This is a genomic window from Bradyrhizobium sp. USDA 3311 (assembly GCF_054062495.1).
This window is the reverse complement of record NZ_JBSSFI010000001.1, coordinates 3568709-3623956: the sequence shown is the minus strand read 5'-3', so window position 1 is coordinate 3623956 and position 55248 is coordinate 3568709. Positions and strand designations below refer to the sequence as shown.

The 55248-nt window shown below is 64.9% G+C and carries 60 protein-coding genes and 1 pseudogene (2 of these 61 only partly in view); 9 read left to right on the top strand and 52 right to left on the bottom strand.

The genetic code is table 11. The features are described 5' to 3' along the window. The 6 genes from ACVWW6_RS17225 to ACVWW6_RS17200 all read right to left on the bottom strand — a co-directional run. On the bottom strand, window positions 1–427 hold the 5' portion of the coding sequence (locus ACVWW6_RS17225) for an ABC transporter permease (RefSeq protein WP_028174498.1). It extends 359 nt beyond the left edge of the window; 427 of the gene's 786 nt are visible here — the first part of the coding sequence; it begins with the start codon at window positions 425–427; its stop codon lies off the left edge, out of view. Then, window positions 424–1236 (bottom strand): ABC transporter permease, encoded by an 813-nt coding sequence (locus ACVWW6_RS17220; RefSeq protein ID WP_271551626.1) that lies wholly within the window; start codon window positions 1234–1236, stop codon window positions 424–426. Before ACVWW6_RS17220 ends, ACVWW6_RS17225 begins: the two co-directional genes overlap by 4 nt. 85 nt (window positions 1237–1321) lie before the next feature. Further along, entirely contained in the window at window positions 1322–2371 is a 1050-nt protein-coding gene (locus ACVWW6_RS17215; protein ID WP_456681107.1) for an ABC transporter substrate-binding protein, read from the bottom strand. Between the two features lie 28 nt (window positions 2372–2399). Continuing rightward, window positions 2400–3707 carry an NAD(P)/FAD-dependent oxidoreductase gene (locus tag ACVWW6_RS17210; RefSeq protein ID WP_456681106.1) on the bottom strand — a complete coding sequence of 436 codons (1308 nt, stop codon included), beginning with the start codon at window positions 3705–3707 and terminating at the stop codon, window positions 2400–2402. Between the two features lie 16 nt (window positions 3708–3723). Further along, complete coding sequence (locus ACVWW6_RS17205; protein ID WP_375762412.1) at window positions 3724–4440, bottom strand: HAD family hydrolase; 717 nt, start codon at window positions 4438–4440, stop codon at window positions 3724–3726. Window positions 4441–4475: 35 nt separating this feature from the next. Further along, complete coding sequence (locus tag ACVWW6_RS17200; protein WP_456681105.1) at window positions 4476–5558, bottom strand: ABC transporter ATP-binding protein; 1083 nt, start codon at window positions 5556–5558, stop codon at window positions 4476–4478. A gap of 211 nt (window positions 5559–5769) precedes the next feature. On the opposite strand from ACVWW6_RS17200, the gene ACVWW6_RS17195 reads away from it, so the two are divergent. Then, window positions 5770–6708, top strand: a complete 939-nt coding sequence (locus ACVWW6_RS17195; protein ID WP_110117222.1) for a LysR family transcriptional regulator — start codon at window positions 5770–5772, stop codon at window positions 6706–6708. A gap of 47 nt (window positions 6709–6755) precedes the next feature. On the opposite strand, the gene uxuA is transcribed toward ACVWW6_RS17195, so the two are convergent. From uxuA to ACVWW6_RS17165, 6 genes are all read right to left on the bottom strand, one after another. Next, on the bottom strand, window positions 6756–7946 hold the full coding sequence (uxuA, locus tag ACVWW6_RS17190; RefSeq protein ID WP_456681104.1) for a mannonate dehydratase: 1191 nt from the start codon (window positions 7944–7946) through the stop codon (window positions 6756–6758). Between the two features lie 15 nt (window positions 7947–7961). Continuing rightward, window positions 7962–9011: an L-idonate 5-dehydrogenase gene (locus ACVWW6_RS17185; protein WP_011089570.1), complete on the bottom strand. Its 1050-nt coding sequence runs from the start codon at window positions 9009–9011 to the stop codon at window positions 7962–7964. Beyond that, entirely contained in the window at window positions 9008–10414 is a 1407-nt protein-coding gene (locus ACVWW6_RS17180) for a TRAP transporter large permease (RefSeq protein ID WP_011089571.1), read from the bottom strand. The genes ACVWW6_RS17185 and ACVWW6_RS17180 overlap by 4 nt, the downstream gene beginning before the upstream one ends. A gap of 4 nt (window positions 10415–10418) precedes the next feature. Then, on the bottom strand, window positions 10419–10997 hold the full coding sequence (locus ACVWW6_RS17175) for a TRAP transporter small permease (protein WP_011089572.1): 579 nt from the start codon (window positions 10995–10997) through the stop codon (window positions 10419–10421). A gap of 108 nt (window positions 10998–11105) precedes the next feature. Beyond that, window positions 11106–12065, bottom strand: coding sequence for a sialic acid TRAP transporter substrate-binding protein SiaP (locus ACVWW6_RS17170; protein ID WP_456683163.1), 960 nt, complete (start codon window positions 12063–12065; stop codon window positions 11106–11108). Between the two features lie 87 nt (window positions 12066–12152). Further along, window positions 12153–12974 (bottom strand): FadR/GntR family transcriptional regulator, encoded by an 822-nt coding sequence (locus ACVWW6_RS17165; protein WP_456681103.1) that lies wholly within the window; start codon window positions 12972–12974, stop codon window positions 12153–12155. A 144-nt stretch (window positions 12975–13118) separates the two neighbouring features. Between ACVWW6_RS17165 and ACVWW6_RS17160 the strand changes: the two genes are divergently transcribed. Next, the gene (locus tag ACVWW6_RS17160; RefSeq protein ID WP_456681102.1) at window positions 13119–14603 is read left to right on the top strand and encodes a mannitol dehydrogenase family protein; all 1485 of its coding nucleotides are present in this window, start codon (window positions 13119–13121) and stop codon (window positions 14601–14603) included. A gap of 100 nt (window positions 14604–14703) precedes the next feature. After that, the gene (locus ACVWW6_RS17155) at window positions 14704–15111 is read left to right on the top strand and encodes a nuclear transport factor 2 family protein (protein ID WP_271551461.1); all 408 of its coding nucleotides are present in this window, start codon (window positions 14704–14706) and stop codon (window positions 15109–15111) included. A 67-nt stretch (window positions 15112–15178) separates the two neighbouring features. Here the strand turns inward: ACVWW6_RS17155 and ACVWW6_RS17150 are convergent, their stop codons facing one another. Further along, window positions 15179–15895: an HAD family hydrolase gene (locus ACVWW6_RS17150; protein ID WP_456681101.1), complete on the bottom strand. Its 717-nt coding sequence runs from the start codon at window positions 15893–15895 to the stop codon at window positions 15179–15181. A 155-nt stretch (window positions 15896–16050) separates the two neighbouring features. Here ACVWW6_RS17150 and ACVWW6_RS17145 point away from each other — a divergent pair, with 155 nt between their 5' ends. Together ACVWW6_RS17145 and ACVWW6_RS17140 are read left to right on the top strand one after the other, a co-directional pair. Beyond that, window positions 16051–16902: an NAD-dependent epimerase/dehydratase family protein gene (locus ACVWW6_RS17145; RefSeq protein WP_456681100.1), complete on the top strand. Its 852-nt coding sequence runs from the start codon at window positions 16051–16053 to the stop codon at window positions 16900–16902. 117 nt (window positions 16903–17019) lie between these two features. Next, window positions 17020–18288 carry a serine hydrolase domain-containing protein gene (locus ACVWW6_RS17140; RefSeq protein WP_456681099.1) on the top strand — a complete coding sequence of 423 codons (1269 nt, stop codon included), beginning with the start codon at window positions 17020–17022 and terminating at the stop codon, window positions 18286–18288. Between the two features lie 109 nt (window positions 18289–18397). Here ACVWW6_RS17140 and ACVWW6_RS17135 read toward each other — a convergent pair whose 3' ends face one another. Then, the gene (locus ACVWW6_RS17135; RefSeq protein WP_060908742.1) at window positions 18398–19285 is read right to left on the bottom strand and encodes a dienelactone hydrolase family protein; all 888 of its coding nucleotides are present in this window, start codon (window positions 19283–19285) and stop codon (window positions 18398–18400) included. A 665-nt stretch (window positions 19286–19950) separates the two neighbouring features. On the opposite strand from ACVWW6_RS17135, the gene ACVWW6_RS17130 reads away from it, so the two are divergent. After that, window positions 19951–20529: a MarR family winged helix-turn-helix transcriptional regulator gene (locus ACVWW6_RS17130; protein ID WP_011089582.1), complete on the top strand. Its 579-nt coding sequence runs from the start codon at window positions 19951–19953 to the stop codon at window positions 20527–20529. A gap of 13 nt (window positions 20530–20542) precedes the next feature. Here ACVWW6_RS17130 and ACVWW6_RS17125 read toward each other — a convergent pair whose 3' ends face one another. Continuing rightward, complete coding sequence (locus ACVWW6_RS17125; protein WP_011089583.1) at window positions 20543–21493, bottom strand: hypothetical protein; 951 nt, start codon at window positions 21491–21493, stop codon at window positions 20543–20545. Between the two features lie 822 nt (window positions 21494–22315). On the opposite strand from ACVWW6_RS17125, the gene ACVWW6_RS17120 reads away from it, so the two are divergent. Continuing rightward, complete coding sequence (locus tag ACVWW6_RS17120) at window positions 22316–23086, top strand: response regulator transcription factor (RefSeq protein ID WP_028175236.1); 771 nt, start codon at window positions 22316–22318, stop codon at window positions 23084–23086. A gap of 214 nt (window positions 23087–23300) precedes the next feature. On the opposite strand, the gene ACVWW6_RS17115 is transcribed toward ACVWW6_RS17120, so the two are convergent. The 37 genes and pseudogenes from ACVWW6_RS17115 to motA all read right to left on the bottom strand — a co-directional run bounded on the left by ACVWW6_RS17115 (window position 23301) and on the right by motA (window position 54060). Next, window positions 23301–23759: a hypothetical protein gene (locus ACVWW6_RS17115; protein ID WP_011089586.1), complete on the bottom strand. Its 459-nt coding sequence runs from the start codon at window positions 23757–23759 to the stop codon at window positions 23301–23303. Further along, the gene (locus ACVWW6_RS17110) at window positions 23756–24268 is read right to left on the bottom strand and encodes a hypothetical protein (RefSeq protein ID WP_011089587.1); all 513 of its coding nucleotides are present in this window, start codon (window positions 24266–24268) and stop codon (window positions 23756–23758) included. The genes ACVWW6_RS17115 and ACVWW6_RS17110 overlap by 4 nt, the downstream gene beginning before the upstream one ends. A 43-nt stretch (window positions 24269–24311) precedes the next feature. Continuing rightward, on the bottom strand, window positions 24312–24791 hold the full coding sequence (locus ACVWW6_RS17105) for a rod-binding protein (protein WP_028175235.1): 480 nt from the start codon (window positions 24789–24791) through the stop codon (window positions 24312–24314). Then, on the bottom strand, window positions 24788–25207 hold the full coding sequence (locus ACVWW6_RS17100) for a hypothetical protein (protein WP_028175234.1): 420 nt from the start codon (window positions 25205–25207) through the stop codon (window positions 24788–24790). Before ACVWW6_RS17100 ends, ACVWW6_RS17105 begins: the two co-directional genes overlap by 4 nt. Window positions 25208–25212: 5 nt before the next feature. Next, a complete protein-coding gene (gene fliR / locus ACVWW6_RS17095) occupies window positions 25213–25965 on the bottom strand; it encodes a flagellar biosynthesis protein FliR (protein ID WP_011089589.1) in 753 nt (250 codons plus the stop codon). After that, window positions 25962–28043 (bottom strand): flagellar biosynthesis protein FlhA, encoded by a 2082-nt coding sequence (gene flhA / locus ACVWW6_RS17090; RefSeq protein ID WP_456681098.1) that lies wholly within the window; start codon window positions 28041–28043, stop codon window positions 25962–25964. The genes fliR and flhA overlap by 4 nt, the downstream gene beginning before the upstream one ends. 78 nt (window positions 28044–28121) lie before the next feature. After that, entirely contained in the window at window positions 28122–28388 is a 267-nt protein-coding gene (gene fliQ, locus ACVWW6_RS17085; protein ID WP_008130649.1) for a flagellar biosynthesis protein FliQ, read from the bottom strand. After that, window positions 28385–28807 carry a flagellar hook assembly protein FlgD gene (gene flgD, locus ACVWW6_RS17080; protein WP_011089591.1) on the bottom strand — a complete coding sequence of 141 codons (423 nt, stop codon included), beginning with the start codon at window positions 28805–28807 and terminating at the stop codon, window positions 28385–28387. The genes fliQ and flgD overlap by 4 nt, the downstream gene beginning before the upstream one ends. A 15-nt stretch (window positions 28808–28822) precedes the next feature. Beyond that, window positions 28823–29233 (bottom strand): flagellar biosynthesis repressor FlbT, encoded by a 411-nt coding sequence (gene flbT, locus ACVWW6_RS17075; protein ID WP_011089592.1) that lies wholly within the window; start codon window positions 29231–29233, stop codon window positions 28823–28825. After that, complete coding sequence (gene flaF / locus ACVWW6_RS17070) at window positions 29233–29577, bottom strand: flagellar biosynthesis regulator FlaF (RefSeq protein WP_028175231.1); 345 nt, start codon at window positions 29575–29577, stop codon at window positions 29233–29235. The genes flbT and flaF overlap by 1 nt, the downstream gene beginning before the upstream one ends. A 66-nt stretch (window positions 29578–29643) precedes the next feature. Then, a pseudogene (locus tag ACVWW6_RS17065) lies at window positions 29644–30691 on the bottom strand (flagellar hook-associated family protein). Between the two features lie 3 nt (window positions 30692–30694). Next, complete coding sequence (flgK, locus tag ACVWW6_RS17060; RefSeq protein ID WP_456681097.1) at window positions 30695–32170, bottom strand: flagellar hook-associated protein FlgK; 1476 nt, start codon at window positions 32168–32170, stop codon at window positions 30695–30697. Between the two features lie 34 nt (window positions 32171–32204). Continuing rightward, window positions 32205–33437: a flagellar hook protein FlgE gene (locus ACVWW6_RS17055; RefSeq protein ID WP_028175229.1), complete on the bottom strand. Its 1233-nt coding sequence runs from the start codon at window positions 33435–33437 to the stop codon at window positions 32205–32207. A gap of 90 nt (window positions 33438–33527) precedes the next feature. After that, complete coding sequence (locus ACVWW6_RS17050; protein WP_011089597.1) at window positions 33528–34109, bottom strand: lytic transglycosylase domain-containing protein; 582 nt, start codon at window positions 34107–34109, stop codon at window positions 33528–33530. Further along, window positions 34060–35367, bottom strand: a complete 1308-nt coding sequence (gene fliK, locus ACVWW6_RS17045; protein ID WP_456681096.1) for a flagellar hook-length control protein FliK — start codon at window positions 35365–35367, stop codon at window positions 34060–34062. The genes ACVWW6_RS17050 and fliK overlap by 50 nt, the downstream gene beginning before the upstream one ends. Then, window positions 35364–36551 carry a chemotaxis protein gene (locus tag ACVWW6_RS17040; RefSeq protein WP_456681095.1) on the bottom strand — a complete coding sequence of 396 codons (1188 nt, stop codon included), beginning with the start codon at window positions 36549–36551 and terminating at the stop codon, window positions 35364–35366. Before ACVWW6_RS17040 ends, fliK begins: the two co-directional genes overlap by 4 nt. Further along, on the bottom strand, window positions 36548–37873 hold the full coding sequence (locus ACVWW6_RS17035) for a MotB family protein (protein ID WP_456681094.1): 1326 nt from the start codon (window positions 37871–37873) through the stop codon (window positions 36548–36550). The genes ACVWW6_RS17040 and ACVWW6_RS17035 overlap by 4 nt, the downstream gene beginning before the upstream one ends. Window positions 37874–37879: 6 nt before the next feature. Continuing rightward, window positions 37880–38575, bottom strand: coding sequence for a hypothetical protein (locus tag ACVWW6_RS17030; RefSeq protein WP_011089601.1), 696 nt, complete (start codon window positions 38573–38575; stop codon window positions 37880–37882). Beyond that, a complete protein-coding gene (fliF, locus tag ACVWW6_RS17025) occupies window positions 38572–40200 on the bottom strand; it encodes a flagellar basal-body MS-ring/collar protein FliF (RefSeq protein WP_456681093.1) in 1629 nt (542 codons plus the stop codon). Before fliF ends, ACVWW6_RS17030 begins: the two co-directional genes overlap by 4 nt. 305 nt (window positions 40201–40505) lie before the next feature. Then, a complete protein-coding gene (locus tag ACVWW6_RS17020; RefSeq protein ID WP_011089603.1) occupies window positions 40506–41450 on the bottom strand; it encodes a flagellin in 945 nt (314 codons plus the stop codon). A 276-nt stretch (window positions 41451–41726) separates the two neighbouring features. Next, window positions 41727–42668 carry a flagellin N-terminal helical domain-containing protein gene (locus ACVWW6_RS17015; RefSeq protein ID WP_011089604.1) on the bottom strand — a complete coding sequence of 314 codons (942 nt, stop codon included), beginning with the start codon at window positions 42666–42668 and terminating at the stop codon, window positions 41727–41729. 265 nt (window positions 42669–42933) lie between these two features. After that, a complete protein-coding gene (gene fliP / locus ACVWW6_RS17010; protein WP_011089605.1) occupies window positions 42934–43674 on the bottom strand; it encodes a flagellar type III secretion system pore protein FliP in 741 nt (246 codons plus the stop codon). Next, window positions 43671–44114, bottom strand: a complete 444-nt coding sequence (locus tag ACVWW6_RS17005) for a flagellar basal body-associated FliL family protein (protein WP_028175224.1) — start codon at window positions 44112–44114, stop codon at window positions 43671–43673. The genes fliP and ACVWW6_RS17005 overlap by 4 nt, the downstream gene beginning before the upstream one ends. 42 nt (window positions 44115–44156) lie before the next feature. Beyond that, entirely contained in the window at window positions 44157–44852 is a 696-nt protein-coding gene (flgH, locus tag ACVWW6_RS17000) for a flagellar basal body L-ring protein FlgH (RefSeq protein ID WP_011089607.1), read from the bottom strand. Continuing rightward, entirely contained in the window at window positions 44853–45620 is a 768-nt protein-coding gene (locus tag ACVWW6_RS16995; protein WP_456681092.1) for a MotE family protein, read from the bottom strand. 67 nt (window positions 45621–45687) lie between these two features. After that, window positions 45688–46818 carry a flagellar basal body P-ring protein FlgI gene (gene flgI / locus ACVWW6_RS16990; protein ID WP_028175222.1) on the bottom strand — a complete coding sequence of 377 codons (1131 nt, stop codon included), beginning with the start codon at window positions 46816–46818 and terminating at the stop codon, window positions 45688–45690. Continuing rightward, a complete protein-coding gene (gene flgA, locus ACVWW6_RS16985; protein WP_161533556.1) occupies window positions 46815–47291 on the bottom strand; it encodes a flagellar basal body P-ring formation chaperone FlgA in 477 nt (158 codons plus the stop codon). The genes flgI and flgA overlap by 4 nt, the downstream gene beginning before the upstream one ends. Before the next feature lie 13 nt (window positions 47292–47304). Continuing rightward, window positions 47305–48093, bottom strand: coding sequence for a flagellar basal-body rod protein FlgG (gene flgG / locus ACVWW6_RS16980; protein ID WP_011089611.1), 789 nt, complete (start codon window positions 48091–48093; stop codon window positions 47305–47307). Between the two features lie 17 nt (window positions 48094–48110). After that, window positions 48111–48440 (bottom strand): flagellar hook-basal body complex protein FliE, encoded by a 330-nt coding sequence (locus tag ACVWW6_RS16975; RefSeq protein WP_011089612.1) that lies wholly within the window; start codon window positions 48438–48440, stop codon window positions 48111–48113. 2 nt (window positions 48441–48442) lie between these two features. Next, the gene (gene flgC / locus ACVWW6_RS16970) at window positions 48443–48859 is read right to left on the bottom strand and encodes a flagellar basal body rod protein FlgC (RefSeq protein ID WP_011089613.1); all 417 of its coding nucleotides are present in this window, start codon (window positions 48857–48859) and stop codon (window positions 48443–48445) included. Between the two features lie 11 nt (window positions 48860–48870). Continuing rightward, complete coding sequence (flgB, locus tag ACVWW6_RS16965; RefSeq protein WP_011089614.1) at window positions 48871–49272, bottom strand: flagellar basal body rod protein FlgB; 402 nt, start codon at window positions 49270–49272, stop codon at window positions 48871–48873. 65 nt (window positions 49273–49337) lie between these two features. Next, entirely contained in the window at window positions 49338–50423 is a 1086-nt protein-coding gene (gene flhB / locus ACVWW6_RS16960) for a flagellar biosynthesis protein FlhB (RefSeq protein ID WP_011089615.1), read from the bottom strand. Window positions 50424–50436: 13 nt separating this feature from the next. Next, window positions 50437–51477 (bottom strand): flagellar motor switch protein FliG, encoded by a 1041-nt coding sequence (locus ACVWW6_RS16955; RefSeq protein WP_011089616.1) that lies wholly within the window; start codon window positions 51475–51477, stop codon window positions 50437–50439. 2 nt (window positions 51478–51479) lie between these two features. Continuing rightward, the gene (gene fliN, locus ACVWW6_RS16950) at window positions 51480–51854 is read right to left on the bottom strand and encodes a flagellar motor switch protein FliN (protein WP_011089617.1); all 375 of its coding nucleotides are present in this window, start codon (window positions 51852–51854) and stop codon (window positions 51480–51482) included. A 76-nt stretch (window positions 51855–51930) separates the two neighbouring features. Continuing rightward, window positions 51931–52245, bottom strand: coding sequence for a hypothetical protein (locus ACVWW6_RS16945; RefSeq protein ID WP_011089618.1), 315 nt, complete (start codon window positions 52243–52245; stop codon window positions 51931–51933). Next, window positions 52226–53167, bottom strand: a complete 942-nt coding sequence (locus ACVWW6_RS16940) for a flagellar motor switch protein FliM (RefSeq protein ID WP_011089619.1) — start codon at window positions 53165–53167, stop codon at window positions 52226–52228. The genes ACVWW6_RS16945 and ACVWW6_RS16940 overlap by 20 nt, the downstream gene beginning before the upstream one ends. After that, window positions 53164–54060 carry a flagellar motor stator protein MotA gene (gene motA, locus ACVWW6_RS16935; RefSeq protein ID WP_028175216.1) on the bottom strand — a complete coding sequence of 299 codons (897 nt, stop codon included), beginning with the start codon at window positions 54058–54060 and terminating at the stop codon, window positions 53164–53166. The genes ACVWW6_RS16940 and motA overlap by 4 nt, the downstream gene beginning before the upstream one ends. Window positions 54061–54202: 142 nt before the next feature. Here motA and ACVWW6_RS16930 point away from each other — a divergent pair, with 142 nt between their 5' ends. After that, a complete protein-coding gene (locus ACVWW6_RS16930) occupies window positions 54203–54991 on the top strand; it encodes a DUF1217 domain-containing protein (protein ID WP_028175215.1) in 789 nt (262 codons plus the stop codon). Window positions 54992–54994: 3 nt separating this feature from the next. Continuing rightward, window positions 54995–55248: the 5' portion of a flagellar basal-body rod protein FlgF gene (gene flgF / locus ACVWW6_RS16925; RefSeq protein WP_011089622.1), read on the top strand. Its footprint extends 475 nt past the window's final position; 254 of the gene's 729 nt are visible here — the first part of the coding sequence; it begins with the start codon at window positions 54995–54997; its stop codon lies off the right edge, out of view.

Genomic DNA, 55248 nt, shown 5'->3' with positions numbered 1-55248 from the left:
GCATCACATTGGCGAGCACGAGGCCCGGCAGGGTCGCGACCAGGCCGACCTTGGCATAGACGAAGAAGATGCCGACCGCGGTGATGATGATCGGCACCACCAGCGGCAGCAGCAGCATCATGTGGATGAGGCGCATAATGCGCAGCTTGGACTGGCTGATGGCGTAGGCGGCGGCAACCCCGAGCGGCGTCGCGATCAGAACGGTCAGCAGCGCGACCGTCAGCGTCACCCGCGTCGCCTGCATCCAGGCCGGGTTTGAAAAATACTGCTGGTACCAGCGCAGCGAGAAGGACGGCGGTGGAAAGGTCAAGAAGCGCGCGCTGGAGAAGGAGATCGGCGCGATGATCAGCACCGGCAGGATCAGATAGACCAGCACCAGCGCGCTGATCACGTAGAGGGCCATCCGTGCGGGGGACAATCGCGTCATTTCTGCCCCAATATGCGATCGAGCGAAATGAAGCGGCTGACGATGAGGAAGATCAGGAGCACGCTGACGAGCAGCACCACCGCGACGGCGCTCGCAGCCCCGAACTGGTTGTAGAGCTCGACATTGCGGCTCACCAGCATCGACACCATCACGGTGCGGCCGCCGCCGAGCAACTCCGGCGTAATGTAGAAGCCGAGGCAGAGCACGAACACCATGGTGCAGCCGGCGAGCACGCCCGGCAGCGACAGCGGCAGGAAGACACGGACGAAAGTGAGCGACGGGCTCGCCCCCAGGCTGGCGCCGGCCTGCATCAGGTCGCCGGGGATCTTCTGCATGGTGGCATAGAGCGGCAGCACCATGAACGGCAGCAGGATGTGCACGGTCGCAACCACCGTGCCGAAGGTGTTGTGGACCAGCGCGAGCGGCTCGGAGATCACATCGAGATAGCGCAGGAACTGGTTGATCACGCCGGTGCGCTGGAGCAGCGCGAGCCACGCATAGGCACGCACCAGCACGCTGGTCCAGAACGGCAGCACGACCAGCGAGAGGATGAGGATGCTCCACCCTTTCGGGACAGAGTTGGCAAGATAGGCCACGGGATAGCCGAGCAGCAGCGCGATTCCCGTGACCGCGAGGCTGATCTCGAAGGTCAGCGCGAAGCTGCGCCAGTAGATGTCTTCGGTGAAGACACGGCGATAGTTCTCCAGCGTGAAGCCGTCATGGTAGACCGACTGCAAGACGAGCCAGCCGACCGGCAGCACGATCAGAGCCAGGATCACCAGCAGCGCCGGCGACACCAATGCCAGCATCAGGCCGTGCTCGCGGCGCCGATGCTTTTGGGAGGGATCTGGCACTGATATCGTCAACGCTGCCTCGCTTCGCCTGGCTCTTCGTCTACTTCTGCATGAACGAGGCCCAGCGCTTCTCCGCCGCCTCGCCGGCCGGCGAGGACCACCAGGCGTAGGACATCAGCGCCTGCTTGGCCGCGTTGGCCGGCTCGCTCGGCAATTGCGCCGCGCGCTCGGGCTTGATCACATTGGTCTCGAACGCCTTGGGATTGCCCGGACCGTAGTCGATATGCAGCGGCAGATTGGCCTGGTGCACGGGATCGACGGCCTCGTTGAGGAATTTCACCGCGGTCTCGAGATTCGGCGCGCCCTTGAGGATGCAGAGCGAGGTGCTCTGAAGGATGCCCTGGTTGTAGGTGAAGGACACCTTGGCGCCCTCCTTGGCCACCGCGCTGACGCGGCCGTTCCAGGCCATCTCCATGTCGACCTCGCCGTCGTTGAGGAGCTGCGCCGACTGCGCGCCTGACGTCCACCACACCGTGATGTGCGGCTTGATCTCCTCCAGCTTCTTGAAGGCGCGATCGACGTCGAGCGGGTAGAGCTTGTCGGGCGCGACACCGTCGGCCATCAGCGCCGCTTCGAGCGTGGCGATCGGATGGTTGCGGAGCGCGCGGCGGCCGGGGAATTTCTTGACGTCCCAGAAATCGACCCAGCTGTTCGGCGCGTCCTTCGGGAAGGTCTTCTGGCTGTAGGCCAGCACGCTGGAATAGAACTCGTAGGACACCGAATAAGGGCTGCGATAGACCTCCGGCATCGCCGCGGCGTTCGGGATCTTCGAGAAGTCGAGCTTCTCGATCAGCCCCTGCTCGCCGCCGCGCAGGCAATAGCCGGTGGGCGTGTCCACGACATCCCAGATCGGCTTGCCGCTGCCGACCTGGGTCTTGATCGCGGGCCAGGCGTCGGGAATGGAATCCTGGTTGATGGTGATGCCGAGCTTCTTGGCGGAGGGATCGAGGATCGCCACCGTCTGCGCCTGCTGATAGGCGCCGCCCTGCGAGACGAAGGTGATCTGCTCGGCCGCGCTTGCCGCCGTGCCGCCAAACGCGATCGCGCCCAACAGGGCGTAGCCCAATGCGGAATTCTGTTTCGTCGTCATCCTCGCCTCCTCCATCGCCAAAGTGATTTCACTGACCGATCGCATCGAGAAACTGGTACCAGCCGGCGACCATGCGCACGGCCGGCTCGCGCAGCGGATAGAATGGAATCGCCTTCATGCGCCGCGCGTCGAGCAGGCCGACATCCGGCGTCTCACCGCGCACGAAGGCGGCGAGATAGCGCCCCATCAGGCTCGACATCGCAACGCCGGCGCCGTTGTAGCCCATCGAGAACAGCGTGCGGTCGTCGAGCCGGCCGATATGCGGCACCGAGTCCAGCGTCATGGCGACGAGGCCCGACCATTTGTAGGCGAGCGGCACCTCAGTGAGATCGGGAAAGATGCCGACCATCGCCTTGCGCAAGGCGTCGAACGCGGTTTCGGAGTCCTGCTTGCCGAAGGCGCCGCGGCCGCCAAAAATGACGCGGTTGTCGACCATGCGGAACCAGCGCATCATGCGCTTGGTCTCGGTGTAGGTGCGCCCCGTCGGCATCAGTTTTCCGGCGAGATTGCGCGGCAGCTTGTCGGTCGCAATGATGGCGCTGCGGAACGGGATCAGCGTGCGCTGCATCTGCGCGGTGGCGCCGGTGAGGTCCGAGTAGCTGTTGGTGGCGATGATGGCCTGCTTCGCCCGCACCGCGCCCTGCGGCGTCTCCGCGACGATGCCGCCCTGCTCTCGCCTCAGCCTGAGCACCGGCGATTCCTGGAAGATCGGGACACCGCGGCGTGCCACGCCGTCGGCGAGACCGCGCAGATAGTTCAGCGGATGAATGCCGCCGGAGCCGGGATTGAGCACGCCGCCGACGAAGATGTCGGAGCCGGTCTCCTCGCGCACGCCGCGCTTGTCGAGGATGCGGACCTCCACATCGCCCATCTCGCGCGTCATCCAGTTGGCTTCGTCGATCGCAGCCCTCAAGGTCGTCTCGTTATGCGCCGCCTTGACCTGGCCGGCGCGCGTCAACGCGGCGCTGCTGATGCCGAACTCGGACACCAGCTCCTCGACGATGTCGGTGGATTCATGCGCGATCTCGTACATGCGCCGCGCCATGGCGCGGCCGTGCACGGCGTCAATCTCGCGAAACGAGAGACGGAACTTTGCGGTGATCACCCCGCCATTGCGCCCGCTCGCGCCCCAGCCGGGGCGGTTAGCCTCGAGCACGATCGGCGACAGGCCGCTCTTGGCGATGTGGTGCGCGGCGGAGAGGCCGGTATAGCCCGCACCGATGATCACCACGTCCGCCTGGCTCTCGCCCGACAGCACCGGAAACGCGCGCGCCGGTTCCGCCGTGGCTTCCCACAGCGAGTTGGCCGATGGCAGCGCGCTCCAGTCCCGTGTCATGCCCGCGCTCACCGATTTAGGCCGCCGGCCCGATCGCCGCGTCGGCAAGTGCCTTCAACGTCGGGAAATGGAAGTCCGGCTTGGTCAGCGTCTCCACCGCCGGCGTGCCGCCGAAGCCCGCGATGCCCTGGCGGCGCTCGATCCAGCACACCTTGTAGCCGAGCTTCCGAGCGATCCCGATGTCGTGGTACTGGCTCTGCGCGACGTGGAGGATGTCGGACTGCTTGTAGCCGAAGGCCGATTGGCGACCCTTGTTGTAGGCGAAGAACTCCGGGTTCGGCTTGGCGACGCCGGTGTCGTCGGCGCAGACGGTGTCGTCGAAGGGATTGCCGAGCGCGTGTGCGTAACAGGACAGCGCGACGCGATCTGCATTGGTCATCGCCACAAGGCGGAATTTCGTGCGCAGGCGCTTCAGGGCCTCGACCGAGTCCGCGAACGGCCCCCAGCGCAGCACCGACAGCTGGAAGACGTCGCAGGACGCATCGTCGGAAGGCAATCCGAGCTCCTTGGCGAGATGGCGATAGACGTGGAACATCGCCTCGCTGGAGCGCTCGTAGTGTTTGTCGCGGCCGCGCTTGTAGGGCTCGAAGATCTGCTCGTCGCTGAGCTCGGCCGGCGACTTGCCCGAGATCTTGCGCACGGCGGAGAGCACGCCGGCCTCGAAATCGATCAAGGTGCCGACGACGTCGAAGGTGAGGACCTTGAAACTGCTGAACGCGGCTTGGAACGACATGTTGGTCTCTTCTCTCGGGTTGGACTAGGCTGGATTCAGTCCCCCACCCTGGGCACGACGATGGTGTCCTCGGGGTGGAGGGTGACGGTGAGGCTGCCGCCGAGCGGCGGGATGCGGCTGTAGGCCTGGTGGTAGCTCGGCTGGCGCAGGCTGAGCGCGACGCCGCCTTCGAGCGCCAGGAAGATGCGCAGGCTCTCGCCCTGGTAGACGATGTCGGTGACGGTGCCGCTGAGCCGGTTGCAGGCGGCATCCTGCGCGCCGTCGTCGATCAGCAGCTTCTCGCTGTGCACGGCCAGCATCAGGGCGTCGCCGTCGGGAATGGCGCGGGCACTGCGCAACAAGGCGCTGCCGAGCGCCACGCTGGAGGCATCGACGCGGCGGACGGGCAACATCGTCGCCTCGCCGATGAAGCTTGCGACGAAGGAATCGGCGGGATGGTCGTGCAGACGTGCCGGCTCGTCGATCTGGATCAGCCGGCCGTCCTTCATCACGGCGACGCGGTCGCTCATGGTCAGCGCCTCGCGCTGGTCATGGGTGACGTAGATGATGGTGGCGCCGATGCGCCGGTGCAGCGCGCGCAGCTCGATCTGCATGGATTCGCGCAGCTGCTTGTCGAGCGCGGATAGCGGCTCGTCCATCAGGATCAGACGCGGCTCGAAGATCATGGCGCGTGCCAGCGCCACGCGCTGGCGCTGGCCGCCGGAGAGCTGCGCGATGCCGCGTTCCTCGTAACCGGCAAGGCCGACCATCGCGAGCGCGGCGCGGACCTTCGCCGGCCAGCTCGCTCTCGGCAGGCGGCGCGCGCGCAAGGGGAAGGCGACGTTCTCGCCGACGCTCATATGCGGGAACAGCGCGTAGTTCTGGAACACGACGCCGATGTCGCGCTTGTGCGGCGGCATGTAAGTGACGTCGCGGCCGCCGAACAGGATGGTGCCGCTGGATGGCAGGATGAAGCCGCCCAGGATGCCGAGCAGCGTGGTCTTGCCGGAACCGGAGGGGCCGAGCAGGGAGACGAACTCACCGGCGCCGACATTGAGGGACACGTCGTCGAGGGCGCGAACCGCGCCATAAGCCTTGCTTGCGGACCTGATCTCGACGCTTTCCGCTCGTTTGTCCAACGATCGACCTCGCCATGTCCCGAGCCGGCGTGCCTCACTGCGCGCCATAAGCCTGCTTTATAGACAGGGATTTGGAGCACTCCCGGTTGCAGCGTGCACTGCAACCAATCCTTTGCTCGAAGCCCCTGTCTTTAGGCTGCCATGCGAATGACACCAGACTTGGCAAAACTCGGCAATTGCCAAATTCTCACCCGGCTCATAACATGACCTTATGCCCGAGCTCCGCCGGATGCTGCCGTCCAGTAACGCCCTGTTCGTCTTCGACGCAGCAGCGCGCAATGGCAGTTTCACCGCGGCGGCCGCCGAATTGAACGTCACGCAGCCCGCGGTGAGCCGGATGCTCGGCCAGTTCGAGCAGCATCTCGGCGTCCGCCTGTTCGACCGCAAGGCCGGCCGCGCGGTGCTCACCGAGGAAGGCGAGTTGCTCTATCGCCGTGTGCTCGAAGGCTTTCGCAGCATCGAGAGCGGACTCGTGGAAATCGAACGGCGGCGCAAGGGCACCGAGACGGTGACGCTGTCGGTCTCCTCCGCCTTCACCACGCATTGGCTGATGCCGCGCATCGACAAGCTGCAGCGGCAGTTTCCTGAGGTCGATTTGCGCTTCCAGCTGATCTCCGGCGCGCTGCGCGGGCCGGTGGAGAATGTCGATCTCGGCATGCGCTTTCGCGACCGCGACGAGCCGTCGTCCGGCGGCACGCTGGTGATGAAGGAAGTGATGCTGCCGATGTGCAGCCCCGGCTATCTCGGCGAGACCGACCCTGCCGAGGGCAACACCATCATCCGCCTCGCCGAGACGCCGGGCGACTGGGCCGCGGATTACGCCTCGCTTCTCACCGGGCGCCGCGGTGCGGCCAAGGCGCTGAGCTTCACCGACTATGCCGTCGTGATGCAGGCTGCCCTGCTCGGCCAAGGCATTGCGCTCGGCTGGCTGACGGTCGCTTCGCACTGGCTCCTGACCGGCGCGCTGGTGCCGGCGTCCGACACGCTCACCACCACGCGCCGCATCTGCGAATTCCTGCCGCCGCGCAACCGGCCGATGCGCCCCATCGCCACCGAGATCCGCGACTGGATCATCGCGCAGATGAAAAGCGAGATCGCCGCGATCGACAAGCTCTATCCGAAACTCGGCGCGATGGCCGCGTGCTATTAGTTGCCCCCTCTCCCCGCAATCGGGGAGAGGCGAAGCGCACCACGCCGTCACCGATGCTCGATCGCCCTGATGGCGCCGCGGAGCTCGGCGAGGCCGCGCAGGCGGCCGATCGCGGTGTAGCCGGGATTGGTGCGCTTGGTGGCGGCGAGATCGTCCAGCATGCGGTGGCCGTGATCGGGGCGGAACACGATTCTCTTGTCGGGCGAACGGCGGGCGTTCTCCTTCAGCAGCGCCTTCAGCACCGCGACCATGTCGACGTCGCCGTCGAGATGATCGGATTCGCAGAACGACAGGCCGTCGGCCTCGCGCTTGGTCGCCCGCAGATGCGCAAACGCAATGCGCGGGCCGAAGCGCTCGGCCATTTCAGGCAGGTTGTTCTCGGGCCGCACGCCGAGCGAGCCCGTGCACAGGCAGATGCCGTTGGCCTTCGACGGCACGGCGTCGAACAGCGCCTGATAGTCGTCGGCCGAGGAGGCAATGCGCGGCAGTCCAAACAGCGGACGCGGCGGATCGTCGGGATGCAGGGTCAGCGAGACGCCGAGCTGTTCCGCAACGGGGGTGACGCGCTCCAAAAACTCGGCGAGATGCTGTCGCAGGATTCTTGGCGTGATATCGCGGTACGTTTCGAGCCGGTCGCGGAATTGCGGGATCGTCATCGGCTCGGTTGTCGAGCCGGGCAGCGCGCTGGCGATGACCATGACGAGATAGTCGATGTCGGCCTGGCTCATCTGGTCGAACAGCGTTTTCGCGCGCGCTTGCTGCTCCGGTGAATACTCCTGCGCGGCGGCCGGACGCTTAAGGATGTGCAGCTCGAACGCGGCAAAGCGATCCTGGTCGAACCGCATGGCACGAGCGCCGTTCGGCAGCTCCCATTCCAGATCGGTACGGCACCAGTCCACCACGGGCATGAAATTGTAGCAGATGATCTTGATGCCGGAAGCGGCCACGGCCTCAAGGCTCGCGATCCACGCCTCAATCGACTTCGTCGCCTTACCGCCGAGCCGCTTGACGTCGTCAGGGATCGGAATCGACTCCACCACCGACCACGTCAGTTGCGAGCGGCCGGGCTGGCCGCGCTCGATGAAGTTCTTGCGCTCCTCGACCGCCTTGCGCGTCCAGGCCTCCCCGATCGGCACCTGATGCAGCGCCGAGACGATATCCGTCGCCCCGGCCTGCCTGACGTCATCGAGCGAGACCGGATCGTCCGGTCCGTACCAGCGCCATCCTTGCAACATCATCGAGATTCTCCCGGATCAGTTCGCAGTCAGCACGACCTTGACGCTCTGCGAGCGGTCGAGCGCCAGCCGCAGCGCATCGGGTGCGGTCGAGAGCGGCCGCTCGGCCGTGACCAGCGACAGCACGTCGACGCTGCCAGCGGAAATCAGTTCCACCGCCGTCATGAACTCGAAGCCGAAGCGGAACGAGCCGCGCAGGTCGATCTCCTTCGCCATCACGGCGTTCGACGGCGTCGGGATCTGGCCACCGGGCAGATTGCCGATCTGCACCACGACGCCGCCACGCCGGACGATGCCGATCGCACTGGCAAGGCCCGCGGCCGTGCCCGAGACTTCGAACGCGACGTCGTAGGGACGTGCAGCGGCCTGCGCCTTCAGGCCCTCTTCCCCACCCGATACGTTCTCGACATGAGAGGCGCCAAGCCGGCTCGCAAAGGCGAGCGGTGCCGGTGCGATGTCGGCCACCGTGATGTCGGCCATGCCGGCACGGTGCGCGGCGAGCATGGTCAGAAGCCCGATCGGACCGGCGCCGAAGATGATGCCGCGCTTGCCCTCGATATTGCCGGCGCGCGCGACCGCGTGCAGGCAGACTGCGAGCGGCTCGGCGAGCGCTGCCGCCTGATAGGAGACGTGATCGGGAATCTTGACGCATTGCGCGGGGATCGCGTCGAAGTAATTGGCAAAGCCGCCCTGCATGTGCGGGGTCTTCGAGGCCGAGCCCATGAAATAGATGTTTTCGCAGAGGTTCGGCCGGCCCTCGCGGCAGGCGACGCAATGGCCGCACCAGCGCGACGGATTGACGGCGACGCGGTCGCCGACCTTCAGATTGGCTGCGGAACCCGATATCTCCACGACCTCGCCGGAGATCTCATGTCCCAGCACCAAAGGCGACTTCACCACGAAATCACCGGTCCGCGCATGACGGAAATAATGCATGTCCGAGCCGCAGATGCCGCCGGCGCCGAAGCGGATGCGCACCATGCCTGATGCGAGCTTGTCGAGCGGATGCTCGATCATGCGCAGATCTTCGGGGCCGAACAGGGTTGCGGCGAGAGCAGTGGAGGTCATTTGGAGAGTCCCATGTATTTAGGCAGCCAGAGGGTCAGTTCGGGGATGTAGGTGATCGCGATCAGCGCGAGCATCAGCGGCACCAGCCAGGGCAGGATCGCCACCGTCGTGCGTTCGACCGAGAGCTTTGCCACGCGGGCGAGCACGAACAGCACCATGCCGAGCGGCGGATGCAGCAGGCCGATCATCAGGTTCAGCGTCATGATCAGGCCGAAATGGATCGGATCGATGCCGAGCTTGAGCACGATCGGCAACAGGATCGGCACCAGAATGGTGATCGCCGCCGTGGTGTCGATGAAGCAGCCGACGAACAGGATCAGGACGTTGGCCAACGCAAGGAACACCCATTTGTTGTGGGTGATGCTGAGCATCCAGTCCGAGAGCATCTGGGCGGCCTGCGACACCGTCAGCAGCCAGGCGAAGATCGACGCAGCTGTCACGATGAACAGCACCGAGGCCGTGGTCTCGATGGTGTCGAAAGTCGCCTTCGCCACCGTCTTCAGCGTCATGGTGCGGTAGCGCACGAGCCCGAGGAACAGCGACCAGATCACGGCGGCGACCGCGGCCTCGGTCGGCGTGAACCAGCCCAGCGTCATGCCGCCGATCAGGATCACCGGCGCCATCAGCGCCATCACCGCGGAGAAGTCGAAGTACCAGTCGATCGCGAGCAGCACGCCGAGCCCGATGACGACCGCCATGTTGGTCGACATGCCGGCAACCACCATCAGCCAGATCGCGAGCGGGAAAGCGAGCACGATGGCGATCTCGAGGCCGGCCGAGCCGAGCTGCGGCCAGGAGAACGGCGTGTCGCTGCCCCATTTGTTCTTGTGCGCGAAGTAGGTGACGGTGGCCATCATCAGAAGCGTCATGACGATGCCGGGAATGACGCCGCCCAGGAACAGCGCGCCGATCGAGACGTTCGCCATCATGCCGTAGATCACGAAGGGCAGCGACGGCGGGATGATCGGGCCGAGCGTCGCGGACGCCGCAGTGACGCCGACCGAGAACTCGGTCGAATAGCCGTGGTCCTTCATCGCCTTGATCTCGATGGTGCCGAGGCCGGCAGCGTCCGCGATGGCGGTGCCCGACATGCCGGAGAAGATCACCGAGCCGATGATGTTGACGTGGCCGAGGCCGCCGCGCATCCAGCCGACCAGCGCGACCGCGAACTTGTAGATGCGGCCGGTGACGCCGGCGATGTTCATGAGGTTGCCGGCCAGGATGAAGAACGGCACGGCGAGCAGCGGGAAGCTCTCGACGCCGGCGATCATGCGCTGCGCCAGCGTGACGTCGGGCGTCACGCCGCTGACCAGGATGTAGAGCAGCGACGACGCGGCCATGGCGATCGCCACGGGAACGCCGAGCAGCATCAGGAGGAGAAAACCACCAAGCAACAGCAGCATGACCTTACCCTTCAAAACCGTCGTAGGCGCCGGGACGTTCGAGGATCGAGTAGCCCTGTCGCAGATGTTGCAGCGCCACCTGCACCGAGCGCGCGAACATCAGCACGAAGCCGGCCAGCACGGCGTAATAGACGTAGTCCTTGGGAAGATTGATCGTGGTCATCGACTCGTCGCCGATGATCTGGATGTAGACCCAGACCAGCTTGATGGCGTAGCCGAAGAAGGCGATCCGGATCAGGTCGATGACCGTCGACAGCGTGCGCGCGACGAGATGCGGCAGATAACGGTAGATCAGATCGACCTGGATGTGCCGCGACAGCCGCACGCACATCGAGGCGCCGATGAAGACCACGCCGATCAGGCAGTAGGTCGCGATCTCCTCGGTCCAGGCATAGCTGTCGTTGAGGACGTAGCGGGTGAAGAACTGGAGGAAGACGGCGAGCGCCATCACCCAGAAGATCGCCAGCGCCACCCAGTCCTCGAAAGCGTAGATGCCGAGATCGACCTTCGGCGTCGCCTCCTCCTCGAAGGTGTGGGCGATCTCGTCCGCGGTGATCTGCCGGTGTATTTCGGCGGTCGACATGGGGTTACCTCTCTCCAAATCGTCGTTCCGGGGCGACGCGTCAGCGTCGAACCCGGAACCTCGAGATTCCGGGTTCTCGCTTCGCGAGCCCCGGAATGACAGTCACTGCTATTTAACTTCCTGAATCCGTTCCCAATCCGCCTTGCGATAGCCAAACGTCTCGAACGCGACGTTCTTCAGCACGGTGTCGCGGAACTCGTTCTTGTCGACCTCGGTCACGGTCAGGCCCTTCTCCTTGAAGAAGGCGACCAGCTTGGCTTCGTTCTGCTTGATCTCCGCGGTCGCCTTGGCGGCGGCCTCCTGCGCGACGTCGGTGAAGATCTTCTTGTCCTCGTCCGAGAGCTTCTTCCAGAGCGCGCCCGCCACCACCGTGTTGAGGTGGTCGACGATGTGACCGGTCAGCACGATGTGCTTCTGCACCTCGTAGAACTTCTTGGCCTCGATCGTGGTCAGCGGATTCTCCTGTGCCTCGACGGTGCCGTTCTGGAGCGCGAGATAGACTTCGGCGAACGCGATCGGCGCGGTGTTGGCGCCGCAGGCGCGCGGCATTGCGAGATAGGCCGGAACGTCGGGCACGCGCATCTTCAGGCCCTTGAGGTCGGCGCAGCTCTTGATCGGCTTGTTCGACGAGGTCTGGCGCACGCCGTAATAGGTCACGGCGACGATGTGGTGGCCGCTCTTGTCCTCATAGCCCTTGGCGAGTTCCTTGAAGATGTCGCTCTTGGTGTAGGCCAGGAGATGATCGGCGTCGCGGAAGGTGTAGGGATAGTAGGTCACGCCGATCGGCGGGAAGCTCTTGGCCGCGAAGCTCGAGCCGGAGATGATGATGTCGACCGAGCCGAGCGAAAGGCCCTGGTTGATGTCGGCTTCCTTGCCGAGCTGGGACGCCGGATAGACATCGACCGCATAGCGCCCGTTGGTGCGCTTGCCGATCTCCTGCGCGGCCCAGACCGAAGCGGTATGGAACGGCTCAGAGGTCTCGTAGACATGGGCCCATTTCAGCTTGGTCTGCGCCATGCCGGCCTGGGTCGTTGCAAACATCGCCGCGGCCGAGACCGCGAGCATCATCGTCATCTTCTTCAACACTGACTTTTCCTCCATCGTTCAAGTCTGCTTCTTGTTCGCCCGCCTGCAAGGAATGCGGGCCGCCCAATCTCATCGCCGCCGCGCGCTGCCGCTCTTGGCTTGCTTCTTGGCCTGTCTTTCGGCCTGCTTCTTCGGCGCCCGCTCTGGTTTTGCCGGCGTTGCCGGAGATCGTGCCGGGGACGATCCTGCCGCTGTCTCGGCGCCGAAATTCTGCGCAAAGCGCTCCTGCGAGCGCGCCAGGTGATTGCGCATCGCCTCGCGCGCGGCGTCCGGATCGTGCGCGGCGATCGCGTCGCGCACGGCGCGATGCTCGTCGAGCGCGGTGCGCCAGGTGCCCGGGTTCTCGAAATAATGCGCAAGCTGCGCGAAATAGGGATTGAGGCGCTGGTCGAACAGCTCGCCGACCACGCGCACCAGAACGGCATTGCCGAGACTTCCGGCGATCGCGACATGGAACGCGCGGTCGTGGACCATCGAGGCTTCGCCGGGGTGCTCGACATTCTCCATCGCGAGAAGCGACGCGTCGATGCGCGCGACGTCGTCCTTGGTCGCGACGCGCGCGGCCTGCTCGGCGATGGCGCTTTCCAGGAATTCGCGGGCGCGCAACAGCTCGAACGGACCCTCGATGACGGAAGCGGTTGCAGGCGCCGCAACGGCCGCCGGCTCGATCACATAGATGCCGGACCCGACGCGAATGCGCAGGCGGCCTTCGACCTCGAGCGCGATCAGGGCTTCGCGTACCGTCGGCCGCGACACCTTGAGCTGCTCGGCGAGCTCGCGCTCGGTCGGCAAGCGGCTGCCGACCGCGTACTCGCCGCTGTCGATCAGGCTTCGCAATTGATCGGCGACCTGGCGATAGAGCCGTCTCGCCTCCACAGCTTCCAGCGGCACGCTGGTCCTCCCCGAAAGGGTCGCGCGGGGTCGTCCAAACCCGCCGCCCGCCAATTTTGGATAATTGGCCTTACCAATTGACCGGAGCATTGACCGAGGACGGGCGCCATGTCAAGCAGCGGCCAAAGACAGGGAGAGACGACCATGCGCCATAATTCAACGCGTCTTGGCCGCGCCAATCTCGACCGGCTGCCGCCGGCCATCCGCCGCCCGGCCTATGACCGATCGCGCGTCACGCCCGGCATCGTGCATCTGGGCCTCGGGGCCTTTCATCGCGCGCATCAGGCCGTCGTCATCGACGATTGCCTTGCCACAGGCAGCGCATCCTGGGGCATCGTCGGCGCGAGCCTGCGCAGCCCGGATACGCGCGATGCCCTCGCCCCGCAGGATCATCTCTACACCGTTGCCGTTCGTGCCACCGAAGGCACCGAGCACCGCGTCATCGGCGCGCTGCTCGACAGCGTCGTCGCACGCGAGAACCCGGCGCGGCTGATCGAGCGGATGGCCGATCCCGCCATTCGCATCGTCTCGCTCACCGTCACCGAGAAAGGCTATTGCCATACGCCGCAGACCGGCGATCTCGACGAGCGGCACCCTGATGTCGTGCACGATCTCAACAATTTTGACGCGCCGCGCTCGGCCCCCGGCTTCATCGTGGCTGCGCTGGCACGCCGCCGGGCGCAGGGGCTTGCGCCCTTCACCGTGCTGTGCTGCGACAACCTCGCCGCCAACGGCCACACCGTGCAACGGATCGTGACGCAGTTCGCGGCGCTGCGCTCGAAGGATCTCGGCAAGTGGATCGCGGATACCGCAGCCTTTCCCTCGACCATGGTCGACCGCATCGTGCCGGAGACGACGGATGCCGACCGCGATGCGGTGTCATCCGCGCTGGGCTTCCGCGACGCCTGGCCGGTGATGACCGAGCCCTTCACGCAATGGGTGGTCGAGGACCGCTTCGCGGCGGGCCGGCCCGATCTTGCCGCCGCGGGCGTCGAGCTCGTCACCGACGTCAAGCCGTTCGAGCTGATGAAGCTTCGGCTGCTCAACGCCAGCCATTCCGCGCTCGCCTATCTCGGCTATCTCGCCGGCTACGAGACCATCGCCGACACCATGCAGGATCCGCACTTCGCGCGTCTCGCCGCGCAGGTGATGGAAGAGGCCGCGGTGACGCTGACGATGCCGGCGAGCACCGACCTTGCTGCCTATCGCGCCTCGCTGCTCAAGCGCTTCGCCAATCCGGCGCTGCATCACCGCACCTGGCAGATCGCGATGGACGGCTCGCAAAAGCTGCCGCAACGCCTGCTCGGCGCGATGCGGGATCGCCTCGCCAAGAACCTGCCGATCGCGACGCATGCGCTCGCGGTGGCCGGCTGGATGCGCTACGTCACCGCGCGCGACGAGCACGGCCGCGCCATCGACGTGCGCGATCCCCTCGCCGGCGAGTTCGCAGGCTTGGCGCGCGAGGCGGGCCCTGTCGCCGAACGGCTCGCGCCCGCACTGCTCGGGGTCGGACAAGTGTTCGGGCCGCTGGGTGCCGAGCCGCGCCTGCGCGAGGCCGTGACCGCGGCGCTCGGCCGTCTCTATGCGGACGGCGCGCGGCGGGCGGTGGAGACGCACGTTTCTGCGTGACCACAAACTGGGCAGTAATGCTGCACTGCGGTCCAAATCGAACGCAAAGTCGACGGAAGTCGCGCTTGATTTTTGCCTGTCATTGCCTCACCCGAGAGCCATGGCAAAGGACAGCAAGGTCATCGCCGCGAACGCGGCCTTCTACGCCGCCTTTTCAACGGGCGACTTCGCCGGAATGGAACAGATGTGGGCGGATGACGACGCCATCTCCTGCATCCATCCCGGCTGGCCTGCGATCATCGGGCGGGCCACCGTGATCGGGAGCTGGCGCGACATCCTGCAAAATCCGGAGCGACCGCAGATCGTCTGCGCCGAGCCGCAGGCCATCGTCGACGGCGACTGCGCGCGCGTGCTCTGCATCGAGATCGTCGACGGCACCGCCTTGGCCGCGGCCAACCATTTTCGCCGCGTCGGCGACGACTGGCGCCTGGTTCACCATCAGTCGAGCCCGATTGCGCAGATTGTCGAGCAGGCTGAAGACGATAGAGCGAGTCACCGCGTCCACTGAAGGCGGCAGGCCCGCCGGCCCGTTCTACTGTGCATGGGGTTGTTTTTCAGTTTTTTAGTTGGCGACCTCATCGAAGCCCCGACAGATCGTCCAGCACGAACCGTGCCGCGCCGAAATCATCGTCCCGGAAGAACATGCTGCGGGTGATCAGAACCGGGATGTTCGCCCGCGACGCCGCAATCAGGCCGTTGGCGGAATCCTCGATTGCGACGCAGTCGAAAGGCTCCATCTTCAGCCGCGCCAGGACTTCGAGATAGACATCCGGCGCAGGCTTCTTGTGCCGCACGTCGTCGCCGGCAACGATCGCATCGAAGTCCGCGGCCCAGCGCATCCCCAGCGCCCGCGACAGCAGCGCATCGATGTTGCCGTGCGAGGTGGTGGTCGCGATCGCAAGCCGCTGGCCGCGGGCCTTCGCCGCGGTCAGAAGGTCCGTCACGCCCGGCCGCAGCGGGCAACAGCCGGTCTCGATCAGCGCGGCGTAATGCGCGGTCTTGACGCGGTGGAGCTCGGCGATGTCTTCGTCTGACAATGGCCGGGCAATCCGCAGCCGAGCGTGGTGAGCGCGAATGCGCTCCTTGCCGCCTGTCACCCGCAGCAGGTCCTTGTAGACGGCGCGGTCCCAATGCCAGTCGAGACCGTGGCGGACAAAGGCATGGTTGAAGGCCTGCCGATGCAGTTCCTCCGTCTCGGCCAGGGTGCCGTCGACATCGAAGATCAGCGCGGCCGCGCGCCGGATCAGCTCCGCGGCGTCCAATGGCGCTATGGCGGTCGCTTCTGCCTGCATGATCGACGCTTCCTCATGACGTCTCCGTGACGAGCGATCATCGCCCGCACTGGCGGGCGCGTAAAATTGCAATATCTTTTGCCGGACCCAAAAATCCCTTATGAGCGGAAGCGCGCAGCTGGCGCGACGGGAACTCCGACCTGCACGGGAGAGGCATGCGGCTCTTCATTCTAGGCTTCGGCTACAGCGCCAGGCATTTCGTCCGCAGATTCGGCGGAACGTTCTCGCACATCGCCGGCACGGTGCGCGATCCCGCGAAACGGGATGACCTTGCAGGCATCGAGGTGCACCCGTTTTCCGGCAGCCGCCCGGCTCGCGAGACGGCCGAACGTATCAGCGACGCCGATGTCCTTCTCATCTCGATCCCGCCCGGCAGCGCCGGCGATCCCGCAATCGCGGCCTGCGCGGACGTGCTGGCCGGGGGCCGTCAGCGCAAGATCATCTACCTGTCCACGATCGGCGTCTATGGCGATCACGCAGGCGCTTGGGTGGACGAAAGCACGCCGCCGCAGGCCGCCCTCGATCGCACACGCATGCGGCTCGCAGCGGAGCAGGCCTGGACGGATATCGGGCGCGGCGATGTCGCGATCCTGCGGCTTGCAGGCATCTACGGTCCCGGCCGCAATGCGCTGGTGACGCTGCGCGCCGGAACGGCCCGGCGCATCATCAAGCCCGGACAGGTCTTCAACCGCATCCACGCCGACGACATCGCAAGCGCGATCATTGCCGCGATTCGTCACCAGGGCAGCGGCACCTGGAACGTCTGCGACGACGAGCCAGCGCCGCCGCAGGACGTGATCGCCTATGCCGCCCAGCTCATGGGCGTCGCGCCGCCGCCCGAAGAGGCGTTCGAGACCGCCGAGATGTCGGCGATGGCGCGTAGCTTCTATGCCAGCAGCGCTCGCGTCTCCAACGCGAAATTGAAGCGCGAGCTCGGCGTCACGCTGGCCTATCCGACCTACCGCCACGCCCTGGATGCGCTGTGGCGCGCGGGCGAAGGACGATAGGGTCCACCTCCGACGCCTCCCAGACATGCCCTGCCTGCGCTTGACTTCGCCCCAGTGCGATCGTGATCTAGGTGCCGCGCGAGCCACAACGAAACGAGCTCGCCTTGGGAGGATACAATGAAGAAGACGATCGCCATGATCGCGGCGGCGGCTGCCGTCATCGCATTCGGTGCAGCGCGCGCCGCACCGCTGCCCGAAGCCAATCCTGACGACGCCGGTTTCTCGAAGCAGGGTCTTGCACGGCTCGACAGTTTCTTCGCCCGCGAAATCGCCGCAAAGCGCGTGCCCGGCGCCGTCGTCGCAGTGGCGCGTGACGGCAAGCTCGTACACTACAAGGCCTATGGCCTGCTCGATCCGGACAAGGGCACGCCGATGCCGGTCGACGCGATCTTCGCGCTGGCCTCGATGACCAAGCCGATGGCCGCAGTCGCAGGCCTGACGCTGATGGAGAAGGGCCAGTTGCCGCTCCAGGCCAGGCTGTCCGACTACTATCCCGGCTTTGCCGACATGAAGGTCGGCGTTCAGCAGGCCGACGGCTCGCTCAAGCTCGAGCCGCAGGCCTCGCCGATCTTCATCCACGATCTCTACCGGCATACGTCCGGATTGATGTATGGCGGTCGCCCGGACAGTTCGAGCCCGGTGGCGCGGCAATACCCTGATGGCGTCGCGCCGGCGATCGAAGGCGACACGCAGGCCTTCATCGACCGCATCACAAAGCTGCCGCTGGCGCATCAGCCCTCGACCGAGTTCGAATACGGCTTTTCGATCGATGTGCTCGGCGCCGTCGTCGAGAAGGTGAGCGAACAGCGGCTCGGCGACTATCTCGCCGCCAATGTGTGGCAGCCGCTCGGCATGAAGGACGCGACCTTCCACCCGACCGACGCGCAGCGCCCTCGCCTCGCCCGCCCGTTCGCCAACGATCCGCTGACGGGGAAGCCGCAAGCCATCAAGCTGCTGGACACGCCGACCAGGTTCGACTGCGGCGGCGCCTGTTCGTTCGCGACGGTCGGCGACTACATCCGCCTCGGGCAGATGCTGCTCAACGGCGGCGAGCTCGACGGCCAGCGCATCCTCGGCCCGAAGACCGTGCATCACATGACGACCAACCATCTCGGCCCCGAGATCAAGAACAACGTGGCGGTCATCGAGCCGCATCGCGCCGGTTTCGGCTTTGGCCTCGCGGTTGCGGTCCGCACCGGCGAAGGGGTGTCGTCGGTCCCCGGCAACCCCGGCGGGTTCACCTGGAACGGCGCGTTCGGAACGCAGTTCTTCTGCGATCCCAGGGAGCGTCTCGTCGTCGTGGTCGGAACCGCGGCGCCCGGTGAGCTCAGGAAATACTACCGCGAGCAGGTCCAGGACATCGTCTATGGCGCGATGGTGAAGTGAGATCGGCACGCTGAAACAGAAAGGGCGGCCGTGCGGGCCGCCTCTTGAATTGCTTGAGCATGATCTTGTCGGAAAACCGCTGCACACTTTTCCGGATCATGCTCCGGCGTCAGCTCAGGACGCCATATTTCTTGAACCAGGCCTCGGCCTGCTTCCAGGCATCTTCCGCGGCGTCCTTGCGGTAGCTGCCGCGGTAGTCGGCATGGAAGCCGTGCGGCGCTTCGGGGTAGATCTTGAATTCGGCCGTCTTCTTGTTCTGCTCGAGCGCCGCCTTGAGCTGCTCGACCTGCGCAACGGGAATGCCGGTATCGGCGCCGCCATAGAGGCCAAGCACCGGCGTCTTCATCTCGGGTGCGAGCTGGAGCGGGCTCTTTGGCCACAGTGGATTGGCGGGGTCGACCACCGTCCCATAGAAGGCGACACCCGCCTTGAGAGTACCGCCGTGAGCGGCATATTCCCAGACGGTGCGCCCGCCGCGGCAGAAGCCGATGATACCGAGCTTGGCGGTATCGCCGCCCTGCGATCCCGCCCACGCCACCGTCGCGTCGAGATCGGACAGCAGCTCGGTGTCCGGCTTGGCATTCACGACCGCCAACAGGTCCTTGATGTCGGTCACCTTGGTCAGGTCGACGCCCTTGCGGAAGTAATAGTCGGGCGCGATTGCGAATGCGCCGAGCTTGGCCAGGCGCCGCGTCACGTCCTTGATGTATTCGTGCAGGCCGAAAATCTCCATCGCCACGATGATCACCGGCGCCTTGGTGTTGCCGGCGGGGCGGGCGAAATAGGCAGGCATCTCCTCGGTGCCGACCTTGATCCTGGCGTCGCCGGCCTGGAGGCCCTTGGTATCCGTCGCGATCACCTCGGCACGGACGGGACCTGCCGCAAGCGTGTAGCCGGCGGCGACGGCCGCGGTCGCGCTCATGAATCCGCGACGCGAGACCGGGGCAACTTTCGTCAGCCCGACGACGTCGGATGTCATGATCGTTTCGAAACTCATCAGTCTATCCCTTCCTGCTGCCTGCAATGGTACCCCCGGGGGGCGATGCATTCGCCAAGAGTCGCCGGGGAAACGCAAATCACCAGCCTGCGAGCATGCGGTCTTCAGGCATGTCCCTGACGCCGCTCCCCCATGTCCTGCCTGAGCTGAATCGAGATGATGCCGCTGGCCGGCGATCGTCCGCGCAAGGCCCACGCGCAAGCTTTCCGGATTTGATCGTGTGCCCGATTTAACCGCGTGGCTGCGCTGCGGCGCAACATCCATTAACCGAAAATAGGGGTTCTTCCGCCGCACCTCACGCGGTCAGAAGCTGCAGACACTCCACCCCTCGCGCAATTCGAAACGCTTCGCCGCAACAAATGGGCTCCATCGCGGCCGCAACGACACATCATGTTGCCGGGATGTTGCGCGCTATCGGAATCCCGCGCGCAAGCCGCCGTCATTTGACTGAAATTTTCAGAAGAGTTGAGCCGCGCGGTTTACTCGAACTTTCTTTGTGACGCTCTAGTTCCACGGCCGGAAGTTCCATCTCCGGAAACGGAGGACGTCTTCCCAGTGGGCGCGCCGTCCGACCAAGGATCGCCCGCGGGTTTCATTCTCGTCCACCCCGATTGCGCTCCCCCGAAGGCTCAGTTGAATAAAGCTTTATCCGACTTGGAAGTGAAATGAATTTGGCTCGCGAATCGATTGAACTGTTGGAGCAGGTCGCACGAATCCTCTGGTTCGAAGGCACCAAGCACGGCTTGCGCGATCGCGAGTGGATGGCGCTGCGCTTCCTCTCCCGCGCCAACCGGTTTTCCCGCACGCCGTCGGCGCTCGCGAGTTACGTCGGCACCACGCGCGGCACCGCCTCGTTCATCATCGGCGAGCTGGAACGGCTCGGCTATCTCGAGCGAAAGCGCTCGGCCAAGGACAAGCGGTCGGTGATGCTGAGCGTTACGCAGCCGGGCAAGAAGTTCCTGGCGCGCGATCCCGTTAACGTTCTCGTTGAGGCGATTGCCGTGCTCGACGACGAGGCCAAGATCCGCTTCCGCGACGCGCTCCGCCACGTGCTGGACCAGTCGGACGCGGCCGAGCAGCGGCACCATACCGACGTCTGCAAGCGCTGCATCTTCCTCCGGGAAGATCGCACCGCGGCGGACGGCAAGACGACGGTCGAGTTCAGCTGCCGCCTGTTTCGCGCGCCAATCGCGGAGCCGGAGGTTGATCTGCTATGCACCAGCTTCGAGCATCACCGCCAATAGAGGCGGCGCTCGATCACGGCGTTGCCTTGCGCGACGAGTAGATCACGCCCCCGCTGGATTCGACCACAAGGCGCCCGTTCTCGTTCCGGATCTCCTCGATGCGGCCAAGGCCGGGCACCTGCTGCCCCAGCACGGCCTCGATGACGCCGTTCGGGCTTTGCAGGATCGCAATCCCCTCATAGGCCTGGCGCACCGACCAGCCCTTGACCACCTTCCGCGGCACTGATGCGCGCTCGGAGGGAGACACCGAGCCCGTGACCTCGGGCGCTGCGAGCGAAGCCATCATCGGCGCGGCCTGCGACGACGGCTGCGATTGCGCCACTGTCGGCGCCGGAGCCTGGGCTTGCGCCTGGGCGAGCTTGTCGAGCTTGACCGTCGAGGACGAGCTCACCCGCTCGATGCGGTCCAGATTCTCGGCAAACCTGCCGAAGCGATCGTTGGTCGCCTTGCTCGATTGATCGACCGCGGTGCGCAGGCCGTCGAGATTTTCGGACACGCCCGACACCTGCTTGCGCAGCTGGGCGACCGTCTCGCGCAGATTCCTGATCTCCGTATTGGCCGCGACATTGTTCTGGGCGGGCTGCGTGGTGAGATAGGCGATCACACCGGTGCAGGCGCAGACCACCAGGATGGCGGCGACCGCCAACGTTGCGAGCGGCGCGACCCAGGTCGGACGGGGCGGCGGCGGCTTGGCCACGATCACGGCCGGCTTCATCACGACCGGCGCGGGCTTGGGTATCGCCATCTTGTCGAGGCGCGCCTTGGCGCGAATGCGCTTCAGCCCCTCGAGCGCCTCTTTCGCCAGCGCTTCGTCGCTCGCCGCAGCCGACGCACGCTTTGCGCTCGCGGCCGGCTTGGCTGTTTGCGTCGCGCTGTCCCTTGTATTGCGTGGCTCCGGAGCCGGCTTCGCCGCCGAGGAAACGTCAGCGGTCTCGTTGGGACGAGCTTTTCCATCGGACAACATGCGAGAATGCTCCGTTCGGTTAGATCTATCGAACGACGAATTTATTTGTCGAAGCTTGCCCGAAACGTGCGCATCGAAAACTTTTCATGACGCACGATGCGACGTCGCATGAGTCAAACGCGTCACGCACGTGGCGAGAGTGCGACTCGAAAGACACACCCTCGCCAAGATTTCGCCAAGCTGGAGTCGCCTCGCCACACATGAGTCGAATTGTCGCATGTGGAAAACCGGTGGAGAGAGTCAATCCGGGGTTGAAAACCCCTCCATACGCATACCCCGCAGCACCACCCGAAATAGCTGTGATTATACGGGGATGCGGAACTATAGATCCGTCACGGTGCAAAACTAGTTCAAAATCCAAATCAACTGATGCGAATGAATATATCAAGAAACAACTCGAAACAAACCAACAGCATCAAACACACATAGCAACCGCTTTGATGCGCGCGCTTGATCGGAAATCGGCAATTGTTACGGTCCTATCCAAGTGATTCTCGCCAGTTGGCGAGGAGATCGGCAAGGTTCAGTAGCGTTCGGACGCGATAAGCAACTTGGCGCAACTGTTCTAGGTCGCTGTCTCAATCCGCTCCGCGAGGTGATCCGTAAGACACCCGCCGAGCCTCACGCAGTAAGCGTTCAGTATCGAGTCGAAGTAACAGGCCCGCGGAAAACGCAGGCACTGAATGCGTAGGGCTGCCCGCGAATATCGAAACCATAACAACGGTTCGCGGGATGGAAATATCGTCAAACAGCATGGTCGCCGAGCCGGGCATCACAACAACCAACCGGCCGCGATAAGTGCGAAACAGGGGCGAAAGACTGATGTATATTATCGTTGATGATCGTGAGAGCGTCACGAACAGCTACGTTGGAGGGCTCGTTCGCGAAGGCGTATCGTCGATCGGCTTCTCCTCCGGAGAATTCTGGGACTGGCTGCAATCTGCGAGTGAATCGGACCTGGCAGCGGTCGACGCCTTCCTCCTCGGGGATTGCGACGCCCGCGGAAGCCTGCCGCGGGCGATGCGCAAGCGCTCCTCGGCTCCCATCATCGCCATGAGCGGCCAGAAGATGCTCAAGAACACGCTGGAGCTGTTCGAATCGGGCGTTGACGACGTCGTGTACGTGCCGATTCACCTGCGCGAGATCCTCGCCCGAACGGCCGCGATCGCGCGCCGCCGGGTGGGCGAGTTGCCGAGACCCTGCGAGACCAGGATCCAGGTCTTCTTCAACGGGCGCGACCCCGAGATCGCGGGCCACGCCCTCACCCTGCCCCGCCGTGAATTGCGTATTCTCGAATATATGGTCAGCAACCACGGCAAGTGGATCACCAAGACGCAGATCTTCAACGCGGTCTACGGCATCTTCGAGTCGACCTTCGACGAGAGCGTGATCGAGAGCCACGTCAGCAAACTGCGCAAGAAGCTCCGCGACCGCCTCGGCTTCGACGCGATCGTGGCCCGGCGTTATGTCGGATACCGCCTCAACATTCCCGCCGGCGAGACCGTCGACGTGCCGATGCAGGAGCTCGACGAGGTCGGCATCCTCCTCAACCGGGCGCACATCGCCCCGGCGGCCTATCCGGCCGGTAACTGACGCGGCTGAGCGCTGCCGCGAAAAACGACAACGGCCTCTGCGGAGCACCTTCGCAGAGGCCGTTGTACTTTCGGCGGCTGAGACGGCAGAAGGCAAGGTCCGGAGGCGCGAGGCGCCGCCATACCAAAGCGCTGCGAGATCAGGGGCGCGCTTTGGTTTCCAGGTCGAGCACGATCCTTCCGGAAAGCCGCTTCGCGCCTGTCCGGGCCATGCGCTAGGGTTTCTGCTGGAATTCTTCCTTCGAGACGTAGTTGAAGTCCTCGACCAGGACGTCCTGGACGACGTCGGCCTGCATCCGCTCGTTGACGCGCTGCTTGATGCCCGTCGTGAGGATGGAGAGGTCGTAGCGCGCGAGCTTCCTGAAATCGAGGCGGTCGTCGGCATAGATCCTGCGGAAGGCCTCGTCGACGACGAACGGCTCCGGCGGAACGTTGAGCTGGTGCATGGTCCGCGCCTCCACGGTGTAGACGAAGCGCGCGACGATGTAGCCCTGCACATTGCCGTTCTCGACCATGGGCACGCTCAGCGCCCGCGTCTTCTGGTATTGGAGCCCGTCGAGATATGCGTCCTTTGCCGGCAGCAGGCTGCCGTTTTCCTTCCAATAGGCCACGGCGTAGCTCGTGCCTGCCGTGAGGATGCAGACCCAGAGCCCGGCAAGCACGAGTCTGATCATTTTCCGTCCTGCGTTGCGCGACCGGTATAGGTGCCGTCCGAATCGGCATCCTTGATTGCCTTGACGATGATGGTCGCGACCTCGCGCACCGCGTCGTAATGCATTTCGAGGATGGAACGATTCCGCTCCAGCTTCTCGCGCAGCCGCTGGACCTCCTCGGTGATCTCGACCTCGCTGCCGAGATGCATCCGCGCCCGCATCAGGCGGACGAACTCGAGCATGCTCCGGCTCTTGCGGGCGCTGAAATCGTCGAAATCGATCTTCTTGCCCGTCGCGAGCGCAACCGTCTCCTCCTCGACGATGCTCTCGAGCCTGCGGATCGCCGCCAGCAGGCCGCGCACTTCGTCCGCTCTCGCCGCCTCGGCCCTGTCGACCACCGCCTCGCCGCCGACATTCGGCAGCAGCACGGGCAACAGCGCATTGCTCGATGCCGCTTCAACCGTCATCGCCTCGGCGTCCACGACCGGCTGCTCCATCACCAGGACCGCCGCGCCTTCTTGTGCCTGCATTGGAAATTCACCCCTCAACTTCTGTCACCCATTCCTCGGATCATCATCCGGCCTTCCCCGTCACGTCCGGCCCCGCCGGATGCGCGCCGGCAAGCTGCCTCGCAATGCCGATGCCCTTGCCCTTCGCGAGCTGGTTGCCGAGTTGCTCCGCCAGCATCGACTTCCAGACGCTGCCGGCGGTCCCCTTGCCGAAGAGTTCCTCGGATTCCTTCGGCAGCATCGTCTCGACGAAGGTCTGGAGGATGAACGCCTCGAACTTCCGATAGACCTCGCCGGACGCTGGCGCCTTGATCACCTGCACCGGCGCCCCGTTCACCGCACCCGACTGCGCTTCGGAAACCTTCGCCGCGGATTGATCGGCACCAGCCGCCGCGGCCTTGCCGGCCTCCGCGTCCATCGTCGCGGCGAAATCGGCGGCGGATGATTTCAGCGCATCGAGCTTCGCGGTCGCCGCGCGTTGCGTCACGGGATCGGCGGCCTCGATAACGTCGAGAACGAGGTCGGGTGTCGCTGTCACGATCATGTCTTGTTCCGGCTGGCTGGCCGTGGCGTCCACTCGCGCACGGTGAGGCTTGTTCCCGTCATCTCCTCGAGCGAGCGCTTCTCCGCCTCGCGAAGCTTGTCCGCGAGCGCCGCCTTGGCGACTTCCTCGAGCTGTTTCACGCGCCGGCTCTCCGCACGAACCTGGTCGAGCTGCCGCGAAGCCTGCTCATTCACGGCGCGCGCGCCGACGCTCGTCCTGTTGAGGCGCCGCGCGATCGACGCGCTCGACGACCCCGCCGGCGGCTTGCCCTCGTTCAGCGCCCCGACCAGCCATTCCTGTTCGTCCTGCAGGCTGCGCTCCTGCTGCCGCAAGTGCGCGAGCTGCCATTCGGACAGCCGGAGCTGGAGCTTCACGAGCGAGACCATCCGACCGAGCTTGTCTGCGCGCGACCTCATGACGGTCATTCCGACAGCCAGGACGAGACGCCCAGCATGAATTGCGTCAGGAGCTCGTCGCTGGTGAGATAGAGCAGCAGGAAGCCGCCGAACAGCACGAACGGCACGGAGATGAAGTAGACGGGAATCGCCGGCGTCAGCTTGTTGATCAGGCCGACCGCGAGGTTGACGATGACCGAATAGACGATGAACGGGCTGGCGATCCGCAGCGTCAGCACGAACGCCTCCGACAGGCGGCTGACCAGCTGGTCGAGCGCCATGCTGCCGCCGAGCCTCGCACCGGGATGCCAGACGTCGTAGGAGTTCATCAGCCCGCGCAGCACCTGCCAGTGCTGGTCGGTCATGAAGAACAGCGTGGTGACGGACGCCATGATCAGCGGCACCAGGGCCGGCGCCGGATCGGTGTCGCCGATCGGCGTGCCCGGGATATTGCTGAGCCCGATCGCGCTTGCCATCACGGTCGCCATGGTCTGAAGCGCCAGGAAGAACACGCGCCCGCCGAGGCCGATGACGCTTCCGACCAGGACCTCGGAGCCGATCAGGAGTGCCAGCGTCAGCGGCGCCGCTTGGTCCGTCAGAGGTTTCAGGACCGCGATCAGGATTGGCGTCAGTGCAAACGTCGTGACGAGCGCGATGAACAGGCGGACCTGGGCCGGAACGTTGACGCTGGAATAGCCGGGCACGAACATCAGGCAGGCGCCGATCCTGCAGAACACGATGAAAGTCACCAGCACGCTGTCGGCGAGGCTGCTGATCACGATATGGCTCCGAGCGCTCTGATCTCGGCGCTGCGCGCGACCTCCACATGCGACAGGACCGGCAGTGTCGGGAACACCCGTTCCAGGATCATCCGGACATAGGGACGGGCCTCCGGGGTCACCGCCAGCACCACGCTGGTGCCGTTCTCGGTGAACTTGCGGATCGCGGCGCTGGCTTCCGTCGCGAACTGCTCGATCAGGCGCGGATCGGCGTCGAATTCGACGACGTCCCCCTTGGCGTCGCGCTTCAGGCTCTGGTGGAAGGCGAGATCCCAGCGATTGCCGAGGCGGACCACGTTGAGCACGCCGCTGTCGGAGAGGTCGCCGCAGATCTGCTGTGCAAGCCGCGTGCGGACATGCTCCGCCACCTGTTCGGAGCGCCGCACATGGGGCGCGATCTCGGCGATCGCCTCGAGGATCAGGTGGAGATTGCGGATCGACACGCGCTCGGCCAGCAGGATCTTCAGGATCGCCAGCAGGCCCGAATAGGAGATCTGTGACGGGCAGAGATCCTCGATCAGGCGCTTGTATTCCGGATCGAGCCGGTCGAGCAGCGCGCGCATGTCCTTGTAGGAGAGGAGCTGGGCGAGGTTCGCCCTGATCACCTCGCTCAGATGCGTGAGCAGCACCGACAGATTGTCGACCGGCTTGCAGCCCTGCCGCTTGACTTCGTCGGTGAAGGCTTCCGTCACCCACAGCGCCTTCATGCCGAAGGCGGGTTCGATCACCTCCTCGCCGGGCACGTCGGGCTTGCCGTCCTTGTCGACCAGCACCAGCACCTCGCCGAGCCTGAGTTCGCCATGCGCGACGCGGGTGTCGTGGATCCGGATCTGGTATCCCTTGGGATCGATCGACAGATTGTCGGTGAGCTTGATCTCGGGAATGACGAAGCCGTATTGCTTGGCGAACTTCTTGCGGATCTTGGCCACGCGATGGCTGAGCTCGGTGCGCGATCCCAGCAGATGGACCGAAAGATGACCGCCGAGCGCCAGCTCGATCTCGGCGGTCTTGAGCGATTCTTTGACCGATTCCTTGGCCGCGGTCTGGGCGCGCTCGTCGGCCTTGCGCGCATCCTCTTTCCGATCCCGCGCCGCCTGACGCCTGGGCAGCGTGTAGCCGACGAAGGCCATGACGCCGCCGAGCAGCACGAACGGCGCCATCGGCAGCCCCGGCATGATGGCGAGCACGAACATCATCAATGCGGCGGCCGACACCGCGCGCGGATAACCGCTGAGCTGCCGCAGCACGGCCTGCTCCGCCGAGCCCCTGGTGCCGCCCTTGGAAACAAGCAGGCCCGCTGACAGCGACACGATCAGCGCCGGCATCTGCGACACCAGGCCGTCGCCGACAGAGAGCTTCGTATAGACGTCGGCGGCGCGCGACAGCGTCAGGCCGTGATGGGTGACGCCGATGATGATGCCGCCGAAGATGTTAATCGCGGTGATGATCAGGCCGGCGATGGCATCGCCGCGGACGAATTTCGAAGCACCGTCCATGGCGCCGAAGAACGCGCTCTCCTCTTCGAGCTCGCGGCGCCGGCGCTGGGCCTCCTTGTCGTCGATCAGGCCCGCGGACAGGTCAGCGTCGATCGCCATCTGCTTACCGGGGATGGCGTCCAGGGTGAAACGGGCGCCGACCTCCGCGATACGCGTAGCACCCTTGGTGATCACGACGAAATTCACCGTGACCAGGATCGCGAAGATGATCAGGCCGATGACGAAGTCGCCGCCCATGACGAATTTCGAGAAGCCGGCGACGACATGGCCCGCGGCCTGTTCGCCCTCCCCGCCGCGCGACAGGATCAGGCGGGTGGTCGCGACGTTGAGCGCCAGCCGCAGGATCGTTGCGATCAGCAGCACGGTCGGAAATGCGGAGAAGTCGAGCGGCCGCTGGATCCACAGCGCGACCATCAGGATCAGCGCCGACAGCGCGATCGAGAACGCCAGGCCGAGATCGATCAGGATCGGCGGTATCGGCAGGAACAGGATCGTGAGCATGGCCACGATGCCGCCCGCAAAAAAGGCATCCGCCCCGAGTCGTCGCGGGTTTGGCAGGCTAGCAGCTAACGTATCGGCCATGGGTCACCGGCAGAGGGTCCGCCCGGTAATCTGCCGTGCAAAGCTTACGCGAGGGTGGTGGCCGGTCGGCCCGCGGGATCAGAAGCCGCGCTCGATATGCGAATAGACCATCTCGGTGAAGGTGGAGAGATGCGCGCCGATGAAGGAGCCGGAGATGGCGACGACCACGAGAATGACGATGATCTTCGGAACGAAGGTCAGCGTGACCTCCTGGATCTGGGTCAGGGCCTGGATCAGTGCAATGATGGTGCCGACCAGCATCGCCGCGCCGACGGCAGGCCCCGAGGCGACGATGATGGTCCAGATCGCCGCCTGGACGATGTCGAGGGCGTCTCTCTCGTTCATGACTGGCTGATCGTGAGGCCGGGCCCGACCGCGACTTTCGTGCCGTTCTCGAGGGTCGCGACGGAGCCGTCGCTGTTGATGGAGATCGACTTGACCTTGCCGGAGAAGGTCGCTCCGGTCGCGTCGGTGAAGCTGACGGTTTTTCCGATCAGCCCGTCGGCCTGCGACAACGACTGCGAAGACAGCAGCGCATCCAGCTTGGTGTTGGTCTGCATGGCCTGCTCGACCGTCGAGAGTTGGGCGAACTGGCTCATATATTGCGAGGTATCCATCGGATTGGTCGGATCCTGGTTCTTCATCTCGGCGACGAGAAGTTGAAGAAAGGTATTGTAGTCGACGCTGTTGCTCGACGTGGACGTCGTGGAGCTGGTCGAACTGGACGACTTGCTGGTGCTGTCGGTCGCGCTGGTGACGTTCATGTAGCCTCTCCGCTGTCAGGCAGCCTCGAATGGGATGTCGGTGGCGACGCCGGCCAGGATAGCCTGCTCCACCGGGAACAGCGCCCGGATCCGCTTCAGCGCCTCGAAGTAACGGGTTGCCCCGACCAGCTCGTCGATCGCGACAAGCCCGTCCAGCATCTCGCGGCTTTCGCACACCGCAACCAGGGCCGCGTGATGCTGGCCGTAGAGCGCCGAGGCATCGCGGACATCGGTGGGGTTCATCAGCATGAGCTGGACGATGAAATACAGCTGCCGCATCGCCGTGGTGGCGTCGGAGGCCTGCATGATCTGCCCCTCGAGCAGAAACATCACGTCGTTGACGAGCTCGACGGAGACCTTGCGGTCCACGCGCAGCACCGCACCGTTGATGTAGATCCGTTCGCCCGCCCGCAAGGAGATCTTCATTAAAGTGCGTCTCGGATCAGGCGGTTGATTTCGATGAGCTGCATCACGTCGCCCGACTTCTCTTCGCGAAGGCGATCCGCCTCCTTGATGACCCACAAGCCGATCGAGATGATGTCGGCGCGCAGCTTGTCCGGGAGGCCGTTCTCCGGGTGCGAGAGATCCTCGATGAAGATCGTCCACAGCCGGCGCACATAGAGCAGGCTCTGGACCAGATCCTCGAAACTAAAGGGCCCCTTCTCGATCCGCTCGAGCCGGTCGATGCCGAGGCTGAGCGCCTGTCGCTCGCGGCCTCTCTCCTGATAGCCGCTCTCTTCAACGACAGCTTCATAGGCTTCAAACGTCATCAGGACCACTCTGCGGGGAAACCGAATAGCAAGACAAAAGGAGCGAACCTTGCAATGAGCCTTGGCTCAGAGATAGTTGATGAGGCTGATCTTCTGGAGCTGCGAGGTCAGCGCCAGCGCCGTCTGGATCTGGGTCTGCAAGGTGTTGACCCGGACCGATGCCTCGGTTGGGTCGACCTTCTCCATACCGACGATCTGATTGTTCAGAATGTCCTGCTGCGTCTTGAGCTTGTTCGTTGCTGAGGTGATCCGCTGCTGGACCGTGCCGACGCCGCCGCCGAGCGTGGCGAGGTCCGTGATCGCACCACCAATGAGGCCGATGGCCTTGTCCACGACGACCTGGAACGTCTCCTTGGCTGAGTTTTGCATTCCCGAGATCCGCCATCATGGTGTAGGCCTCGGCGAGCTTGCGGAAGCCGGTCTGGTTGGCGCTGACGGACGTATCAGCGACCTCGGTCGTGGAGATACGGCTTTGCATGACCTGGTCAGTGGCCGATGACCAGTTGGTATTCCAGGCCGGGCTCGCGAACTCGGCATCGAAGGTGGTGTTGAGAAAGGTCTGCATTTGGGCCGGGGTAATGCCGCTGACGCCCGCTGAAGATTGCGAGAAGCCGAAGGCCGCAAGGAAATCGGCGTCGACCTGGTTCTTGCTGGCGGAGCCCGTGGCGTAGGCCGTGATCGGCGTGTTCTGCGTGTTGATGCCCGAGAAGAGATACGAGCCATTATACGAGACGTTCAGCGCGCCGATCAGATCCTGGAGGTTGGCGGACGCAGGCGGCAGGACGATCCGCCCGCCGTTGTCGGTACTGCGGGCCGCGATCAAGTCCTTGAGGAAGTCCGTTGCGGTCGTGCCGAGCTGGGTGATCCGGGTTTGCGTCACGTCGAGGCGTCCCGAGACGAGCTCGTTGGTATCGACGAGCTGATCGGCGAAGCTCCAGTCCGCCCGCAGGGTGACGTCGCTTCCCGTCGTGGCACCAAGCTCGAGGCCAACATCGGCGAAACGGCCGGTGGTCGCCTCCTTCGACGCCTTGCTCAGCGCAGCCTGGTTGTTCGTGATCGAGGTCCTCAACGACGAAGACAGCATCAAGGTCGAGATGTAGTTCGCGCTCATCATGGCTTAATTCCCCACGGCGGCCAGCAGGCTCTGCAACATTTCGTCGACGGTCGAGATGATCTTCGACGAGGCCGAATAGGTGCGCTCGACCTGAAGCATCAAGGACATCTCGTCGTCCATGTTGACGCCGCTGACGTTGGACAGCGCCGCGGTGCTGCGGTCGAGCAGCGTCTTCTGGTAGGTGACGTTGGAGTCCGCGGTCTTGCGCTGGTTTTCGATCCAGCTCGTCGACGACGACGCGAAGTCGATCAAGCTGCCACTCGGCTTGCCTTGCGTGGTCACATCGAACGGCTGCGACGCATCCATGCCCCCGATGAGCTGCTGTAGCCGGGCCGAGTAGCCGGCGTTGCCGGCGGTGTTGTATCGGTAAGCAACGTTACCGCTGATCGCACCGTCGCGCAGCAGATTTGGATTGCCGCCCTGCGCCGGATCGACCGACGCCGCGACACTGATCAGGCCGGCAAGGCCGACCGAGACGGTGGCGCTCGCCGGTATCGCCGGCGCGCCGGGATAGGTGAAGAGACCGGGAACGTCGGGCAGCGCCGCCGCGGTCTGATCGCTCTCCCTGAATGTGTTGATCAGGCCGCGCGCGATTTCGTCGAGCTGACTCTGATAGGTGACGGAGTCCTGGTCACGCAGCTGAGCGAGGCCGGCGAGCTTACCCGACTTCAGCGGCATCACCGAATTGGCGCCGGTTACCGGCACACCGTCGATATAGACCGCATTGCCGGTGGTGCCCGCCGTATAGATGTTGGTCGCCGTGAAGCTGACCGTTCGCGCCGTCTTGTCGAACAGCACGACACCGCTATCGGTGTAAAGCGCAGCGTCGCCGTTAGCGCGGATCGACATCGAGACGCCGACCTCCTGCGACAGTTTCGAAACGATGCTGTCCCGCTGGTCGAGGTAGTCGGTGACGTCGTCACCGGCAATCGTCCCCCTCACGACCGCGTTGTTGACCTTGTCGAACTGCGTAAGGAGCTGGTTGATGTTGGCGACCGAGGTCGCCATGTCGGCGTCCGCACCCTCACGGACCGATTGCACGGTATTGGTCGCCTGGTTGAGCGCCGTCGCCATGTCCTTGGCGGACGTGATCGCCGCCTGCGCCAGCGTGGTGTTGTCGGGGGCGTTGGCATATTGCTGCAGCGCCTTCTTCAGCGCATTGAGCTGCGCCGTCGGCGACTGGTCGAGCTCCGTATCGTCCACCGTGGCAGATGCGATCTTCTGGAGACCGTCATAGATCGCGCCCTGCTTGGCCGACGACGAGGTCGCGGTCAGGACGTTGTTGTAGAGACCTGAGCTGGCGGCGCGCTGGATCGACGCCACATAGACGCCGGCCCCGGGCAGATTGTCCAGCACGGCGATCTTGCGCGAATAGCCGGCGGCGCTGGCACCGGCGATATTGCGCGAGATCGTCGAGGACTGGATGCCCGACGCCATGAGCGAAGCGCGAGCGGAGTCGAGAGCAGCGGTAAGGGACATGATTTGCGCTTGCCCGAAATGGGCGCTGAGAAATTCAGCGCTTCAGGTTGACGACGACGTCGAGCAGATCCGCGCCGGTCTGGAACGACTTCGAGTTCGCGGTGAAGCCGCGCTGGGCCTCGATCATCCCGGTGAGCTCATCCGCGAGATCGACGTTGGAGTCTTCCAGGGCGCCGGACTGGATCGTCCCGAGTCCGCCGGTGCCGGCATTCCCGGCCTGCGCGTTGCCGGAGTTCATATTGGTCGAATAGACGTTGCCAGGCTCCGGCGTCAGATTGTCGGGGCTCGGGACGTCGGCGAGCATGATCGTGTAGAGCGTCAGCTGCTGCCCGTTCTTGAGGATGGCCGTCACGTGGCCGGCGTCGTCGACGTCGACCTTGTCGATCGCGGCGGGGGCGCTGCCGTTGACGGTTGCCTTGAAGCTGAAGTCGGTTCCGGTCTGCGTCATGTTCGACAGGTCCATGGTCACCGCCGCACCGCCGGGAACGGTAAAGGAAAGAGTCGTCGGGCTCGCCGCGGCCAGCGCGCCTTTGCCGGTTGCCGTGGTATCGAAGGTGAAGGTGGTGGCGGCGCCGACCGACGTACCCGTCGCGGAGTTATAAGCCTGGATCTGCCAGGTGTCCGAGCCGGCGGCCGTCGCAGTGTGGGACATGTAGACGTCGAGCGTAACGGCCTGGCCGATATTGTTGTAGGCCACGATCGAGCTCTTCGATGAGTACGACGCCGGGCCGGGCGGACCGGCGATCACAGCCGCTTTCGGGTCCAGATTGCCGGTCGTGAGCGTCCCCGCCGTCGACGGCACGGGCACTTGCGAAACCTGGGCAATGTTGACGATCTGCATGCCGGACAGGCTGTTCTGCGAGAAATTGGTCACTTTACCGGGCTGCCCCAGAAGGTAATAGCCAGCCGCGTTGACCAGATTACCCTGGGCGTCAGGCACGAACGAGCCGGCACGCGTCAGATATTGCTGCGTGTTGTTGGCGTTCGACACCACGAAGAAGCCGTTGCCCTGGACCGCGAGGTCCGTGGTCGACGTGGTGAACTGCGTGTGTCCTGCGTCGCTGATGGCGTAGCGGACAGTCGTCTCGACGGCGCCGGAATCGTAATTGCCCGAACCGCTCTTCAGGATCAGTGACGAGAATTCCGTCGAAGCCCGCTTGTAACCGGTGGTGTTGACGTTCGCGATGTTGTCCGAAACCGTCGACAGCTTGTTGGATTGCGCGGACATGCCGGAAACGCCGGTGCGCATAACACCATACAGGCTCATGGATTGGGCTCCTTTGGTAGGTTGCAGCTACAATGAGGGTTCTTGCTTGCGCGGGGCTGATGATTGGGAACCGTGCACAACTTCATGTTGTCAGGTCGTTTTCGGCTGACAGAACGAGCGCGCCTTGTCTGTCCACGCGCCGAAACCGCTCGAGACGAGATGAGCGACGATGTGACAGACATAGCGCTTCTGCGCCGGCTGGTTGTTGGGGCCCGCATTGTAGCGGGCGACCGCCATGGTCCAGCTTCCCTCGCGCTGTTTCAGCTCCTTCAGGAAGCGCGCGGCGTAGTCGACATTCCGGGCGGGATCGAACATCGCCCGCACCGAGGTGAACTTGTCGCCGTGGTAGTAGTGGTTGATCTGCATGCAGCCGAGGTCGATCAGCTTGATGCCCTTGGCTCGCATCGCCTCGAAATTCGCGATCGCGTCCTCCATGTCCTTGGCGAACACGGTCTGACCGTCGGCGCCGAGCGCATAAGGATAGAGCGCCCCGCGCCGTCCGGTCTCGGTGAGGCCGACGGCATAGAGAATGCCGAGCGGAATCCCGTGCTGCTGGGCCGCACGCGCCATCTCGCGCTCGCAGGGGCGCGCGCTGTCGGCGGCCGCCTCGGCGGCGCCGGCGTTACAGATAAACAGGGCCGCGACGAATCTGCGGCGCCACGTCCTGGTCATGACGCGTCTCCTGGTTGGACTGGCGCTCCTGCCGGGCCTGTCTCGCATCGCCGTCCGATTGTCCCGACGACGTGCCGGCGCCGTCGAACGTGCCTTGCGACTGTGACGAGGGCTGTTGCTGGCCCGAGGGCTGCGGCTGCGACTGGCCGGAGCCGCTCTGGAATCCGTCCAGCGAGCCATGCTGGACGTGGGCGACGTCGGCGACGTAGCCGGCCGACTGCATCAGCTCGCGGATCGAGTCGCGCTGCTGGTCCAGCATCTGGCTCGTGTCCTTGCGCTCGGCCGCGAGGTGGACGGAGACCTCCGAGCCGACGAGGCGGAGGCGCACGGTGACATTGCCGAGCGACGGCGGCTCGAGGTTGACGGTCAGGATCTTGAGCGGCTGGTCCGGCGCATTAGTCTGGGACCCGGCGAGATCGGGGGCTGCGGACGCCGTCGGCGCCGAGGATTCCTTCAGCTCGGCGACCACCGCATTGGCGACCTGTTGCGGAGCGTTGAACTGCGCCGGGGGCAGATGGGTCTCCTGCTGGACCACGGTGACCTTGGTCGCCTCCGGCAATGCGTCCCGGGCCGAGGCCTTGACGGCGCGTTCGACATTGGCCGTGACGGCCTCGAAGCCCGACGTCGCGGGCATTGCCTTTGACGAACTCTCGTTGCCCTGCTGCGCGGCTGCCGCCTGCGAGGCCGCGGCCTGTGAGCGCGCGCCTGTCGGACCGGCCGAGAGCGGCGTGGGATCAGCGGCGGCGGCCTTCGCCATGCCCGTCGCCTGAACCTCGCCCTTCGTGGAGGAACGCCCGTCGTGCGCCGACGCATCCTTCCTGTCCCCCGCGGGCGATTGCAGCTTCACGGCCGGCACAGCGGCGAGCTCCTGTCCGACGATCGCGGCAATGCCCGGCCGGCTCGAAACGTCAGCCTTCGCGGCCTGGTCGAGCGGATCTTGCGTCTCCGACTGGTCGGACGATTTGTGACTGGACTTGGTCTCGTCGGCCGCCTCGGTGCGATCATGCACCGTCTCGTCCTTCTCGGCCGGATGCGAAAGGCGCGTGCGCAGCGTTCCCGCCTTCACGGCCGTATCGCTGCCCTCGTCTTTGAGCGCCCGTTTGGCCAGGTTCGAGACGGTGTGGAGCAGATCGTTGAACGACGAATCAGCCTGCGATTTCGTCCCGGCGCTCTTCGCCGAGCGCGACGTCCCGCGCATATTGAGACTCTCGGCGAGCCCCGAAAAAGCCTGTCCGGCGGTTCCGCTGAGCTTGGTCATGGGCGGCGATCCCTGGTGAGAAGTTCGAGTTCGCCGAGCTCCTTCCGCGCACGCGCGAGGGTCGCGGTCGACGATGCGAGATCGAGACGCGCCGGCGTGGCCGGAGGCTTGTCGGCGGTGGCGGCAGATCCGCTCGCGAACGGTTTGCGCACATCGAGCGCAAGCTGGACCGTTGCATTCAGGAGAGGAAGATCGCGCTCGGGCAGCTTCGACCGGTCGAGCGCCTTCAGCTCGGCGAGGCCGCCGTCATATTCGTCGGTGAGTACCCGCGAGGCGCCACGGAAAAAATGCGCACGCTCGCGCTCTGCCGAGGCATCGGCGCTGAGCGTCAGCGCCCGCTCGCCGGCGAGCCGGGTCACGGCCATCCGTCCACGCACCATCGCGGAGCGCGCGATCACGAGATAGAGCTTGAGGCGGCTTCCGCGATCGATCTGCTCCAGCATGGTGACGATCCGCGCAAAGCGGCGCTCGTCGAGAGCGAGGCTCGATTGCGTCAGGCCGGTGGAGAAGCGCTGCCAGAAATCGCCGGCATAGATCGAGTTGCGGTAATGGCGGATATAGGCCAGCGTCAGGAACTCGAACTTGTCGAAATCCTCGGCCTGCCCGACCAGCAGGATCTCGCGCCGCAGCGCCGCCTCCTCCACCAGCGTGCCGGGCAGGAGCAGGCGCGCATCGTCCAGACGCTCGATCGCGAGCGAGGCCTCGGTGCGAGCGAACAGCGCGCCCTGGACCAGCGCGACCTGTCCGCCCAGGCCCGACGGAATCGTCCTGGGCTTGACGTCCTTGAGCAGCTCGCGCGCTTCGTCCTGTCGGCCCTCGACATAGGCGAGCGCGCCATCGAACAGCCGTCCGTCGACATTCATCTTGTCGCGCGGCAGCTTGCGGACCAGTTGCGGGGCGCCGCCGCTGAGCAGGTAGATGACGACGGCCTGGCCGTTCTGCGCGTTGCTCCACACGCTCGCATCGGCGGCGAGAAATTTCTCGCCGATCTGCCGGATCAGCGCGATGTGGCTGCCATGCGCCGCGGTGTCGCCGTTGGCGATACCATCCTGCACGGCCTGCAATGCGCGCACGAGCTCATAGGGCTCGCCCGATGTCGACGCCGGCGCCGGATCGGCCAACGCGCGTGCCGCCGCGAACGGCAGCAGCACCAGCAGGGCGGCACGGAGGAGCGGCCTGATCAAGGGCGCTTCTCCCGGATCAAGATCTCGATCCGGCGATTCTGCGCGGCCGCCGGGTCGTTCTGAAGTTTCGGCCGCCGGTCGGCGTAGCCCTCGACATGCTCGATCCGCTGCGCGTCGACTCCGGAGCGGACCAGCATGTAATAGGCCATCTGCGCACGGGCGGTCGACAGCCGCCAATTGTCGTAGGTCTCCGACTTGTACGGCCGATTGTCGGTGTGGCCGCGGACGATGATCATGCCCTGTCGTTTCATCAGCAGCGGCCCGATCTTGTCGATCACGCGGATGAGCTCGGGCCTCGGCTCGGCCGAGCCGACCGCGAACATGCCGAAGCTCGCATCGTCGGTCAGGCTGACCAGCAGACCTTCCTCGACCTGACGCACCTCGGCCGCCGGTCCGGCGCCCGCCTTGATGTCCGACAGCGCTTCCGCGATCGCGGACTGGAGCTGCTTGACGGTCGGCTGCTGCGTTTGCGCGGCGTCGCGCGGTTCGGAATCCTTCGGCGTATCGCCGGGACGCCCTTGCGCAGCGGCACTGGCCTGAGCACCCGATTGCGCGTTCGCCTGCGCGCTGCCTTCTCGCGAAGACTGCGACGGCGCCGGCCCCGGCGGCAGCAGCGGCGACAGGCTTGCGGACGAGGCATCGGCGTTCGGCGCCACGCTTCCGCCGGCGTCGTCCGTCTTGGCACGGCGCGCCTGCGGCTCGCCCTGGCCGGTCCCGGTCGCGTTGTCGCGCACGGGTGCATTCGGCTTGGGCTCGCTCTCGATGATGCGATCCGAATCCTTGGACGCCTGCGGCGCCAGCTTCCAATAGCCGGGATCGAAGGGATCGCGGTAGGCGTCGCCGCCCTTGAGGCCGTCCTCTTCCGCGGACGTCAGGGCGCCGGCGCGGCGCTGGCCCGAGGCCTGGTTCGCGCTATTGGCGATCTCGGCAAGCGTCGCATAGGGATCGCGGAACAGAACCTTCTCTTCGTAGAAGGGCGGTTTCTCGGCCGTCGGGGAGTCACCGCGCCGCTCCTCGCTCGGCCCAGCCGGCTGACGCCTGCCGTCCTGGCCCTCGAACGTCGTCGGCTCCTTCTTGGAGAGATCCTTGAGGCCCTTCGGGGCGGGTGCGTTCTCCGCGAGCTTGATCGGGTTGAAATAGCTCGCGACCACCTGCTTCTGGTCCTGGTTGAGCGCGTTGAGCAGCCACATGACCAGGAAGAACGCCATCATCGCGGTCATGAAGTCCGCATAGGCGATCTTCCATACGCCACCGTGATGCGCCTCCTCGGCGAAGGCACTGCGCCGGCGGACGATCACGAGCTCTTGCTTGACCTCCTCCATGGCGGGCTACCGGCGCGCCTCATTGAGACGGTCGCTCCAGGCCGCGATCTTCGTCTCGATCACGGTCTGGTCGGCCACGACACGGACCTCGAAAGTCTCGGCGGCCTCGTACTCGATGCCCGTTCGCCGGGCCGTCTCAAGCTGCGTCTTCACCAGGTCGAGCAGTTCGCTCGGCCCCGTGATCTTGAACACCGGCACCGGCGAATTGCCGGTCAGCGCCGCGATTTGCTCGACCAGCGACCCGATCGCCTTGTCGCGGACCGCATCGGCGAGGAACGGCAGCAATATTCGGGCAACGGAGCTCGCAATGTTGGTCTCGATCTCGCGGCAAGCCGCCTCGAAGCCGCTCACGATCGCGACCGCCTGCTGGTCGGACCATTTGGCCCGCTCCTCGCCGAGCCGGATCGCGCTGCGCACCCGTTCCTCGGCAACCCTGGCATCGCCTTCAGCGACGCCGGCGGCATGACCGCGCCGATAGGCATCGTCCAGGAGATTGACCGGCGGGGCTTCCGTCGCGGGCGCCGGAGGCGGCGACTGAGGCTGCGACTGGGCCTGAGGCTGCGGTTGAGATTGAGGCTCGCGCCGGACTTCCTTCGGCCTCGTCAGCACGTCCTGGATCTTGGGCGGCGGAGGCGGCGGCGACGACTTGACCCGGCCGTTTGCGTCAAACTGCGTCAGGAGTTTTCCGATTGCCGCGTTCATGCCGCCTCCTCGCGTCGCATCCAGTCTTTAAGGATCGCTGCTGCCTGCGCCTGATCGAGCCGGACGATCTGCTCCAGCCGCTTCTGCGGCGTCCGCTGCATCTTGCCTTCGAGGTCCTCGACGAGGTTGAGCTCGGGGTCCTGGCTCTCGGCCAATGCAAGGGCTGTGGCAGCTTCAAGCTCAGCGGCCTCCGCCGCCTCGGTCTGCTCCTGCGCCGCGCGGTGGGTCAGGATGCCGTTGACCGCGGGGCGAAGGCCGAACCAGACCAGCATCGAAGCCACGGCCAGGATCGTCACCGCGTTGATGACGCTGCCGAGCTGCTTGTTGATCATCTCGACGAAGCTGATCGGCGGCACCGGCGCCAGTTCGCGCGAACCCTCGATGAAGTCGACGGCCGTGACCTGGATCTGGTCGCCGCGCTGCTTGTCCAGTCCGCCGGCCGTCGCCGCGAGCTGGCTGATCTCGGCGAGCTTGCTGTCGACGATGGCCTGGTTGCTCTTGTCGCCGAGATCGGCAACGAGGCGCGCGCGGTTCACCAGCACGGCGATGAAGAGCTTCTTGACCAGATAGCCGTCGCTCACCGTCGTCGTGGTCTTGGACGACACCTCGAAATTGGTGACGTCCTCGCGACGGGTCTTGTCCTCGCTGGAGTTCTTGGTGCCGCCGGCGTTGACCTGCTGGTCGGGAAGGTTCTGTTGCACCGTGGTCGGCGTCGAGCGGTCCGCGTTCTGCGACGACTCCTTCTCGCGCACGTTCCGCACGGAACGCTCGGCGCGGCTCTCCGGATCGTAGACGGTCTCGTTGGTCTGCCGCTTGTCGGTGGAGAGCTGCGGCGCGACGCTCACCTCGAAATTGTCGAGACCCAGATACGGCGTCAGCGCCTTGCGGATGTTCTCCTGAACCATCCCGCCGACCGTCTTCTGGAGGCTTGCCATCTTGGTCGGGGCGGCGGTGGCTTCGTCCTCTTCGGCCAGCAGCATCGAACCGTCGGCATCCAGCACCGTCACCTTGTCGCGGCTCATGCCGGGGATGGCGGCCGCGACGAGATGGCGGATCGACTGCGCCGTGCGCGCCTCGATCGCGCCGTCGGTGCGGAGCACGACCGACGCCGAGGGCGGCTGTTGCGTCGCGCGGAACGAGCCGCGCACCGGCATCACGATATGCACCCGCGCCGCCTTCACGCCCTTCATCAACTGCACCGTGCGCGCGATCTCGCCTTCGAGCGCGCGCAGTTTCGTGACTTCCTGCATGAACGATGTCAGGCCGAGCGAGCCGATCTTGTCGAACAGCTCGTAACCGGAATTGGCGCTGGTCGGCAGCCCCTTCTCGGCGAGCAGCATCCGCGCCTGCATGGTCTGGCTCGGACGCACCGAGACTGCGTCTCCGGCCGTATTGACGTCGAAGGCAATATTCTGCTCGCGCAAAGCAGCGCCCATGCGCGTCACATCTTCGCGGGAGAGGCCGGTATAGAGCGTTTCGAATTCAGGCCGGCTCAGATAATAGGCGCCGCCGACGACGGTGACGAGAACGGCAAAGCCGATCAATCCCAGGGCCATCAGGCGTCGCGGCCCAAGCTCCAGCAGATTGTTGAGCAGTTGCTGTATCTGCGCACGACTGAACAGCATATGACCTCGTACCAATGCGAACATATGGGACATTCCGCTGCCAACCTTGTCTGAAGGTTGCGCAGGAACACGAATGTGTCGGTTCGCGGGCGAGGCGTTGTAATTTTACAAGAAGTCGGGGGACGCTATCGCGAGGATCGGCAACAGGTGCACGGCCGGATGCACCGCGGTGCGATCGGCTGCGGCGCGTTGCTTGAAATCTGGCGTCAGGAGATCGATTGCGGGCACATCTTGTGCCGTCATACCCGCCGTTCACGGCGGAGACCGTGCTCCCGAGGGAGCACGGTCGTTTTCGAAGCCGCGGCTTAGCGGAACAGCGACAGGATGCTCTGGCTGTTCTGGTTGGCGATCGAGAGCGCCTGAACGCCGAGCTGCTGCTGGGTCTGAAGCGCCTGCAGGCGCGTCGATTCCGCGTTCATGTCGGCGTCGACGAGCTGGCCGATACCGCGATCCACGGAGTCCATCAGGTTCTTGACGAATTCCGTGTTGGTCGCGATGCGGTTCTTGACGGCACCGAGATTGGCGGCGGCCGAGGCGACCGAGTTGATCGCAGCGGTGACCTGGTTGATGTAGCCGTCGAGCTTGGTCTGGTCAGTCGCCGAGTCGGTCAGCGCGCCGATGTTGATCGAGGCAACCGACGCGCCGGTGGAGCCGCCGACCACCGTATCCAGGATGCCGGTAGTGGATGAGCCGCCGGTGGTGTAGAGCGCGTAGGTGGCGGTCGTCACGGTGATGGAGCCGATGGTGGGCGTACCGCCGACGCGCGAGTACGACGACACGAGGTTGAAGGTCGTCGGCGTGGCCGTGGACGACGAGGGCGTGATGTCGATGCTCAGCCAGTTGATACCGTTGATCGTTGCCGAGTCGGACTTGAGCTTCATATCCTGCTGGATCTGGGTGACCTCGGCCTGGATCTTGGTCCGGTCGATACCGGCGGTCTTGGCTTCGACCAGCAGCGCCTGGAGCTTGGTCAGGCCGGAGTTCTTGTCGCCGATGACCGTGTTCAGAGCGGTGTATTCGGTGTCGACCATCGCAGCCGACAGACCGAGCGAATCGGAGACTGCGGACAGCGCGGCGTTGTCGGAGCGCATCGAGGTTGCGATCGACCAATAGGCCGAATTGTCCGAAGCGGTCGAGACGCGCTGACCGGTCGAGATCCGGTTCTGCGTGGTCGCGAGCTGCGTGCTGACGTTGCGGAGGGTCTGCAGCGCGGTCATTGCAGACGAGTTGGTGAGGAGGCTAGAACCCATTTTGATGTCCCTTTGACGATTGAATTGAGTTTGGGGACATACCGGACTTGCACCGGTACGACAGGGCGGCATCATGCCTTTGGGCCGCGGAAATGCGTGTGAAGGACCCAACCTGTCGTAGCGGTGAGGCTACCCGCCGAAGCTTGTGCGAGGCTTGTGGCTCTGTGACTCGGTTGCAACACCGAGCCGGATCATGGCGTCGACGCGGCGTCACGCCTGACAAAGAAAGGGCCGCGCTTCGCGAGAAGCGCGGCCCTCCCCCAGATGAGTTGAGGTTTAGCGGAACAGCGACAGGATGCTCTGGCTGCTGTTGTTGGCGATCGAGAGCGCCTGAACGCCGAGCTGCTGCTGGACCTGGAGGGCCGCAAGGCGGGTGGACTCCTGGTTCATGTCGGCATCGACGAGCTGGCCGACACCGCGATCCACGGAGTCCATCAGGTTCTTGACGAATTCCGTGTTGGTCGAGATGCGGTTCTTGACGGCACCGAGATTGGCGGCGGCCGAGGCGACCGAGCCGATCGCAGCGGTGACCTGCGCGATGTAGCCATCGAGCTTGGTCTGGTCAGTCGCCGAGTCGGTCAGCGCGCCGATGTTGATCGAGGAGACCGACGCGCCGGTGGAGCCGCCAACCACCGCATCCAGGATGCCGGTGGTGGATGAGCCGCCGGTGGTGTAGAGCGCGTAGGTGGCGGTCGTCACCGTGATGGAGCCGATGGTGGGCGTATTGCCGACACGCGAGTACGACGACACGAGGTTGAAGCTCGTCGGCGTGGCCGTGGACGAGGAGGGCGTGGTGTCGATGCTCAGCCAGTTGATGCCGTTGATCGTCGCCGAGTCGGCCGTCGACTTCAGCTGATTCTGGATCTGGGTGACGTCGGCCTGGATCTTGGAGCGATCGATACCGGCGGTCTTGGCTTCGACCAGCAGCGCCTGGAGCTTGGTCAGGCCGGAGTCCTTGTCACCGATGACCGTGTTCAGAGCGGTGTATTCGGTGTCGACGGTCGCAGCCGACAGACCGAGCGAGTCGGAGACCGCGGAGAGCGCGGCGTTGTCGGAGCGCATCGAGGTTGCGATCGACCAGTAGGCAGCGTTGTCCGAAGCGGTCGACACGCGCTGGCCGGTGGAGATGCGGGTCTGCGTGGTGGAGAGCTGCGAGCTGACAGACCGCAGGGTCTGGAGCGCGGTCATGGCGGTCGAGTTCGTAAGCAGGCTTGACATTGCGAATGTCCCTTTATGTACGCGTTACATTTTCACGAGGGGACATACCGGGCTTTCACCGGTACGGAGGGGCGGCATCATGCCTTTGGACTGATGTGGGTGGGGTCCAACCCGCCGTGCCGCATTGCTAGCACGCCGAATCTTGCGCCGAGATTAAGATCGGCTTGAATTTCGCAGCAATATCATATGGTTACCATTACCCTCCGGTAACCATAAGCCGGTACTTCTTGCTAACCATGACCCGGCCGGCCGGCGGTCGCCGCCGCTACGAGAACGACCGCACCAGTCCGGAGGCCAGGAGGTTCCAGCCGTCGATCAGCACGAAGAACAGCATCTTGAACGGCAGCGCGAGGATCGTCGGCGGCATCATCATCATGCCCATCGACATGGTCAGCGTCGCCACGATCATGTCGATCACGAGGAACGGCAGCATGATGAGAAATCCGATCTCGAACGAACGCCTGAGCTCGGAGATCATGAAGGCCGGAATGATGACGCGCAAATCGATGCGCTTGTCGTCGAACTTCTTGCGAAAGCTCTCCGCGGCGAGCGCCTCGAAGGTCTGGAGATCCTTGTCGCGAACGTGCGCCAGCATGAACTCGCGGAACGGATCGGTGATCTTCAGATAAGCCTCTTCCTCCGAGATCTCGTTCTTCATGAGAGGCTGGACGCCGGTCTCCCAGGCGCGGTCGAAGGTCGGCGCCATCACGTAGAACGTCATGAACAGCGCGAGGCTGACCAGCACCAGATTGGCCGGCGTGGTCTGGAGGCCGAGACCGGAGCGCAGGAACGACAGCGCCACCGCAAACCGCGTGAAGCTCGTCACCATGATGAGCAGTCCCGGCGCCACCGACAGCACCGTGATCAGCGCCATCAGCTGGATGATGCGGCCGCTGGTCGAGCCGTTGCCGGGCGGCAGCAGGGAGTTGAGGTCCGGAATCTGGGCGAACGCCATTTCGGGCAGCACCGCCAGAATCAACGCGAGCAGCAGGACTCTCAATTTCACTGAATCACCAACGTCTCAATGATCAATTCGCGGACCTTGCCCGACGAGCGGACATTGGCGCGCTCGGCGAGGTCATCGCGCAGATGCTGGAGCCCGCGCGATCCCTCGAACTGCGCAGCCGAGGCCGACCGCAGATAGGTGACGATGTCTTCGCTGATATGGGCGGCCAGGATGCCGGCGTCCTCGTCGCTCATGCTGTCGGTCACCATGGAGGCCTCGACACGGGCCCAGTTGTTGGCCGGCGCGGCGAGATTGGTCACGATCGGGGACAGTTTTCGAAGCCGCGCGCTGCCGGCGTAGCTCGACGCGAGCGGCGGCGGCGTAGGGCTCTTCTTCGCGTCGGCGACGCGCTCGGCGGCTGCAAACAGATGCAGGCCGGCAAGGGCGCCGGCACCGATCGCGACCAGGGTCAGCGCCACGATGGCGGCAATCAGGCGCATCACGTCCCCTGCCCTCGCGACGCGGCCCGAGGGCTGCGAACCTCAGAACGGTGCCACGGCGTCATAGATCCGATGTCCCCATCCAGGCTGCTGCACATCCGACAGATTTCCCTGACCACCATAGGACACGCGCGCCTCCGCGATCTTTTCGTAGGAAATCGTGTTGGTTCGCGAGATATCGCGCGGACGCACGATGCCGCCGACATTGAGCACGCGCATCTCGGTGTTGACGCGGAACTCCTGCGAGCCGCTGATCATCATATTGCCGTTCGGCAACACGTCGGTGACGATGGCGGCGATGGACAGCTTGATGTCCTCCGTGCGATCGATCTGGCCGTTGCCCTTGATCTGGGTGTTGGTGCTGAGGTTGGCGGTGGTTTGCCCCTTGTCGGCCCATCCTGCGACGTCCATCAGCCAGTCGAGCCCGAACTTGATCTGCGAATCGCGCGAGCGGCCGGTCTTGTTGTCGAGCTTGGCCTTGTCCTGCATCGAGATGATCACCGTCACGACGTCGCCGGTGCGCCGGGCGCGGGGATCGCGGTAGAGATCGGTGCCGTCGTCCCAGGTCGAGCGATAGCTGACCGGCGTGCGCATGCGCGGCGTCACCGGGATCGGGTCGGCCTGCGTCCTCAGGCCGCTTCCGACCGGCGACAAGCGCGGGCCGGTCAGGGCGTCCGCCGGATCACCGACGCATCCGGTAAGCATCAAGAGCGGCAGGATGAGGATCAGATTCTTCATCTATTTGGTCTTTCCGTCATCCACGCGGCGCATTCCGCCGAGCAAATCGGCGAGGTGCGCGGCGCGCGCCGTATCCATCTCGTTGAAGATCGCGCTCGAGCTCCTCGGGCTGAGCTTGGCGAGCACGGCGGCGGCGGTCTCGTCCGCCATGCCGGCGATCTGGGTGGCCGCGGCGTCCGGCTTCATGCGCGAGTAGATCTCGACGACCTGGGCCTCGGCCTTCTTCAGGAAGTCGTCGCGCAGCGCCATCCACTTCTCGTATTCGGCGCGCTTGGCCTCGACCTCGGCGATCCGCTCGCGGAGCTGGGTCTCGGCCTTCTCCAGCTCCTTGAGCTGCCAGGCCAATCTCGCATCGACGGCGGGATCCGCCACGTTGCTGCAGAACAGCGCGACCTCGTTGTCCGCGGTCGCAGCGGCCTGCGGCGGTGCGGGCTTTGGCGGCGCCGTGACACTGCCGGGCTTGGCCGGACGTACCGGCGCGGGTGCAGGCGCTGGCGCCGGTGCAGGCGTCTCGGAAGCCGGCACCGCACCGGTGATCGCCGGTCCGGTATCTTCGGCCGCCCACGCCGTCGCCCGGGTGGTCGCATTGTCACCCTGGATCGGCGTGCGCGGCTTCTGCGGTCCGGGCGCGCGGGCGCGCGCGAAGGAAAGCAGGTTGAGCGGCTTCGACGACCTGGCCTCATCCAGCGCCAGCACGGGCGAAGCGCTCGCAAGCGCCGCGGCCGCGGCCAGGAGGAGGAGTTTGGCTTTGTGATCCAGCTTCAACATCGGGCCGCGTGCGATTCTCGGTCGAGACCTGAGCATTGAGCGACCAAGCTTGCACGACGCTTATGCGTCATTGGACGATGACATCGGCCTGGAGCGCGCCGGCCGTCTTGATCGCCTGGAGGATCGCGATGATGCCTGACGGCTTGAGGCCGATCTGGTTCAATCCGCGCACCAGGCGCTGGAGATCGACGCCGCTCAGGATCGCCACCTGCGATCCGGCCTCGTTGGCCTCGACCACGGTCTGGGGAACCACCACCGTCTGCCCGCGCGAGAACGGCGCCGGCTGCGACACCACGGGCATCTCCGTGACGCGGACGGTCAGATTGCCGTGCGTCACCGCAACCGTCGATATCCGCACGTCCCGTCCGATCACCACCGTGCCGGTGCGCTCGTTGATCACCACCCGCGCCGGCGTGTCCGGCTCGACCGTCAGCTCGCCGATTTCGGCGAGGAAGCGGACCGGGCCGATATGGCGCGGCTTCGACAAGACGATGGTGCGGTAGTCGCGCTCGAAGGCGATCTGCGCGCGATAGCGGCCGCCGGCGTAGCGGTTGATCGCATCGAGGATGCGCGTTGCGGTGACGAAGTCCGGGTTCTTGAGCTCAAGCACCAGGAATTCCATCTCATGGAGGCTTCCCTGCACCTCTCGCTCGACCAGCGCGCCGTTCGGAATGCGGCCCGCGGTCGGGGTGCCCTGGCTGACGTTCTGCGCCTGACCTCCCACGCTGTAGCCGGCGACCGTGACCGCGCCCTGTGCCACCGCATAGACCGCGCCGTCCGCCGCGCGCAGCGACGTCATCACCAGCGTGCCGCCGAGCAGCGAGGTCGCATCGCCGAGCGACGACACGGTCACGTCCATCCGCTCGCCTGCCCCGATCGAAGGTTGCAGGTCCGCGGTCACCATCACGGCGGCGACGTTGCGCGTGCGCAGGGTGGTCGGGCGTGCGGGGTTGGTGGTGCTCGTGGTCTCGTTCCTGACATTGATGCCCATGTTCTCGAGCATCGATTGCAGGGACTGCTCCGTGAACGGAGCATTGCGAAGCGTGTCGCCGGTGCCGTTCAGGCCGATGACGAGGCCGTAGCCGACGATCTGGTTTTCACGCAATCCCTTGATGTCCGCGATGTCCTTGATGCGGACGGCGGCCTGGGCGCTGGCCGCGGAAACGACAAGGATGAGCGCAAGCAGGAGCCTGGTCATGATCCGTCCACGACCTTGACGGTGCCGTCCGGCTGGACGACGCCCCTGATGATCACGCCGGTGTCGGTGTTTCGCACTGGAATCAGTGCGCCGGCGGCGCCCGATTGCATCGCCGAGCCGTAGGTGACGATCGACAGGCCGCTGTCCTCGACGACGACCTTGACCATGGCGCCGCGGGCGACGGTCCAGGGATCTTCCACCGAGTTGGTCGGGATGGGCTGGCCCGGCAGCAGCGCGCGCCGGGCCATGCGGCCGACCAGGATCTGGCGTCCTTCGATGAACTGGGCGACGCCGAGCAGGTTCGGCGCGAAGGCGCGCTCCGTGATCATGTCGTCCCGGATCAGCTCGCCGGCGCGGATCGACACGGCCGGCACGGGAAGCCGCTTCTCCTCGGCTGCAGCGACGCGCGCCGAGACGAGAACCAGCAGCACGGCGGCCAACCCGCGCACGATCAGGCCCACCCTGTTCAACATGGACACACCGGAACTAGCGAAGGCCCTTCGATACGGTCGAGGCCATTTCATCCGAAGCCTGGATGACCTTGGCATTCATTTCGTAGGCGCGCTGCGCCGAGATCAGCTCGGTGATTTCCTTGACCGGATCGACGTTCGAGGCCTCGAGATATTTCTGGTTGATCTTGCCGTAGCCGGCATCGCCCGGCAGTCCGACGACCGGCGTGCCGGACGCCGTGGTCTCGCGATAGAGATTGCTGCCGAGCGGCTCGAGGCCTGCCTCGTTGGCGAAGTTGGCGAGGTTGAGCTGGCCGATCTGCCGCGGGTTCACTTCCGTGTCCAGCTTGGCGAACACCTGTCCGGTCTGGTTGACCGTGACCTCGACCGTCCCCTGCGGGATCGTGATTGCGGGATCCAGCAGGTAGCCGTCGGTGGTGACGAGTTGACTGTTGGCATTGGTGTTGAACGAACCCGCGCGGGTGTATTGCACCTCGTTGTTCGGGCCCAGCACCTGGAACCAGCCGCGGCCGTTGATCGCGAGGTCGTAGGGATTGCCGGTCTGGGTGAGCGCGCCCTGGATGTGCAGCTTGCGGATCGCCGCCGACTTGACGCCGAGGCCGAGATTGGCGCCTTCCGGAATCGGCGACGAGCCGTTGACGTTCGCGACGCCCTGCATCCGGTCCATCTGGTAGAACAGATCGGTGAACTCCGCGCGCGCCCGCTTGTACGACGTCGAGTTGATGTTGGCGATGTTGTTGGCGATGACTTCGATATTGGTCTGCTGGGCATTCATGCCCGTGGCCGCAATGGCAAGCGATTTCACAATGTGACTCCTTCAGATCAAATCGACATACGAACGACTTCTTGGTAGGCCTGCACGACCTTGTCGCGAACCGCGACCGCCGTCTGCAAGGCTTGCTCGGCCGACATCAGCGCCTCGACGACGCGCCGCGTCGATTCCTTGCCCTGCATCGCCGAGATCGACGCCGCCTCGCCCGCCTTCAGCGTGCCGATCGCGTCCGTCGTCACCTGCTTCATCACCGAATCGAAGCCGACGTCGCCGCCGGACTGGATCGCGGTCGGCGCCGCGGGCGCGATCGCCTGCGTCTCGGTTGCGCGGCTCGCCGCCTGGCCTGCGGAGATCGCCGTGGACGAAATTGCCTCAAGCATTGTCAGCTCCTCAGAAGGTCGATGGTCATGCCCAGCATCGACCTCACCTGTTTCACGACCTGGAGATTGGCTTCATAGGACCGGTTGACTTCCCGCATGTCGGCCATCTCGATCATCATGTTGACGTTCGGCAGCTTGACGTAGCCGGACTTGTCTGCGGCGGGATGCCCCGGATCGTACTCCACGCGGTACGGCGTAGTGTCGACGCCGACCTCCTTGACCTTCGCGAGCTGCGCGCCCGAGGCACGGTCCATCGCGGCATCGAAGGTGATCGTCTTGCGCTGATACGGATCGGCGCCGGCGGTCCGTCCCGTCGACGTCGCGTTGGCGAGGTTTTCCGAGACGATGCGCATGCGCGTCGACTGCGCTTCGAGCCCGGAGCTCGCAACCGTCAGGGAGGCGCTCAGTGAGTCCAGCATGTCAATTCACCTCAGGTCTTCACGCTCGACAGCAGCATGCGGTGGAACGACCGCACGACCGCCGAGTTCATCGAGTAGTCGCGATTGACGTCGTTGCCCTTGATCATCTCCTGCTCGAGACTGACGGAATTTCCGGAGTGAACCACGTCCCAGCTGTCCTTCTTGGAGGTCGCACGCGTGTCGGTCTCGGTCGCGGAAAGCTGCATGTGCGTCGGTGACGTCGTCGCGAGCCTGACCGGCATTCCGTCGAGCACCTTGTTGAACGGCTCGACGTCGCGCGCCTTGAAGCCCGGCGTATTCGCGTTGGCGACGTTGGTGGCGATGGTCGACTGGCGGAGTTCGAGGTACCGCGCTTGCGACGATGCGAGTTCGAAGAGATAAAGCGGTCCCACGACAGTCCCATTCTGGTCCATTCGAGGAGAAGCCTAGGGCGTTAAGCTTTCGTCAAGCTGTTGGGCGAAGCACCATCCTCGGAAATCTACTGGACCTTCTCGGGCCGGGTCGTCTGCTTCGACTGCAGGAAGTAGATGATCTCGGCGACGGGCCGGAAGAATTCGGCCGGAATCACCTGATCGACCTGAACGGCCTCGTAGAGCGCGCGCGCCAGAACCTTGTTCTCGATCACGGGGATTCTATTCTTCTCCGCGACTTCGCGGATCTTCAGCGCGATCACGTCCATGCCCTTGGCCACCACGAGCGGCGCCGGGTTTTCCTCGCGGTTGTAGCGCAGTGCGATCGCAAAGTGCGTCGGGTTCGCGATCACCAGCGTCGCGCGCGATGCGGAGGCGATCATCCGCTGTCGCGAGCGGTCGCGCGCCAGCGAGCGCAGGCGCGCCTTGACCAGCGGGTCGCCTTCGGCCTGCTTGTGCTCGTCCTTGATCTCCTGCCGGGTCATGCGCAGCTCGCGCCGCCAGTGGAAGCGCGCCCAGGCGAGGTCGATCGCGACCAGGACGATGGTCGCGATACAGATCGCCGAGACGATCCGCATCGCGATGTTGAGGATCATCTCCGGCAGCGCGACGGGGTCGGTGTACATCGCCTCGAACGCCTTCGCTTCGGACGAGCGCAGCACGAAGGCGACGACGACGGTCACCGAGGCGAGCTTGAACAGCGACTTGGCGAACTCGACGAGGCCCTGCGTTCCGAACAGCCGGTTCCAGCCGCTCACCGGGGAAATTCGCGAAAGGTCCGGCATGATGCGTTGAAGCACCAGGTTGGGCGCGTTTTGCAGCAGCGACGATGCCAGCCCGAACACGAGCAAAACGACCAGCAGCGGCACCAGGAATCGCAGCGCCTCGAGTCCCACCACGGTGAGGAGGTTCTGCGCGTCCGCCCCGGTGGCGAGGGGGAAGCCCTCGGGATCGTCGAGGAGGCTCTTCAGGGTCGGCGTCAATTGCTGCACGCCCTGGCCGATCAGGAACATCTGGATGACCATCAGCGCCGCCATCGACGCGAAGATGGAAGCCTCCCGAGAGACCGGAATTTTGCCCTGTTCGAGCGAATCGCGGACTTTCTTCTCGGTCGGCTCTTCTGTCTTGCTCTCCTGATCGGTTGTTTCTGCCATGCCCGTTCAGCGGTCAGCGGAAGACCAGCTCATCCTCCTGCTCGGGGTTGAGCTCGATTTCGCCCTTCTCCGCGAGGTCGAGCGCGAGATCGGTGATCACGCGCCGGGCCTCCAGCACGTCGCGCTGGTTCGACGGTTCGCCGATCGCGAGCTCGTGCTCGACGACGCGGCGGACGCGCGATGCGACCGACGACAGGATCAGCTCGCGGAAGTTCTTGTCGGTCCCCTTCAGCGCGATGACGATGCGATCGGTCGGCACCTGATCGAAGATCATGGTGCGCGCCTTCGGCGTCAGGTGGATCACGTCGTCGAAGGTGAACAGCAGCTCCTTCAGCACTTCGGCCGATTTCGGCCGCTTCTCCGACAGGCTCTTCAGCATGTCCTCGATGTGGCCGCGCTCCATCTTGTTGATGATGTCGGCGACGCGGGCATAGGTGTCCGCGCCGAGGTTGCGGGCGAAGTTCAGCGTCAGGTCCTCGTGCAGCGTCTTCTCGAGAACCTTCATCGCGTCGTCGGCGATCGGCTTGAGGCTGAGCACGCGCCGCATCAATTCGTTGCGCAGGCTGGACGGCAACTGGCTCATCACCTTGGCGGCACAGGCCGGCTTGACCTTGGACAGGATGAGGGCCGCGGTCTGCGGATGCTCCTTGGACAGGTAGGTCGCCAGCGAATTTTCCGACACCGACGAGACACGATCCCACACCGACCGGCTCGAATTGCCGAGCAGGTCCGTCATGATCGCCGAGACCTGGTCGGCCGGTAGCACGTCGCCAAGCACGGCCTCGAGGCCGCCGAGCGTGCCGAGAATGTTGGCACCCATCGAGAACTGCTGGGCGAACTCCTCGACGATCCCCTCCAGCTCCTGCGCGGTGATCGGCCGCAGCTCGGCCGCGGCCTTGGTCACGATGCGGATATCCTGCGGCTCGAACTGCGCGAGCACGCTCGCGGCCGCCTGCCGGCCCATGGCCAGCAGGAGTGCCGCGACCTTCTCCGTTCCGCCCAGCGTGGCAACGCCTCGCTGCTTGATGGGAGCGATGCCGACCTGTGCCGCCATGGTCAGGTATCACCCTGCCCCAGCGGTCCAACGATCTCCGTGAGCGAGACACCGAAGCGGGAATTGTCCTCTTCGACGACGACCACTTCGCCGCGGGCGACGATACGGCCGTTGACGACGACGTCGACGGGCTCACCGACCCGGTGGTCGAGCGGAACCACCGCGCCGCGCCCGAGCTTCATCAGGTTCGCCACCGGGATGGTGGCCGAACCCAGCACCACCTGCATGGTGACGGGGATGCGCAGGATGGCATCGACATTGGCGAACTTGCCGCTCTCCTCCGCCGTGCGCGCGGCGATCTCGGCCAGCCGCTCCAGCGGAGACGTCTCGGTCTCTTCCGATGCAGATGCAGACTCATAGTCGAAGGATTGCGCCATTTGGTATCGCCTCTTGGTATTTCCGCTCCCGGAGCGCCACGGCGTTCCGGTCGTATCTGGTTCGCCGGCCCCGGCTTCAGTGCTTGTTCACGTCGGCGCCGCTCCCGGTCGCTGCGGACGCGAGCCCGCTCCTGGCGTCGAGCGCCGCGATCGCCTCGTGGGCCTGGTCGATCTTCGTGCTCAGCACGTTGGCGAGCCGTCCGAGATTTGCGGTCGAGTCATGCGCCGCGGTGATGACCGTGTCGAAGGCGCCCGCCGTCTCGTGGACGATGGTCGAGAATTCGCCCTGGTAACTGCGCAGCCGCGCCAGCTCGCGGTGCATCCGCGTCACCCGCATGCTGGTGAAGGCAAGCGCAATCAGCAGCACCGCATCAACGAGATAGGATATCATCGACGAACTCCCGTTTCTGATCCACGGGATCTGCCACCTGCATGGCGTAATAGCCATCGAGCTGGCCGATCTGACACCAGAACAGCACCTGGTTGTTGCTTTCGAGACGGGCCAGCGTGCGCGGCGTGGCTTCGAGCTCGAGCACCTGCCCGACCTGGAACTTCACGACGTCGCCGAGGGTCACCATCTTCTCATCGAGCACCGCGCTCAACGTCACTTCGGTGCGGTGGACCTCGCTCTCCATCTGCTCGCGCCAGCGCGGATCGGACGCACGGCCGTCGCTGACGACGACATGGGCGAGCTTCTGGCGCAGCGGGTTGAGCGCGGAGTGCGGAATGATGAGGAACATCTGGCCGCCGCGGTAGAGCGCCTGCAACATGATGTTCGCGCAGATCGACATGTTGCCGCTCCGCCCGATCGCCAGCGAGGCCATCGCGGTCTCGACCCGCTCGACACGGAAGGTGACGTTGGACGTGCCGGCGAAGGCGGATTGCAGCGCCTTGGCGAAGCGCTCGAACAGCGCCTGGACCAGGCGGATCTCGATGTTCGAGAACGAGCGCTCGACGTCGAGCGGCGGTTCGGCACCATCGGAGCCGAACATCGCCTCGACCATCGTGAACACGAAGTCGCGGTCGAGCATGATGATGATGCGGGAGTCCCACTGCTCGGCATAGAGCACGGCGGCGACCGCGTTGGCCTCGTAGTCCTTGATGATGTCGCCGACCCGATCATTGGTGATGCCGTTGACCGAGAAATAGCAGGGCGTTCCCGCCATCGGCTGGAGGCTGTCGGTGCAGGATGCCGCCATGCGATCGAAGATCACATTGAGCATCGGCATGCGTTCGATCGATATGCCGGCCGCGTCCAGCAGGTAGTTCGGCAACTGCTTCCGCTGATCGACCTCGACGTCTTCCATCGTCATGCGCGTGCCGCCTTCGGTTCAGCGTCAGCCACGACAGCCTTCGGACCCGCGATCGTCTCGTTCTCGACGACATCGATCGACGGACGCTCGCTGCTCGAGATCATCTTGCGGCCGTGCTCGACCGCGATCTGCGGCATGGCGCCGTTCATGAATGCCAGCAGCGTCTGCTTGACGATGATGTAGGGCCGGCACTTCTTCTCGCGCGTCATCTTGATCTTGATCGCGAAGGGCGAAATGATGCCGTAGGACAGGAAGATGCCGGCGAAGGTGCCGACCAGGGCGGCGCCGATGAAGCCACCCAGCAACTTCGGCGACTGGTCGAGCGCGCCCATCGCCTTGATGACGCCGAGCACCGCGGCGACGATGCCGAGCGCCGGCAACGCCTCGGAGACCGTCACCAGCGAATGGTAGGGCGCCAGCTTGCCCTTCACGATTGTGTGGATCTCCTCGTCCATCAGCGCTTCGATCTCGTGCGTGCGCGCATTGCCCATGATGATGAGACGGACATAGTCGCAGATGAACTGGAGCAGCGACGGGTCACCGAGCACGCTCGGGAACGCCTTGAAGATCTCGGAGGACGCGGGGTCGTCGATATGCGCCTCGACCTCGTTGCGGCCCTTGCCCCGCAGCTCGCGCATCAGGGCATGCAGCGCCCCGAGCAGGTCGAGATAGTAGCGCTGGCCCGGCACCGCGCCGGTGATGGCCTGCATGCAGGCTACCCCGGTATCCACGACCGTCTTCCACGGATTGGCGACGATGAAGGTGCCGACCGCGGTGCCCATGATGATCACGAACTCCCACGGCTGCATCAGCACGGCCAGATGCCCGCCCATGGCGGCAAATCCGCCAAGCAGCGCCGCCACCGTGATGAAAATCCCCACGAAACTGAGCAACGCGCCACTCCATCGCCGATCCCACCGGGAATATCTAGTCGGCGACGCTTGCGCGAAGCTGGCTTCCCGCTCGCCAGCCCCGCGCAAGCAATTCACGGCAGCTTGGGACGATGTCGCAATGGCGACCAGAGGGGCGCGGGTCATGCTATCCACGATCGCGGACTACACCAGATTGACCAAGGACCTGGGCAAGTCGATGACGCAGGTCGCGACCCAGCCGGATGTCAGCCGCGAGACCGATTACTTCCTCAGCCATATCGGCAACGTGAAGACGATCGACGACTTCCTGAAGGACTACCGCCTCTACACCTATGCCATGAAGGCCTATGGCCTCAGCGACATGACCTACGCCAAGGCGTTCATGCGCAAGGTGCTGACCGAGGGGGTCTCGAACAAGGACGCCTTCGCCAACAAGCTCACCGACGCCCGTTACCGGGAATTCGCCACCGCCTTCAATTTCGCCGCCCTCGGCGACAAGGCGACCCAGACCACCGCAGCCACGACCGGCACGGCCACCCAGTACGTCACGCAGACGATGGAGCAGAAGGCCGGCGACCAGAACGAGGGCCTGCGGCTGGCGCTCTATTTCACCCGCAAGGCGTCCACGATCACGAATGCCTACCAGATCCTCGCCGACAAGGCGCTGACCCAGGTCGTCCAGACCGCCATGGGCTGGTCGTCGACGATCAGCTCGTCCGACATCGATGCCCAGGCCAAGATGATCACGGACAAGATCGACCTCACCGATTTCCAGGACCCGACCAAGGTCACCAAGTTCGTGCAGCGCTTCGCGGCGATGTGGGACGCGACCCAGGCCCAGAGCGACAACTCGACCAACCCCGCGCTGGTCCTGATCGGCGGCGCGGCGACGTCGGCCAGCCTGGATACCGACATGCTCACGAAGCTTCAATCCATCCGGTTCGGGAAGTAAGTCATGCAATCGGCTCTCTATGTGGGATTGTCGGCGCAGGTCGCCCTCGAAAAGCGCCTCCAGACGATCGCCAACAACGTCGCCAACGTCAACACGGCGGCGTTCCGCACCGACGTGGTGAAGTTCGAGACCGTGCTGTCCAAGGCCGGCGCGAACCCGGTCGCGTTCTCCTCGCCCGGCGACAACATCATTTCGCGCGAGACCGGCAACATCACCGAGAGCGGCAATCCGCTCGACGTCGCCGTGGTCGGTCAGGG

Bases quoted from the DNA above. Each gene is read 5' to 3' on its own strand.
- ACVWW6_RS17220 (WP_271551626.1), bottom strand. From the start codon at position 1,236: ATGCTGGCATTGGTGTCGCCGGCGCTGCTGGTGATCCTGGCTCTGATC.
- ACVWW6_RS17215 (WP_456681107.1), bottom strand. From the start codon at position 2,371: ATGACGACGAAACAGAATTCCGCATTGGGCTACGCCCTGTTGGGCGCG.
- ACVWW6_RS17210 (WP_456681106.1), bottom strand. From the start codon at position 3,707: ATGACACGGGACTGGAGCGCGCTGCCATCGGCCAACTCGCTGTGGGAA.
- ACVWW6_RS17205 (WP_375762412.1), bottom strand. From the start codon at position 4,440: ATGTCGTTCCAAGCCGCGTTCAGCAGTTTCAAGGTCCTCACCTTCGAC.
- ACVWW6_RS17195 (WP_110117222.1), top strand. From the start codon at position 5,770: ATGCCCGAGCTCCGCCGGATGCTGCCGTCCAGTAACGCCCTGTTCGTC.
- uxuA (WP_456681104.1), bottom strand. From the start codon at position 7,946: ATGATGTTGCAAGGATGGCGCTGGTACGGACCGGACGATCCGGTCTCG.
- ACVWW6_RS17185 (WP_011089570.1), bottom strand. From the start codon at position 9,011: ATGACCTCCACTGCTCTCGCCGCAACCCTGTTCGGCCCCGAAGATCTG.
- ACVWW6_RS17180 (WP_011089571.1), bottom strand. From the start codon at position 10,414: ATGCTGCTGTTGCTTGGTGGTTTTCTCCTCCTGATGCTGCTCGGCGTT.
- ACVWW6_RS17175 (WP_011089572.1), bottom strand. From the start codon at position 10,997: ATGTCGACCGCCGAAATACACCGGCAGATCACCGCGGACGAGATCGCC.
- ACVWW6_RS17170 (WP_456683163.1), bottom strand. From the start codon at position 12,065: ATGATGCTCGCGGTCTCGGCCGCGGCGATGTTTGCAACGACCCAGGCC.
- ACVWW6_RS17160 (WP_456681102.1), top strand. From the start codon at position 13,119: ATGCGCCATAATTCAACGCGTCTTGGCCGCGCCAATCTCGACCGGCTG.
- ACVWW6_RS17155 (WP_271551461.1), top strand. From the start codon at position 14,704: ATGGCAAAGGACAGCAAGGTCATCGCCGCGAACGCGGCCTTCTACGCC.
- ACVWW6_RS17150 (WP_456681101.1), bottom strand. From the start codon at position 15,895: ATGCAGGCAGAAGCGACCGCCATAGCGCCATTGGACGCCGCGGAGCTG.
- ACVWW6_RS17145 (WP_456681100.1), top strand. From the start codon at position 16,051: ATGCGGCTCTTCATTCTAGGCTTCGGCTACAGCGCCAGGCATTTCGTC.
- ACVWW6_RS17140 (WP_456681099.1), top strand. From the start codon at position 17,020: ATGAAGAAGACGATCGCCATGATCGCGGCGGCGGCTGCCGTCATCGCA.
- ACVWW6_RS17135 (WP_060908742.1), bottom strand. From the start codon at position 19,285: ATGAGTTTCGAAACGATCATGACATCCGACGTCGTCGGGCTGACGAAA.
- ACVWW6_RS17130 (WP_011089582.1), top strand. From the start codon at position 19,951: ATGAATTTGGCTCGCGAATCGATTGAACTGTTGGAGCAGGTCGCACGA.
- ACVWW6_RS17125 (WP_011089583.1), bottom strand. From the start codon at position 21,493: ATGTTGTCCGATGGAAAAGCTCGTCCCAACGAGACCGCTGACGTTTCC.
- ACVWW6_RS17120 (WP_028175236.1), top strand. From the start codon at position 22,316: ATGTATATTATCGTTGATGATCGTGAGAGCGTCACGAACAGCTACGTT.
- ACVWW6_RS17115 (WP_011089586.1), bottom strand. From the start codon at position 23,759: ATGATCAGACTCGTGCTTGCCGGGCTCTGGGTCTGCATCCTCACGGCA.
- ACVWW6_RS17110 (WP_011089587.1), bottom strand. From the start codon at position 24,268: ATGCAGGCACAAGAAGGCGCGGCGGTCCTGGTGATGGAGCAGCCGGTC.
- ACVWW6_RS17105 (WP_028175235.1), bottom strand. From the start codon at position 24,791: ATGATCGTGACAGCGACACCCGACCTCGTTCTCGACGTTATCGAGGCC.
- ACVWW6_RS17100 (WP_028175234.1), bottom strand. From the start codon at position 25,207: ATGAGGTCGCGCGCAGACAAGCTCGGTCGGATGGTCTCGCTCGTGAAG.
- flhA (WP_456681098.1), bottom strand. From the start codon at position 28,043: ATGGCCGATACGTTAGCTGCTAGCCTGCCAAACCCGCGACGACTCGGG.
- fliQ (WP_008130649.1), bottom strand. From the start codon at position 28,388: ATGAACGAGAGAGACGCCCTCGACATCGTCCAGGCGGCGATCTGGACC.
- flgD (WP_011089591.1), bottom strand. From the start codon at position 28,807: ATGAACGTCACCAGCGCGACCGACAGCACCAGCAAGTCGTCCAGTTCG.
- flbT (WP_011089592.1), bottom strand. From the start codon at position 29,233: ATGAAGATCTCCTTGCGGGCGGGCGAACGGATCTACATCAACGGTGCG.
- flaF (WP_028175231.1), bottom strand. From the start codon at position 29,577: ATGACGTTTGAAGCCTATGAAGCTGTCGTTGAAGAGAGCGGCTATCAG.
- flgK (WP_456681097.1), bottom strand. From the start codon at position 32,170: ATGTCCCTTACCGCTGCTCTCGACTCCGCTCGCGCTTCGCTCATGGCG.
- ACVWW6_RS17055 (WP_028175229.1), bottom strand. From the start codon at position 33,437: ATGAGCCTGTATGGTGTTATGCGCACCGGCGTTTCCGGCATGTCCGCG.
- ACVWW6_RS17050 (WP_011089597.1), bottom strand. From the start codon at position 34,109: ATGACCAGGACGTGGCGCCGCAGATTCGTCGCGGCCCTGTTTATCTGT.
- fliK (WP_456681096.1), bottom strand. From the start codon at position 35,367: ATGACCAAGCTCAGCGGAACCGCCGGACAGGCTTTTTCGGGGCTCGCC.
- ACVWW6_RS17035 (WP_456681094.1), bottom strand. From the start codon at position 37,873: ATGGAGGAGGTCAAGCAAGAGCTCGTGATCGTCCGCCGGCGCAGTGCC.
- ACVWW6_RS17030 (WP_011089601.1), bottom strand. From the start codon at position 38,575: ATGAACGCGGCAATCGGAAAACTCCTGACGCAGTTTGACGCAAACGGC.
- fliF (WP_456681093.1), bottom strand. From the start codon at position 40,200: ATGCTGTTCAGTCGTGCGCAGATACAGCAACTGCTCAACAATCTGCTG.
- ACVWW6_RS17020 (WP_011089603.1), bottom strand. From the start codon at position 41,450: ATGGGTTCTAGCCTCCTCACCAACTCGTCTGCAATGACCGCGCTGCAG.
- ACVWW6_RS17015 (WP_011089604.1), bottom strand. From the start codon at position 42,668: ATGTCAAGCCTGCTTACGAACTCGACCGCCATGACCGCGCTCCAGACC.
- ACVWW6_RS17005 (WP_028175224.1), bottom strand. From the start codon at position 44,114: ATGCGCCTGATTGCCGCCATCGTGGCGCTGACCCTGGTCGCGATCGGT.
- flgH (WP_011089607.1), bottom strand. From the start codon at position 44,852: ATGAAGAATCTGATCCTCATCCTGCCGCTCTTGATGCTTACCGGATGC.
- ACVWW6_RS16995 (WP_456681092.1), bottom strand. From the start codon at position 45,620: ATGTTGAAGCTGGATCACAAAGCCAAACTCCTCCTCCTGGCCGCGGCC.
- flgI (WP_028175222.1), bottom strand. From the start codon at position 46,818: ATGACCAGGCTCCTGCTTGCGCTCATCCTTGTCGTTTCCGCGGCCAGC.
- flgA (WP_161533556.1), bottom strand. From the start codon at position 47,291: ATGTTGAACAGGGTGGGCCTGATCGTGCGCGGGTTGGCCGCCGTGCTG.
- ACVWW6_RS16975 (WP_011089612.1), bottom strand. From the start codon at position 48,440: ATGCTTGAGGCAATTTCGTCCACGGCGATCTCCGCAGGCCAGGCGGCG.
- flgC (WP_011089613.1), bottom strand. From the start codon at position 48,859: ATGCTGGACTCACTGAGCGCCTCCCTGACGGTTGCGAGCTCCGGGCTC.
- flgB (WP_011089614.1), bottom strand. From the start codon at position 49,272: ATGGACCAGAATGGGACTGTCGTGGGACCGCTTTATCTCTTCGAACTC.
- flhB (WP_011089615.1), bottom strand. From the start codon at position 50,423: ATGGCAGAAACAACCGATCAGGAGAGCAAGACAGAAGAGCCGACCGAG.
- ACVWW6_RS16955 (WP_011089616.1), bottom strand. From the start codon at position 51,477: ATGGCGGCACAGGTCGGCATCGCTCCCATCAAGCAGCGAGGCGTTGCC.
- fliN (WP_011089617.1), bottom strand. From the start codon at position 51,854: ATGGCGCAATCCTTCGACTATGAGTCTGCATCTGCATCGGAAGAGACC.
- ACVWW6_RS16945 (WP_011089618.1), bottom strand. From the start codon at position 52,245: ATGATATCCTATCTCGTTGATGCGGTGCTGCTGATTGCGCTTGCCTTC.
- ACVWW6_RS16940 (WP_011089619.1), bottom strand. From the start codon at position 53,167: ATGACGATGGAAGACGTCGAGGTCGATCAGCGGAAGCAGTTGCCGAAC.
- ACVWW6_RS16930 (WP_028175215.1), top strand. From the start codon at position 54,203: ATGCTATCCACGATCGCGGACTACACCAGATTGACCAAGGACCTGGGC.